55 protein-coding genes (1 of these 55 cut by a window edge) are annotated in these 57,671 nt (G+C 39.8%); 21 read left to right on the forward strand and 34 right to left on the reverse strand.

The annotated features are described in order from the left end of the window. Nucleotides 1–63: 63 nt before the first annotated feature. Nucleotides 64–303 carry a hypothetical protein gene (locus GGQ60_RS22845; RefSeq protein ID WP_221235845.1) on the reverse strand — a complete coding sequence of 80 codons (240 nt, stop codon included), beginning with the start codon at nucleotides 301–303 and terminating at the stop codon, nucleotides 64–66. Between the two features lie 1,597 nt (nucleotides 304–1,900). After that, a complete protein-coding gene (gene fmt, locus GGQ60_RS00350; protein WP_183759414.1) occupies nucleotides 1,901–2,809 on the reverse strand; it encodes a methionyl-tRNA formyltransferase in 909 nt (302 codons plus the stop codon). A 91-nt stretch (nucleotides 2,810–2,900) separates the two neighbouring features. Between fmt and GGQ60_RS00355 the strand changes: the two genes are divergently transcribed. Both GGQ60_RS00355 and GGQ60_RS00360 read left to right on the forward strand, forming a co-directional pair. Continuing rightward, nucleotides 2,901–3,944: a DNA topoisomerase IB gene (locus GGQ60_RS00355; protein WP_183759415.1), complete on the forward strand. Its 1,044-nt coding sequence runs from the start codon at nucleotides 2,901–2,903 to the stop codon at nucleotides 3,942–3,944. Nucleotides 3,945–3,976: 32 nt separating this feature from the next. Continuing rightward, nucleotides 3,977–5,836: a PAS domain-containing sensor histidine kinase gene (locus GGQ60_RS00360; RefSeq protein ID WP_183759416.1), complete on the forward strand. Its 1,860-nt coding sequence runs from the start codon at nucleotides 3,977–3,979 to the stop codon at nucleotides 5,834–5,836. 27 nt (nucleotides 5,837–5,863) lie between these two features. Here GGQ60_RS00360 and GGQ60_RS00365 read toward each other — a convergent pair whose 3' ends face one another. Continuing rightward, nucleotides 5,864–6,070 (reverse strand): hypothetical protein, encoded by a 207-nt coding sequence (locus GGQ60_RS00365; protein WP_183759417.1) that lies wholly within the window; start codon nucleotides 6,068–6,070, stop codon nucleotides 5,864–5,866. Between the two features lie 134 nt (nucleotides 6,071–6,204). After that, nucleotides 6,205–7,473, reverse strand: a complete 1,269-nt coding sequence (locus GGQ60_RS00370; protein ID WP_183759418.1) for an exo-beta-N-acetylmuramidase NamZ family protein — start codon at nucleotides 7,471–7,473, stop codon at nucleotides 6,205–6,207. 148 nt (nucleotides 7,474–7,621) lie between these two features. Here GGQ60_RS00370 and GGQ60_RS00375 point away from each other — a divergent pair, with 148 nt between their 5' ends. Next, complete coding sequence (locus GGQ60_RS00375; RefSeq protein ID WP_308421162.1) at nucleotides 7,622–8,875, forward strand: ABC transporter permease; 1,254 nt, start codon at nucleotides 7,622–7,624, stop codon at nucleotides 8,873–8,875. Between the two features lie 55 nt (nucleotides 8,876–8,930). Here the strand turns inward: GGQ60_RS00375 and GGQ60_RS00380 are convergent, their stop codons facing one another. From GGQ60_RS00380 to GGQ60_RS00390, 3 genes are read right to left on the reverse strand one after another with little or no spacing between them, the layout of a single operon-like run. Continuing rightward, the gene (locus tag GGQ60_RS00380) at nucleotides 8,931–9,323 is read right to left on the reverse strand and encodes a hypothetical protein (RefSeq protein WP_183759419.1); all 393 of its coding nucleotides are present in this window, start codon (nucleotides 9,321–9,323) and stop codon (nucleotides 8,931–8,933) included. A gap of 8 nt (nucleotides 9,324–9,331) precedes the next feature. After that, nucleotides 9,332–9,769, reverse strand: coding sequence for a hypothetical protein (locus tag GGQ60_RS00385; protein ID WP_183759420.1), 438 nt, complete (start codon nucleotides 9,767–9,769; stop codon nucleotides 9,332–9,334). Nucleotides 9,770–9,805: 36 nt separating this feature from the next. Then, entirely contained in the window at nucleotides 9,806–10,606 is an 801-nt protein-coding gene (locus GGQ60_RS00390; RefSeq protein WP_183759421.1) for a tRNA pseudouridine synthase A, read from the reverse strand. Between the two features lie 75 nt (nucleotides 10,607–10,681). Here GGQ60_RS00390 and GGQ60_RS00395 point away from each other — a divergent pair, with 75 nt between their 5' ends. Further along, entirely contained in the window at nucleotides 10,682–11,065 is a 384-nt protein-coding gene (locus tag GGQ60_RS00395; protein ID WP_221235846.1) for a YchJ family protein, read from the forward strand. Here GGQ60_RS00395 and GGQ60_RS00400 read toward each other — a convergent pair. The 3 genes from GGQ60_RS00400 to GGQ60_RS00410 all read right to left on the reverse strand — a co-directional run bounded on the left by GGQ60_RS00400 (nucleotide 11,060) and on the right by GGQ60_RS00410 (nucleotide 13,535). Next, a complete protein-coding gene (locus GGQ60_RS00400) occupies nucleotides 11,060–12,184 on the reverse strand; it encodes an ATP-binding protein (RefSeq protein ID WP_183759422.1) in 1,125 nt (374 codons plus the stop codon). The two genes, GGQ60_RS00395 and GGQ60_RS00400, sit on opposite strands and share 6 nt — an antisense overlap. Nucleotides 12,185–12,259: 75 nt before the next feature. Continuing rightward, on the reverse strand, nucleotides 12,260–13,066 hold the full coding sequence (gene mazG / locus GGQ60_RS00405; RefSeq protein WP_183759423.1) for a nucleoside triphosphate pyrophosphohydrolase: 807 nt from the start codon (nucleotides 13,064–13,066) through the stop codon (nucleotides 12,260–12,262). A gap of 19 nt (nucleotides 13,067–13,085) precedes the next feature. Next, on the reverse strand, nucleotides 13,086–13,535 hold the full coding sequence (locus tag GGQ60_RS00410) for a DoxX family protein (RefSeq protein ID WP_183759424.1): 450 nt from the start codon (nucleotides 13,533–13,535) through the stop codon (nucleotides 13,086–13,088). Between the two features lie 150 nt (nucleotides 13,536–13,685). On the opposite strand from GGQ60_RS00410, the gene GGQ60_RS00415 reads away from it, so the two are divergent. Then, a complete protein-coding gene (locus GGQ60_RS00415) occupies nucleotides 13,686–13,853 on the forward strand; it encodes a hypothetical protein (protein ID WP_183759425.1) in 168 nt (55 codons plus the stop codon). Here the strand turns inward: GGQ60_RS00415 and GGQ60_RS00420 are convergent. The 3 genes from GGQ60_RS00420 to mnmC2 form a co-directional block, all read right to left on the reverse strand. Beyond that, nucleotides 13,836–14,945, reverse strand: coding sequence for an AI-2E family transporter (locus GGQ60_RS00420; protein WP_183759426.1), 1,110 nt, complete (start codon nucleotides 14,943–14,945; stop codon nucleotides 13,836–13,838). The genes GGQ60_RS00415 and GGQ60_RS00420 overlap by 18 nt on opposite strands. Before the next feature lie 77 nt (nucleotides 14,946–15,022). Continuing rightward, on the reverse strand, nucleotides 15,023–15,970 hold the full coding sequence (locus GGQ60_RS00425; protein WP_183759427.1) for an aldo/keto reductase: 948 nt from the start codon (nucleotides 15,968–15,970) through the stop codon (nucleotides 15,023–15,025). Between the two features lie 252 nt (nucleotides 15,971–16,222). Beyond that, complete coding sequence (mnmC2, locus tag GGQ60_RS00430) at nucleotides 16,223–16,891, reverse strand: tRNA (5-methylaminomethyl-2-thiouridine)(34)-methyltransferase MnmC2 (RefSeq protein WP_183759428.1); 669 nt, start codon at nucleotides 16,889–16,891, stop codon at nucleotides 16,223–16,225. Nucleotides 16,892–17,138: 247 nt separating this feature from the next. Here mnmC2 and GGQ60_RS00435 point away from each other — a divergent pair, with 247 nt between their 5' ends. Continuing rightward, a complete protein-coding gene (locus GGQ60_RS00435; protein WP_183759429.1) occupies nucleotides 17,139–17,477 on the forward strand; it encodes an MmcQ/YjbR family DNA-binding protein in 339 nt (112 codons plus the stop codon). On the opposite strand, the gene GGQ60_RS00440 is transcribed toward GGQ60_RS00435, so the two are convergent. The 3 genes from GGQ60_RS00440 to GGQ60_RS00450 all read right to left on the reverse strand — a co-directional run bounded on the left by GGQ60_RS00440 (nucleotide 17,449) and on the right by GGQ60_RS00450 (nucleotide 21,048). Next, nucleotides 17,449–17,952 carry a DinB family protein gene (locus GGQ60_RS00440; RefSeq protein ID WP_183759430.1) on the reverse strand — a complete coding sequence of 168 codons (504 nt, stop codon included), beginning with the start codon at nucleotides 17,950–17,952 and terminating at the stop codon, nucleotides 17,449–17,451. The two genes, GGQ60_RS00435 and GGQ60_RS00440, sit on opposite strands and share 29 nt — an antisense overlap. A gap of 5 nt (nucleotides 17,953–17,957) precedes the next feature. Next, nucleotides 17,958–18,737, reverse strand: a complete 780-nt coding sequence (locus GGQ60_RS00445; RefSeq protein WP_183759431.1) for a DUF2625 domain-containing protein — start codon at nucleotides 18,735–18,737, stop codon at nucleotides 17,958–17,960. 277 nt (nucleotides 18,738–19,014) lie between these two features. Beyond that, entirely contained in the window at nucleotides 19,015–21,048 is a 2,034-nt protein-coding gene (locus tag GGQ60_RS00450) for a M13 family metallopeptidase (protein WP_183759432.1), read from the reverse strand. 344 nt (nucleotides 21,049–21,392) lie between these two features. On the opposite strand from GGQ60_RS00450, the gene GGQ60_RS00455 reads away from it, so the two are divergent. Together GGQ60_RS00455 and GGQ60_RS00460 are read left to right on the forward strand one after the other, a co-directional pair. Then, entirely contained in the window at nucleotides 21,393–23,384 is a 1,992-nt protein-coding gene (locus tag GGQ60_RS00455; protein ID WP_183759433.1) for a heavy metal translocating P-type ATPase, read from the forward strand. 179 nt (nucleotides 23,385–23,563) lie between these two features. After that, nucleotides 23,564–24,202 (forward strand): Uma2 family endonuclease, encoded by a 639-nt coding sequence (locus GGQ60_RS00460; protein ID WP_229685055.1) that lies wholly within the window; start codon nucleotides 23,564–23,566, stop codon nucleotides 24,200–24,202. On the opposite strand, the gene GGQ60_RS00465 is transcribed toward GGQ60_RS00460, so the two are convergent. After that, nucleotides 24,203–24,607: a DoxX family protein gene (locus GGQ60_RS00465; RefSeq protein WP_183759434.1), complete on the reverse strand. Its 405-nt coding sequence runs from the start codon at nucleotides 24,605–24,607 to the stop codon at nucleotides 24,203–24,205. It lies immediately after the preceding gene. Between the two features lie 217 nt (nucleotides 24,608–24,824). Between GGQ60_RS00465 and GGQ60_RS00470 the strand changes: the two genes are divergently transcribed. The 5 genes from GGQ60_RS00470 to GGQ60_RS00490 all read left to right on the forward strand — a co-directional run bounded on the left by GGQ60_RS00470 (nucleotide 24,825) and on the right by GGQ60_RS00490 (nucleotide 33,374). Next, nucleotides 24,825–27,491: a valine--tRNA ligase gene (locus GGQ60_RS00470; RefSeq protein ID WP_183759435.1), complete on the forward strand. Its 2,667-nt coding sequence runs from the start codon at nucleotides 24,825–24,827 to the stop codon at nucleotides 27,489–27,491. A gap of 58 nt (nucleotides 27,492–27,549) precedes the next feature. Then, nucleotides 27,550–28,233: a hypothetical protein gene (locus tag GGQ60_RS00475; protein WP_183759436.1), complete on the forward strand. Its 684-nt coding sequence runs from the start codon at nucleotides 27,550–27,552 to the stop codon at nucleotides 28,231–28,233. 812 nt (nucleotides 28,234–29,045) lie between these two features. Further along, nucleotides 29,046–30,401 (forward strand): Gfo/Idh/MocA family protein, encoded by a 1,356-nt coding sequence (locus GGQ60_RS00480; RefSeq protein ID WP_183759437.1) that lies wholly within the window; start codon nucleotides 29,046–29,048, stop codon nucleotides 30,399–30,401. Between the two features lie 93 nt (nucleotides 30,402–30,494). Then, nucleotides 30,495–31,859 (forward strand): 3-keto-disaccharide hydrolase, encoded by a 1,365-nt coding sequence (locus GGQ60_RS00485; RefSeq protein WP_183759438.1) that lies wholly within the window; start codon nucleotides 30,495–30,497, stop codon nucleotides 31,857–31,859. Nucleotides 31,860–32,180: 321 nt separating this feature from the next. Further along, the gene (locus GGQ60_RS00490) at nucleotides 32,181–33,374 is read left to right on the forward strand and encodes a Gfo/Idh/MocA family protein (protein WP_183759439.1); all 1,194 of its coding nucleotides are present in this window, start codon (nucleotides 32,181–32,183) and stop codon (nucleotides 33,372–33,374) included. 1,014 nt (nucleotides 33,375–34,388) lie between these two features. Here the strand turns inward: GGQ60_RS00490 and GGQ60_RS00495 are convergent. Continuing rightward, entirely contained in the window at nucleotides 34,389–34,847 is a 459-nt protein-coding gene (locus GGQ60_RS00495) for a type I restriction enzyme HsdR N-terminal domain-containing protein (RefSeq protein ID WP_183759440.1), read from the reverse strand. A 221-nt stretch (nucleotides 34,848–35,068) separates the two neighbouring features. On the opposite strand from GGQ60_RS00495, the gene holA reads away from it, so the two are divergent. The 4 genes from holA (at nucleotide 35,069) to GGQ60_RS00515 (ending at nucleotide 41,766) form a co-directional block, all read left to right on the forward strand. Continuing rightward, on the forward strand, nucleotides 35,069–36,088 hold the full coding sequence (holA, locus tag GGQ60_RS00500) for a DNA polymerase III subunit delta (RefSeq protein WP_183759441.1): 1,020 nt from the start codon (nucleotides 35,069–35,071) through the stop codon (nucleotides 36,086–36,088). A gap of 139 nt (nucleotides 36,089–36,227) precedes the next feature. Next, nucleotides 36,228–38,486, forward strand: a complete 2,259-nt coding sequence (locus GGQ60_RS00505; protein WP_183759442.1) for a glycosyl hydrolase family 95 catalytic domain-containing protein — start codon at nucleotides 36,228–36,230, stop codon at nucleotides 38,484–38,486. Between the two features lie 504 nt (nucleotides 38,487–38,990). Further along, entirely contained in the window at nucleotides 38,991–39,725 is a 735-nt protein-coding gene (locus tag GGQ60_RS00510; protein WP_183759443.1) for a hypothetical protein, read from the forward strand. 7 nt (nucleotides 39,726–39,732) lie between these two features. Then, complete coding sequence (locus GGQ60_RS00515; RefSeq protein ID WP_183759444.1) at nucleotides 39,733–41,766, forward strand: plastocyanin/azurin family copper-binding protein; 2,034 nt, start codon at nucleotides 39,733–39,735, stop codon at nucleotides 41,764–41,766. A gap of 173 nt (nucleotides 41,767–41,939) precedes the next feature. Here the strand turns inward: GGQ60_RS00515 and GGQ60_RS00520 are convergent, their stop codons facing one another. The 5 genes from GGQ60_RS00520 to GGQ60_RS00540 form a co-directional block, all read right to left on the reverse strand. Next, complete coding sequence (locus GGQ60_RS00520) at nucleotides 41,940–42,389, reverse strand: DUF4262 domain-containing protein (protein ID WP_183759445.1); 450 nt, start codon at nucleotides 42,387–42,389, stop codon at nucleotides 41,940–41,942. 17 nt (nucleotides 42,390–42,406) lie between these two features. After that, entirely contained in the window at nucleotides 42,407–43,042 is a 636-nt protein-coding gene (locus GGQ60_RS00525; RefSeq protein WP_183759446.1) for a hypothetical protein, read from the reverse strand. A gap of 73 nt (nucleotides 43,043–43,115) precedes the next feature. Beyond that, the gene (locus tag GGQ60_RS00530) at nucleotides 43,116–43,631 is read right to left on the reverse strand and encodes a hypothetical protein (protein ID WP_221235847.1); all 516 of its coding nucleotides are present in this window, start codon (nucleotides 43,629–43,631) and stop codon (nucleotides 43,116–43,118) included. A 43-nt stretch (nucleotides 43,632–43,674) separates the two neighbouring features. Continuing rightward, on the reverse strand, nucleotides 43,675–44,298 hold the full coding sequence (locus tag GGQ60_RS00535) for a hypothetical protein (RefSeq protein WP_183759447.1): 624 nt from the start codon (nucleotides 44,296–44,298) through the stop codon (nucleotides 43,675–43,677). A gap of 45 nt (nucleotides 44,299–44,343) precedes the next feature. Further along, nucleotides 44,344–44,994, reverse strand: coding sequence for a hypothetical protein (locus GGQ60_RS00540; protein ID WP_183759448.1), 651 nt, complete (start codon nucleotides 44,992–44,994; stop codon nucleotides 44,344–44,346). Nucleotides 44,995–45,352: 358 nt separating this feature from the next. On the opposite strand from GGQ60_RS00540, the gene GGQ60_RS00545 reads away from it, so the two are divergent. The 3 genes from GGQ60_RS00545 to GGQ60_RS00555 all read left to right on the forward strand — a co-directional run bounded on the left by GGQ60_RS00545 (nucleotide 45,353) and on the right by GGQ60_RS00555 (nucleotide 46,942). Continuing rightward, on the forward strand, nucleotides 45,353–45,913 hold the full coding sequence (locus GGQ60_RS00545) for an RNA polymerase sigma factor (protein ID WP_183759449.1): 561 nt from the start codon (nucleotides 45,353–45,355) through the stop codon (nucleotides 45,911–45,913). Next, nucleotides 45,894–46,163, forward strand: coding sequence for a hypothetical protein (locus GGQ60_RS00550; RefSeq protein ID WP_183759450.1), 270 nt, complete (start codon nucleotides 45,894–45,896; stop codon nucleotides 46,161–46,163). Before GGQ60_RS00545 ends, GGQ60_RS00550 begins: the two co-directional genes overlap by 20 nt. A gap of 77 nt (nucleotides 46,164–46,240) precedes the next feature. Continuing rightward, nucleotides 46,241–46,942 (forward strand): ATP-dependent Clp protease proteolytic subunit, encoded by a 702-nt coding sequence (locus GGQ60_RS00555; protein WP_183759451.1) that lies wholly within the window; start codon nucleotides 46,241–46,243, stop codon nucleotides 46,940–46,942. Between the two features lie 124 nt (nucleotides 46,943–47,066). Here GGQ60_RS00555 and GGQ60_RS00560 read toward each other — a convergent pair whose 3' ends face one another. From GGQ60_RS00560 to GGQ60_RS00610, 11 genes are all read right to left on the reverse strand, one after another. Then, nucleotides 47,067–48,293 (reverse strand): tail fiber protein, encoded by a 1,227-nt coding sequence (locus GGQ60_RS00560; RefSeq protein ID WP_183759452.1) that lies wholly within the window; start codon nucleotides 48,291–48,293, stop codon nucleotides 47,067–47,069. An 838-nt stretch (nucleotides 48,294–49,131) separates the two neighbouring features. Then, nucleotides 49,132–49,770: a hypothetical protein gene (locus GGQ60_RS00565; protein ID WP_183759453.1), complete on the reverse strand. Its 639-nt coding sequence runs from the start codon at nucleotides 49,768–49,770 to the stop codon at nucleotides 49,132–49,134. 217 nt (nucleotides 49,771–49,987) lie between these two features. After that, nucleotides 49,988–50,539, reverse strand: a complete 552-nt coding sequence (locus GGQ60_RS00570; protein ID WP_183759454.1) for a hypothetical protein — start codon at nucleotides 50,537–50,539, stop codon at nucleotides 49,988–49,990. After that, the gene (locus GGQ60_RS00575; RefSeq protein WP_183759455.1) at nucleotides 50,529–50,996 is read right to left on the reverse strand and encodes a hypothetical protein; all 468 of its coding nucleotides are present in this window, start codon (nucleotides 50,994–50,996) and stop codon (nucleotides 50,529–50,531) included. Before GGQ60_RS00575 ends, GGQ60_RS00570 begins: the two co-directional genes overlap by 11 nt. A gap of 269 nt (nucleotides 50,997–51,265) precedes the next feature. Continuing rightward, the gene (locus GGQ60_RS00580) at nucleotides 51,266–51,802 is read right to left on the reverse strand and encodes a hypothetical protein (protein ID WP_183759456.1); all 537 of its coding nucleotides are present in this window, start codon (nucleotides 51,800–51,802) and stop codon (nucleotides 51,266–51,268) included. An 805-nt stretch (nucleotides 51,803–52,607) separates the two neighbouring features. Further along, nucleotides 52,608–53,147: a hypothetical protein gene (locus GGQ60_RS00585; protein WP_183759457.1), complete on the reverse strand. Its 540-nt coding sequence runs from the start codon at nucleotides 53,145–53,147 to the stop codon at nucleotides 52,608–52,610. 329 nt (nucleotides 53,148–53,476) lie between these two features. Further along, nucleotides 53,477–53,959 carry a hypothetical protein gene (locus GGQ60_RS00590; RefSeq protein WP_183759458.1) on the reverse strand — a complete coding sequence of 161 codons (483 nt, stop codon included), beginning with the start codon at nucleotides 53,957–53,959 and terminating at the stop codon, nucleotides 53,477–53,479. A 121-nt stretch (nucleotides 53,960–54,080) separates the two neighbouring features. Further along, nucleotides 54,081–54,545, reverse strand: coding sequence for a hypothetical protein (locus GGQ60_RS00595; RefSeq protein WP_183759459.1), 465 nt, complete (start codon nucleotides 54,543–54,545; stop codon nucleotides 54,081–54,083). 36 nt (nucleotides 54,546–54,581) lie between these two features. Beyond that, the gene (locus tag GGQ60_RS00600; protein ID WP_183759460.1) at nucleotides 54,582–55,109 is read right to left on the reverse strand and encodes a hypothetical protein; all 528 of its coding nucleotides are present in this window, start codon (nucleotides 55,107–55,109) and stop codon (nucleotides 54,582–54,584) included. 625 nt (nucleotides 55,110–55,734) lie between these two features. After that, nucleotides 55,735–56,580, reverse strand: coding sequence for a hypothetical protein (locus GGQ60_RS00605; protein ID WP_183759461.1), 846 nt, complete (start codon nucleotides 56,578–56,580; stop codon nucleotides 55,735–55,737). A gap of 138 nt (nucleotides 56,581–56,718) precedes the next feature. Beyond that, nucleotides 56,719–57,489 carry a hypothetical protein gene (locus GGQ60_RS00610; RefSeq protein ID WP_183759462.1) on the reverse strand — a complete coding sequence of 257 codons (771 nt, stop codon included), beginning with the start codon at nucleotides 57,487–57,489 and terminating at the stop codon, nucleotides 56,719–56,721. Between the two features lie 142 nt (nucleotides 57,490–57,631). Between GGQ60_RS00610 and GGQ60_RS00615 the strand changes: the two genes are divergently transcribed. Beyond that, nucleotides 57,632–57,671: the 5' portion of an EVE domain-containing protein gene (locus GGQ60_RS00615; protein WP_183759463.1), read on the forward strand. 365 nt of this gene lie beyond the right edge of the window; only the first 40 of its 405 coding nucleotides appear in the window; the start codon lies at nucleotides 57,632–57,634; the stop codon falls past the right edge of the window.

Below are 57,671 nucleotides of genomic sequence, written 5' to 3' on the forward strand. Positions count from 1 at the left end.
AAAAAAACAGTTGCAGTTCAGGTAAACTGGCACTAACAAACCTGAAACGCAGTGGTTTTGTGTTCATAACGATAATTTTAATTTTAAAAATATGTTGAACACAAAACGAAGTGCCACTGTTTTTTTGATGTGCATGGGATTGTGGAAAAGGCTCATTGCAGATTGACGAAGCGCTTTGGGTACTTTGGCGCTCCAAAATGCGCAGCATTCTTGAGCGCCATTGGGAACAACTAACAACTGCGAAAAACTACCATGCCACCGCGGCATAGAGCGGCAGAAAATATTATAATTAATTTTGTCCATACGGTAGAGTTTTTACATGGGATCAGATCGGCGAAAGCGGGCTACACTAACCTAAAAGTGACTGTAACTGCTTTCCAAAAAGAATAGCGTAAGTCAGCAGCCATTCCCACTGGAAAGTTTTTCAAGCCCAACCCATTCTTTTTTAGGAAAGCAGGGCTTGTAGTGCTTCGGTTTCGGTAGTCCCGCCCTTTGCTTAATCCCGAAAAAGTTTTTCATAAGATAACCCCTTCTTAATCGGGATAACGCTGCCGGTCGGGTTTATTTAACAATGGACAGTTCTACTATGCAATTTAAACCCGAATAATTGCACTGTTGCTGCCACCTAAATCCGGTCAAAGCCAGATGCTCCCTGAGTTTAAATCCTACAATGTGGACACATCTTTTTGGAATAGTTTTGAGCATCATGCTAAGCTTGCTTTGAAAAACTACAGCCTTGAGCGAAGAACGCTGTCAATCTCAAGAGCCAGGGAAATCAAAAAACAGTTGCAGTTCAGGTAAACTGGCACTAACAAACCTGAAACGCAGTGGTTTTGTGTTCATAACGATAATTTTAATTTTAAAAATATGTTGAACACAAAACGAAGTGCCACTGTTTTTTTGATGTGCATGGGATTGTGGAAAAGGCTCATTGCAGATTGACGAAGCGCTTTGGGTACTTTGGCGCTCCAAAATGCGCAGCATTCTTGAGCGCCATTGGGAACAACTAACAACTGCGAAAAACTACCATGCCACCGCGGCATAGAACAGCAGAAAATATTATAATTAATTTTGTCCATACGGTAGAGTTTTTACATGGGATCAAATCGGCGAAAGCGGGCTATACTAACCTAAAAGTGACGGCAACTGCTTTCCAAAAAGAATAGCGTAAGTCAGCAGCCATTCCCATTGGAAAGTTTTTCAAGCCCAACTCATTCTTTTTTTTAGGAAAGCAGGATTTGTAGTCCTTCGGTTGCAGTAGTCCCGCCCTTTGCTTAATCCCGATAAAGTTTACTTTATAAAATAAACCTTTCTTAATCGGGATAACGCTGCCGGTCGGGTTTATTTAACAATGGACAGTTCTACTATGCAATTTAAACCCGAATAATTGCACTGTTGTGGCCATTTAAACCCGATCGAAGCGGGATGCCAATTCTTTCAATTGGCAGAAGCGGGAGCGGGGCTATACTAACCTAAAAGTGACTGCAACTGCTTTCCAAAAAGAATAGCGTAAGTCAGCAGCCATTCCCATTGGAAAGTTTTTCAAGCCCAACCCATTCTTTTTTAGGAAAGCAGGGCTTGTAGTGCTTCGGTTGCGGTAGTCCCGCCCTTTGCTTATCCCGAAAAAGGTTTTTTTATAAGATAACCCCTTCTTAATCGGGATAACGCTGGCAGGCGGGTTTATTTAACAATGGGGCAGTTATCCCAAAAACAACGCTAAAGCGGTTAATTGTTGTCAGTTCCCCGCTATTATTTACTATAAATCGTTTGCCGCCGAATGTAATGACGAATTCCTTGCTGATAAATTGCATTGTAAAGATCCTTCATTACATTCAGGATGACATATAATTCATTGTAACTTATTCAAGTTCGGACTCCAGACTAATGGCTTCAGACTAGCCTACAACCGCATTCCCCTTAGAAAATCTTCGATCAACATGCGTTTTTTGCCTTCGTACTGAATGTCTAAAAGTTTAATGAAGCCATCTTTAGCAGCAAATTTTAAATAGGTTTTACCGTCTGTTAAAAATTCGCCGGCTGTAATGCCAGGGGCTTTATCTTCTATTTCAGCTTTAAATATTTTTAAAGTTTTATCCTTTAACAGGGTAAAAGCGGTTGGGTAAGGGCTTAACCCACGGATTAAATTATAAATGGTTTGCGCCGGATTATTCCAGTCGATTTTACAATCTTCTTTAAAGATCTTTGGTGCATGTTTTAAATCATCGCTTTGGGGTTGAGGTTGCTCGGTCACTTCACCTGCCTCTATAGCATGAACGGTTTTAACCAAAAGCTTAGCTCCAACAGCCATCAGTTTATCATGCAGATCGCCGGCTGTTTCATCCGCTGCAATGGCAACACTGTCGCTCATAATGATATTGCCCGTATCAATTTCCTCTTTAAGAAAAAAGGTGGTCACACCGCTTTCTTTTTCGCCATTTATAATGGCATGGTTAATTGGTGCTGCACCACGGTATTGCGGTAATAACGAACCATGTAAATTAATGGTTCCTTTAGCCGGCATGCTCCAAACCACTACCGGAAGCATCCTAAAGGCCACCACTACCTGCAGATCAGCCTGGTAAGACCGGAGCTCCTCAATAAATTCAGGTTTTTTTAATTTTTCGGGCTGTAAAACAGGGATTCCTTTTTCTAAAGCATATTTTTTTACTGCACTTTCATTCAGCTTTTGGCCTCGGCCGGCAGGTTTATCTGGTGCAGTTACTACCGCAACAATATCGAAATTGGCTTGTACCAGGGCATCTAAAGAGGCTACGGCAAAATCGGGCGTACCCATAAAAACTATTTTCATAAAGAAAGTGTTGTGTTTCTAAAAATAACGTGGATATCCACGCTAAAGTTTTGCAAAATAACTAAAAATAAACCCATACTTACAGGTAAAAATGGTTCAAGGGAAAGATGTTGTTAAAGCGAGTGGATTGGTGTATGTGACCGATGGAATGCCGGGCATTTACCGGAAAGGCAAACCAGGTAAATTTTATTATGAAGATAAAAATGGAAATAAAATTACCGAAGAAAAACACCTCGAGCGGATCAGGGCACTGGTTATACCACCCGCATGGCAAAATGTATGGATTGCCAATAAGCCCAATGCTTATTTGCAGGTTACAGGAATTGATGCGGCTGGCAGGAAACAATATAAATATCATGCAAAATGGACCCGTCGCCGCTCCGAAGATAAATATTTCCGCCTCCTTGAATTTGGCAAAGCCCTGCCTAAAGCCCGGAAAAACCTGCAGAAAGACCTCCGCCGAAAAGATTTTGACGAGCGTAAGGTATTGGCCATTTCGGTTGATGTACTCCAAAAAACATTGATCAGGGTAGGGAACGAGAGCTACAAGCAACTCTATGGTTCTTTCGGCCTTACTACCCTGCGCGATAAGCATGTAAAAATAAATGGAAGTAAATTATCCCTGGAATTTGTCGGTAAAAAAGGAGTGCAGCAAAAAGTAGAGCTTAACGATCGTACGTTGGCCAGGCTGGTTAAAAAATGCCGGGATATTCCGGGGCAGGAACTTTTTCAGTTTTACACCAATGGCAGCGAACACAAAAGCATCGATTCGGGTAAAATAAATGCCTACATTAAAGAAATTACCGGCGATGATTTTACGGCAAAAGATTTCAGAACCTGGGGCGGTACCCTCGAGGCCCTGCGGCAGTTTGCCCAGTGCCAGACGAATGAAAATGCCGGTTTAAATCCGAAAAAAACAATTGTTGCCGTTTTAGATTGCGTAGCCAAAAAACTGGGCAATACCCGGGCAGTGTGTAAAAGTTCTTACGTTTACCCGCTTTTGCTCACGGCTTATGAGAATAACCAGCTGGAAAAATACCTGAAAAAGATGAATAACAATTCGAATAAGGGTAAGATGAGTTTAGAACACAACGAAAAAGTTTTATTATCTTTTTTAAAATCAGTTAGCAAGTAAAAAAAGCAATTATATTTGTTTTTTATCTTAATATGCAAATTAACCTCGACGATAAAACCAATATTTTTAATACGCTTATAGAGGAGTCTCCCATGCCCATTGCACTCTATGTTGGCGAAAATATGGTTATTCAGGTGGCCAACAAGGCAATGCTTAAAGCCTGGGGCAGAGATGCATCGGTAATAGGTAAAGAATTGGCCCTGGCGCTGCCCGAGTTAAAAGATCAGCCCTTTCTTAATATCCTTAACCAGGTACGAAACACCGGAGTGGCTTACGAGGCCAAAGAGGATAAGGTAGTTCTTTTAAATAATCATGAGCTCCAAACCTTCTATTTCGATTTTATTTATAAACCGCTAATGGATACCGACGGAAAGGTTTGGGGTATTTTAAATAATGCTACCAACGTAACCGAACTGGTAAATGCCAAGTTTAAAGTAGAGCAAAGTGAAGCCCTGTTCAGGCAAATGATTTACGATGCGCCTGTTGCCATTGGCATTTTGAGGGGAAGAGATTTCATCATAGAAGATGCCAACGATGATTTATTAAAAATATGGGGAAAAACCAAAGCCGTAATCGGTTTAAAACTTTTAGATGGACTGCCTGAACTTATAGATCAGCCTTTTCCTGAACTTTTACTGCAGGTTTACGATAGCGGGGTTGCCCATTTTGGTTACGAAACCATGGCCCGGCTGGAGCGGAACGGGGTTTTAGGCGATTTTTATTTCAACTTTGTTTACGATCCGATTTTTGGTCAGGATGGCCAGGTTTCGGGCATCATGGTCGTTGCCAACGAAATTACTTTACAGGTTATTTCAAAAATGGAAGCCGCCAAAAGCGAACAGCGTTTTCGGGGCGTTCTTTTTGATATACCGATGGCCACTGCGTATTATGAAACCGAGAACATTATCATCAGCCTGGCTAACGATGAAATGCTCCGGGTTTGGGGGAAGGATAGGAGTGTGATTGGCAAAACCGTTGAGGAAGTTATACCTGAATTAAACGTATGCCCGTTAACCAGTATTTTAAAAGAAGTGTACCGTTCCGGAATCACTTATCATGCCGATCAGGAAGAAGTCCGTTTGCGGATCGGCGACCAGGAAGAAAAACGTTGGTTCAATTCTACGTATAAGCCGCTTAAAGATTCGAATGGTGAAGTATATGCCATTATTCACGCTTCAATGGATGTAACCAAACAGGTACAGTTACAACAGCAAAAAGACGAATTTTTAGGAATCGCCAGCCACGAATTAAAAACACCGGTAACCAGTATCAAAGCTTATGCGCAGGTATTGGAACGCATGATCAGAAATGAAGGCGATGAGAAAAAGGCGAATATGGTTCGGAAGATGGACCAGCAGTTAAACCGGCTTACCGGATTGATTGGCGATTTATTGGATGTTACCAAAATTCAATCGGGCAAAATGACCTTTAACCCGGTAGAATTTGATTTTGATACGGCGGTTGAAGAAATTACAGGAGAAATGCAGCACATTAGTTCTAAACACAGAATTATTTGCGATTTAACCAGCAGGGCGGTTGTTTATGCCGATAAAGAGCGTATCGGGCAGGTAATAACCAATTTTCTATCCAATGCAATTAAATACTCAGCAGATGCAGATGAGATCAATGTGGCCACGTTTACTCACGATGAAGAAGTGATTTTAAGCGTTAAAGATTACGGCATTGGAATTTCTGAGGATATGCAGCACCTGGTGTTTGATCAGTTTTACCGCGTAGGCGGCAATCTGCAGCATACCTATCCGGGTTTGGGCCTCGGGCTTTATATCTCAGCCGAAATTATTAAAAATGAGGGTGGAAGAATTTGGGTAGAAAGTACTGTCGGGCAGGGCGCCACATTTTTCTTTGCACTAAAAATAAAATCGTTCAGATGATACAGTTGCTGTCATCTGAACGATTAGTTATGCTTTTGGAGCTTTCTTTACCGGGTGCACCGGTTGCTCTTCGTTTTCACGCTGTTTAGCCGGGTTATTCGTCCGTACAGGCTTATTGGGTACACTGTCGTTTTCTTTCCTTACCGTTTTGTGGTCAACAGGTTCCCTTCCTTTTGGTACCTCTTGCTGGTAGTTACTTCCGGGTTTATCACTTTTAACTTTTGGACCGCTCATAGCTCAATGATTGAATTTTGAATAATTAAATGGCATAATGCTTATTAACTATAGAAAATAACAAACTTCTATCTGTTAAGTTTGAAAATATTGTAAGGGCAATTCAATCATTCCATCCCGCTCTCATTTAACAATTAATCATAAAGCAAATATTTCTTACGCATAGCTTTATACCTGCTCAGGCCTGGTTCCCAGCTCGCCCTAATTTCTGCTTCACTTTTTCCATCAATTACCTGTTGCCTGAAATCGGCCACACCCACTAATCTTTCAATTGTACCCATTTCTTTGCTCAGCTTGCTGTTGAAGAAATCTTCTTTCCGTGGTGATGCATTATACAATTCAATTAACCAACTGATGTTAACCTGTTTCGATTTAACCAGCTTGGAGGTATCGTAATTTCTCAGATCCAGTCCATAACATACCTGATCCTGAAACAGGGGAGTTTCTGACATGCCTTTTATACTTTTTGGGGTGAAACTGAAATCGAATTTTCCTTTAAGGTAAGGGGCGCCAATAATAGTAAAAGGGAACATGGTGCCGCGGCCGTGGTTTAAATAAGTACCTTCGAACAAACAGGTTGAAGGGTAAAGCAGGATGGCCTGCTGTGTGTTTAGGTTTGGAGAGGGTTTAACGGGTAAAGTGTAAGGCATATCGTGGTTATAATTCGCATTTTTGATAATGGTGATCTTACATTTCACCTTATCTTTTAACCAGCCTTCGCCGTTTAGCATTTGTGCATATTCGCCAACGGTTAAACCATGCGCAATTGGAATGGGTTGTATACCTATGCCCGATTTAAACTTAGGATCTAAAATGGGTCCATCAATCAGGTAGCCGTTGGGGTTTGGCCTGTCTAAAATCAACAGTGGTTTATGGTTTACCGCACAGGCTTCCATTACATGCTGTAAGGTGTTAATATAGGTGTAAAAACGCACGCCTACATCCTGGATATCAAACACCATAATATCAATATCGGCCAGGTCTTCAGCTGTAGGTGTACTATGCTTGCCATAAAGTGAAATGGCCTTAATGCCTGTCTTGGTATCTACATCGTCATTAACGGTAACACCTGCACTTGCATTCCCTCTAAAACCATGCTCCGGGCCAAATATCTTCTGAATTTTAATGCCCCGCGCTAACAGGCTATCAACAGCGGTTTGCCCACCTATAACCGATGTAGGGTTAACCACCATGCCCACACGTTTTCCTTTCAGCAACGGAAGATACTTTTCGGTCTGCTCGGCACCGGTTTTAATTGCAGAGGGTAACTTTGCAGTTTTAATCATCAGTTTTCTGTTGTGGGGACTTTTCTTTCCCAGCTCCCCCTGTTCGAGCGGTTTGGGTTGCCCGCAGGCCGATAGCGCAATTAAACTGGTTAAAGCAAAGCTGATATAATTTTTCATTTCAATATTATTTTAATCTCCTTGCATTATAACCAAACAATTTACGGCATATTGCAATTATGAGTATGAATAGTTTTCCTGTTATAACTTAATGATTCCTGTTTAAAGTTGGTTATTTATTTTCGAAAATGCCATTTTTAAAAAGGAATTGAGCATTTTTGTTACTTACAAATTAATTAAATTGAATTTCGAATATTTCATAGCCGGGCGGATAGCCATCAAATCGGAGCGTACCTTTTCAAAACTTATCGTCCGCATTGCAATAGCCGGCGTGATGTTGAGTCTGGCTGTTATGATTCTTTCTATAGCCATTATTAAAGGCTTTAAAACTGAAATCCGCGATAAAGTAAGGGGATATTTAGGCGATATACAGATTACCCGTTACGATCTGAACAATTCATTTGAACATTCTCCATTTGTATTTGATGAAGGGACCAAAAAAATGCTCAAAAACGATCCCGATATTGAATATTATTATCCCTTTGCTACAAAACCCGCCATCCTTTCGGCCAATAACGAAATTGAAGGCATTAATTTTAAAGGAATAGACAAAAACTACCGGTGGGATTACATTAAAAAGCACCTGATCAGCGGAACCATCATCAATTTTTCTGACAGCACCGTAGCTATGCAGGAACTGCTGATATCGAATTATACGGCCAACCGTTTAAAACTTAAAACAGGCGATGATTTTATCATGTACTTCGTTCAAAACCAGTTACGGCCACGTAAATTTAAAATTGTAGGCATTTATGATATTGGGGTGGAAGATATTGATAAGGGCTTTGTGCTGGGCAACCTGAACATCATTAAACGCCTGAACAATTGGGATGCCAACGAAATCGGAGGTATAGAAATCAGGATCAAGGATTTTAACGGGCTTAAGCCTATAGCCGATCATATTTATGAAAAGCTTCCCCGTAACCTGCGCTCGTATTCTATTGAAGAAAACTTTCCTAATATTTTTACCTGGTTGGGGCTTCTTGATGTAAATACCAGGGTAATTTTAATCCTGATGCTCATTGTAGGCGTAATTAACATGGTTACGGCTTTGTTGATCATGATCTTGGAAAAAACAAATATGATCGGCATGCTCAAGTCTTTTGGAGCCGGTAACTGGAGCATAATGAAAATTTTCCTTTATAATGCTGCGTATCTGATTGGCATTGGTTTATTACTAGGGAATATTCTTGGTTTGGGACTTGGTTTTTTACAACAGGCCACCCATATTTTTAAACTTAACCAGGCGTCTTATTTTTTAGCTTATGCACCGATAGAATTTCATTTTACCGATGTGCTCTTGCTTAATATTGTTACCATAGTGGTGTGTTTAACGGTTTTGATTATTCCTTCACTATTGATCAGCAAGGTTTCGCCGCTGAAGGCTATCCGGTTTAAATAAGGAAAAAACTTGGGACACCGGACAGATCATTTCCGATGCCCAAGCAAACCTAAACTTAAGTTCTTGTTAACTCCACTTTTACAGTTTGTGTATTGTCGCTTTTCTGAAGCTGAGGATAGGGGGTAACGTTGATTAATTTCAGCGAATAATTTATGCCGTCGATTTTAATGGTTGTTGAACTTTCCAATGGGCCACAAACTCCTTTGCATAAGGTAATTTCCCGGTCAGTATTATCGGTTGTTAATTTGAAAAAAGCCTGTACACCGCCGGCGCTAATGCAGTCAGCATTAATGGGGCAACGGCTATCTCTGATTGATTTTAATACTAATGTGGATGTACCGATTGATCTTGAGGTATTGATTTTAAAATCGTAATTCGCGGGTGTTTCAGGTGTCTTTTTACACCCTGATACAGCTAATAGGATAAAGAATGATATTAAATTTTTCATGTCAGGGATTAATTGCTTCTTTTTAAAATATACTCATAATCTATGGTCGCGTAAGAAGCAGAAGAAAAGCCTGCCTTTATGCCTGATCTTTTTCTAAGCGTTAAATCAACTCCGCTGCTTCTAATGTCGTATTCGCCTTTTAAAATCATATTCCAATCAAAATCTGCTGTCCAAACACCATCATCGGTAAAATATCCGATCTTGTTTTTAAAGGTGTAAGTTCCCTTCCCTCCGAATGGTATTAAATTGGCATTGGGTGTAATATTGAATTTCCCATCCTTTAACGAAATTGAAATCGGGTGGGTTACCGGTACAGATTTCATACTGTTGGTAATTACCAGTACTCCTGTATAGTTACCCTCTGTTAAGACATCAACACGTGTTGGTTTTTTACAGCCGAAAGAAAAGCCTAAAAAAAATAAAGGAAGGTAGATTTTAACTTTCATACCCCTTAAACGGAGTCCGGCATCGAAACGCTACAGTTATACTGAAATCCATTCTACACCCTGCATGCTATGGATAAAATCTGTTCTTGGTTCCAGGTTAAGGTAAGGATAGGTTACTTTCGAGAGGTAAAGCCCCGTTGGATGCGCCGGATCCAATGTTTTTGGTGTCTGGAGGTTAATAAGCAGGCTTTCAAACGCATCAACGCTTAATTCACCTTTACCAACTTTTAAAATTTTACCCATCAATATGCGGATCATCTTGCTCAAAAAGCGGTTGCTCGCGATATGAAAACGGATCCGGTCGCCTTTGCTGTTCACAAATAAACCGGCTTCCATGACATTGCAGATGGTATGCTCGTATTTATTCGGTTGTGTGCAAAAAGCCCGGTAATCTTTGTATTTCGGCAATAAATCTACCGCGCTTTTCATTTTATACAAGTCGAGCGCAGGCTCCAGGTAAAAGGAGCTTTGGTTGCTTAAAAAAGGATCTTTATAGGTATGGATAAAATAATCGTATTTCCGCTGTACCGCATCGAACCGGGCATGGGGGAGGCCTTCCATTTTAATGATGTCGAAAACGGCAATGTTTTGTGGCAGCGCCTTATTTAAACGGAAAAGCAGATCAAAATCAAATTCCGTTTCGATATCTGCATGAAAAAAAAACTGGCTGGCGTGCACATGGGCATCTGTTCTTCCACATCCGATAACCGGAACCGGTTGCTTAAAAACCTGCTGAAGTACTTTTTCAATAACATCCTGCACACTAATGGCACCTGGTTGTTTTTGCCAGCCGTTATAATGCTGCCCCTGATAAGCGATGTGGAAGAAGTATCTCATTGTTTTCGGTGCAATTTTACATAAATTTTAGCAGCAGGAACATTAAATCATACTTTTGTGCAGTAAATTTTAATCATGAATTTAATAAACTGTCCCTGCGGAAGTGGAATGGCTTTTCAGCACTGTTGCCAGCCCTACCATTTAAAAGCGAAAACAGCACCAACTGCCGAAGCACTGATGCGCTCGCGTTATTCGGCTTTTGTAGTGGCCGATGCCGATTACCTTTACGAAACCACCCATAGCAGTAAGCGAAAAAACCATTCCAAAAAGGCTTACCTGAACAGTGCTAAAAACACAAAATGGCTAAAGCTCGAAATTGTTTTTTCGACTTTTGATGAAGTGGAGTTCAAAGCCTATTACCTGAATAAAAAGTTCCAAACGGAGGTACTGTACGAAAAATCCAATTTCAGGCTGGAAGATGGGAAATGGTATTACGTAGATGGTGATTTTTACTCATAACAAAAACTCATTAAGGTTATCTGGTGTAATAACCTTGGTTGCTACACCATCATAAGCGGCCAAAAATGTTTTTGGAAATCTTGCTTTAGCTTTGGGGTTCCACTTAATTTCATAAGCATTCATTAAACCGTTTCTTTCTTCGATATAATCTATTTCCTGCTGTGCATGCGTGCGCCAAAAATACTGGTTACAGTTAATTTGATTATAGGCGAGAAATTTAACCCTTTCACTGATCACGAAGTTTTCCCAGAGCGCTCCGATATCCTGCCTCAACATAGCCGGACTGAATTGATTAATCACCGCATTTCTGATGCCATTGTCGTAGAAATATATTTTCCGGCTCTTTTTTAGTTCATTTCTTAAATTCCTGCTTAGTGACCCTAGTCTGAATACAATAAATGCTTTTTCCAGCAGATCAATATATTTTTCAGTGGTTTGGTTATCCAAGCCGGCTAACTGCCCTAATTCGTTATATGATATTTCGTTTCCAACCTGAAAAGCCAATGCCTGGACTAATTTTTCCATTTTATCAGGCTTTTGTATTTTCTCCCAAGTCAGCAGATCTTTATACAGATAACTATCCGATAACTGTTTGAGGCGTATTTCTTCTTCGCCCGGATTGTTAACAATTTCCGGATAGTATCCATAAACAAGGCGTTGGTTTAATAATCTTTTTTCAGTAAGTAAACCATGTTCTGCTATCATTTCTCCGAACGAAAAGGGAAAGAGATTGTACTCCCATTTTCTACCAGTAAGTGGCTCATTAATATGATTGGCCAATTCAAAGGCCGAAGAACCTGTAGCAATTACTTTTACATCTTTAAGCTGATCGATAATCAATTTGATCGATATGCCGATGTTATCAATTCTTTGTGCTTCATCAATCACCAGTGTTTTTGATTTTCCCAAAAGAGAACGCAATAAGGTAGCGGTGGTATTGGAAAGTATGGTTCTGATATCGGCATCATCGCCGTTCCACCACATTACCGGTTGAGCAAATTTAGAAGATAACTGTTGCAAAAGTGTACTCTTTCCAACTTGCCGTGGGCCTAAAAGGATGATTGCTTTTTCATCTTTCAGGTGTTTTTGGATAGAATTGGATATTGCTCTCGAAATCATATTCGCAAATTTAATATAAATTTTGCGATTGCATTCGCAAATTTAATATAAATTTTGCGATTTTACTCCCTTTAGCTATAATTTCTTTGCTTCGTTCCAATATACATCCATCTCTGCAAGTGTCATATCGGCCAAAGCTTTTCCGTTTTCTTTTGCCTTGGTTTCGAGGTATTGAAAACGTTTGATAAATTTTTTATTGGTTTTTTCTAAGGCATTTTCCGGATTGATGTTGATGAAACGGGCATAATTGATCAGTGAAAAAAGTACGTCGCCGAATTCTGATTCAGCTTTTTCTAAATCAATTGCGGTATGATCCAAAACATTAAATTCAGTTTTAAATTCCTGCAGTTCTTCTTCTACTTTTTCCCAAACCTGGTTTTTATCCTCCCAATCGAAACCTACGCCACGGGCTTTTTCCTGTATGCGTGCAGCTTTTACCAAAGCTGGTAATGAAGAGGGTACACCTGCCAGCACCGATTTATTGCCTTCTTTCAGTTTAATCTGCTCCCAGTTGCGTTTTACATCTTCCTCGTTCTGCACCTCAATATCACCGTAAATATGCGGATGGCGGTTTACCAGTTTATCGCAAACGCCGTTTAAAACATCGGTAATGTTAAAATCGTTGGTTTCAGAAGCAATTTTCGAATAAAAAACCAGGTGCATCATTACATCGCCGAGCTCCTTTTTAATTTCATCTAAATCGCCCTCTAAAATGGCATCGCTCAACTCATAAGTTTCTTCTATGGTTAAGTGGCGTAAGGTTTGCATGGTCTGTTTTTTATCCCATGGACATTGCGAACGCAAAGTATCTAACACCGTAATTAAGCGGGTAAAAGCATCGGCAGGATTATTTGCTGTAGCAGGAATCGGGTTGTTGGGCATGTCTTATTATTGAGCTAAATTATCGGATGCTAAAATACCAAACCCAGGCGATTAAGAAAAACTGAAACGGTACCCTGAACCATAAATATTTTGGCCCGGGGCCCGGTTTGTACAGATTTTCGTAATTGATGCGGTTTTTTGCCGCATAAATATTGGCGGGTAAAATGGCCAGGTAGAATATAATTAACCCAATTCCGGTGTAATAACGGGCACTGTCTATGGTTAAACCTATGGCAAATAAAATTTCCAGTACCCCGGTAAAAAGCACAATTTCTACTTTTTTAGGGATAACTAATGGAATCATAGCCGCCATGCTAGTTTTAAATTTAAAATGTCCGATGGCGGTAAAAAGCAACATCACCGCCATGGCAATATTACCTGCAAAAATATTTCCTTTATCAAATGTAGTGTGACTGCCAAATGCCAATAGTGCTACATATACGATGAGCAATACAAATAAAGGTTTCATTATTATTTTATCAGGTTAAATGCAATTAAAATAGTGGCTATGAACAATATGACCAGACCCGACAAAAAGACTATATCTGCTGTTTTTTCGAGCCGCTGGCTCGTTGTTTTTTGTCTTCTCATCGAGATAAAGGATAAGATACAGCTGGTCATGAAAAACATAACAGCTGCCACGGCAAATTCATCAATCAGGGAGCCGTCAGTAAGTGCAAGTTTTTTTAAGGAAGTAAGTACAATAAAGCAGATTCCCAATAAATTCGCCGAAGTGCTTAAAATATGCGGTGATCTGTTTTCGGCCATCTTAATCTTTTTCTTCTAATTTAATCTTTTTAGTGATCCGGTAAACCCGCTTCTTTTTATCGGGCTTATGTTCTTCGCCCATTAAAATACCCCAGGGTTTTAAGTTGTCTACTCTATCGAAGATTATTTTTAGCATGGCTAAGTAGGGAATACATAAGAACATGCCCGATATTCCCCAGATCATTTCGCCAACTACAATACCGATAAAGGCAAATAATGCATTTATTTTTACTTTTGAGCCTACCACCAGTGGCATCAGTACATTTCCGTCTATGGCATGTACACCAACAAAAGCAATTAAAACTAAAAGTACCTTACCCGCACCTGCGGTTGCAAAAGTGATCAGGCAGCTCATCAGCAAGGCAAAAAATATTCCTAAATAAGGTACCACATTAAAAATACCTGCTACCAGGCCGAGCAGTACAGCATATTTAACGCCCAGTAAACTGAGTACAGTAATCATTAATACCGTTACAATCAGCATTTGCAGGAACAAACCAATGATGTATTTTTTAATGATATACTGGATCTGGCTTACAATTTCAGTTACTTTTTCTTTGTGTTCTTCGCTAAAAACCGAAGTTAAAAAAGTAAATAAAACCCTGCGGTAATTTAAAATGAAAAAAGTAAATAGTAAGGTAAAACCCAAAAACAATAGGGTGGAGGAGAGCGTAGATAAGGTAGTTGCTACAATTGCGGCACTGGTGGCCAAAGCTTTCTCGGTGCTATCATTTAAATAATCGAGCTGTTTTTGGGAGTTTATACCAAAAGTGTGTGAAATCCATTTCTGGAGCTCATGGTACGAAACGTTGGCTTTTTCTTTCAATAATGGCCAGTCTGCCCATAAATCGCTCAATTGATTGCCAAAAAAATAGATAATGCCACCAATGGAAACAATCATCAGAATTACTGAAAGCAGGGTTGCCAAACCCCTTTTAAATTTTAACCTGCGCTCTAAAAAATTGCCGACAGGCAGTAATAATATGGCCATTAAAAAAGAGAAAAGCAGGGGAGCCAATAAAGATTGGCCTAAAATAGCGATGTACGTTAAGCTGATTAAACAGAAAAGTACCAATGCCAGTTTGGGTAGAAATGATAGGTTGTTTTTCATATATTTAAAATCCTGTTTAATACAGAATGCCCGGTAATTTGTTTGATTATCCGGGCATTTAAATATAAGATTATTCTTTAATATCTACTTGCCTGATCTAAAAGTGAAAGATCTTCTGGCGATAATTTCAGGTTGGCAGCATCCGTGAACGATTTTAACTGGCTTAAATTGGTAGCACTTGCAATTGGTGCCGTAACGGAAGGATGATTAATCAACCAAGCCAACGCTACTGATGAAGGTTCTGCATGGTGCTGCCCTGCAACCTGGTCAAGCGCATCTAAAATCCTGAAACCGCGTTCGTTCAGGAATTTTTTAACCCCGCCGCCCCTTTGGCTTTTGTTCAAATCATCTTCGCTGCGGTATTTTCCGGTTAAAAAGCCACTGGCTAAAGAATAATAGGTCACTACAGCCAGGTCGTGATCCAAACATATTTTTTCGTGTTCCTGTTCAAATTCTTTTCTATCGTAAAGGTTATATCCCGGTTGGTAAACCTCATAACGTGGCAAACTGTGTTCGGTAGAAAAATGCAGTGACTCTTTTAAGCGACCGGCAGAAAAATTTGAGGCACCGATCCAGCGCACTTTTCCGGCTTTGATCAGCGTTTCATAAGCACTTAATGTTTCTTCCACAGGTGTGCTTTCATCATCAAAATGCGAAAAATAAAGATCAATATAATCGGTTTGTAAGCGCGATAAAGAATGTTCTACCTGGTTGATGATATAATCTTTTTTTAACGATTTGCCCTGGCCCATATCTGAGCCGACTTTTGTGGCAATAATTACATCATGGCGCTTGTTTTGTGTTTTTAGCCAGTTCCCTATAATCGTCTCTGATTCACCTCCTTTGTTTCCGGGTACCCAGCGCGAATACACATCAGCGGTATCGATAAAGTTAAATCCGCTTTCTAAAAATTGGTTTAATATTTCAAATGATTTCTGCTGGTCGATTGTCCAGCCAAAAACATTTCCTCCGAATACAATGGGTGCTATATTTAAATCGGTTTTTCCTAAAGTTCTTTTTTCCATGATATGAATGTTAATGATATTTTAACAAAATCCGGGATGCTGTTGTTTTTGCAAGAGATCGAATTATATTAAGATGAGATGAGTATGTTTTTCGGAAAGCAATCTACTACTCCACCTTATTGTTAATCCTGTTTTCCGCTGTAGCTCCGTAGAAAAAACGGGGGCTGCCGCTGCACCCAGGTTTAAATACCTAGGCCGTTTCTACTATTAACGTTTTTCTGCAATTGCCTAAAAAAAAACTTTCTTCAATTTCTAAACTTCTGCCTTGATCGCCCTCAACATTTCTCTTTTTCCCGGTGCACCCGGTAATTTTTCGATGGTAAATCCGCAGGCTTTCACTGCTCTTTTCAATTTTCCGGTAATGGCATAGGTTACAAAAGTACCTCCCGGTTTTAAGAAGCTGCAGGCATGTGCTATAATCTCATCGCTCCACATTTCGGGTTGGTGCTGAACAGAAAAGGCATCATAATAAATGATGTCGAATTTTTGTTCGTTTTGGTATTCGGCGAAGGTGGTGTGCCGGATTTCCAGGGTGCAATGCGGCGTTAGCTTTTGGGCTGCTTTTAACGCATTATTGTAATTGGTGATAAAATCAGACCAGATTACCTCCGGAACATAAGCCGAATAAGCTGTTTGTTCAATTACCTCGCTGGTAAGCGGAAAAGCTTCTATACTGGTGTAGTGAAGGTTGATGTTGTTTGCCTCGCAATATTCGAAGCTTAAAATAAAATTTAATCCGGTTCCAAAACCAACTTCTAAAACTGAAATTTCAGCTTGATCAGCCGCAGTAAATTTCAAACCTGCCTCAATAAATACATGTTTGCTTTCTTGGAGGGCGCCATGTTTACTATGGTAGTGTTCGCCTATGGTTTCATTATAAAGTGTATTGGAACCGTCGGCAGTAAGCGTTATGATATTCATGGGCTAGGATTTTAAGAATTCTTGGATTTCAAGATCATGATGCAAATATAGATAAGATATAGGATTAATATATTTTTTGGGCTGCGGATAAATTAGCCAAAAACAGGAGCGGAAATTAACCGGTTTTAATCGATCAGAACCCAAATGCCCCGGCCTCTTACTTTTTCTCTTTCTGCTTTAATCTTTTGTTGTTAGCTTTGATCTCACCTAACCCTAAACCCTAAACCCTAAACCCTAAACCCTAAAAATGGATATTGAATCTTTCAGAGAATATTGTTTGAGTTTGCCAGGTACCACAGAAGGTATGAAATGGGAACATTTGTGTTTCATGATAGAGGAAAAAATTTATGTCATCATTGCTATTGATGAGGGCAACAGCTTTTCGATCAAATGTAACCCCGATGAATTTGAAGAACTGGCAGCCCGGGATGGTATTGCACAGGCTTATCACATGGCCAAAAGACAGTGGATCCAGGTAGAAAATTTAGAGGTGTTGAATGATCATGAGCTAAAAAGAAGGGTGGCCGAATCGAGGGCAATGGTTTTAGCTAAACTTCCTAAAAAGACACAGGCAAAATATGCTTAAATTTTTCAGGTGATACCAATTTCTTTAAGGCCATTATATAACCGAGGTGCATCCCTTCATGAAAAGGAACAAAGTTTACCGCATCTTCTATCGAATTGAGTTTCATGCCATAGCGTTTATCCCACGGATCGAAGGCGACAAAAACTCCACGGGTATAATCTGCCGCCAGGCGGTCTATACCAGTTAAAAGAACATTGAAAATTGAAGTGATGTCTTCCTTTCCGATAAAGGCAACTGGCTTTGTTCCGCTTAAAAATGGGGTGACATATTTTTCTTCAACGCTTACCGGTAAACCCGATCTTACATAACAAAGGTTTTGCAATGTTGCGGTAAGATGTGCAATATGCCAGATGATGTTATTATTAAATCCTTCTGGGATTTTATTTAATTGTTCGGTGCTTAAGTCTTTTACAAGTGCTAAAATGAATGTCCGGGTCTTTTTTATCTGTGTAATGGTGGCTAAGGTATCAGGCATTGGCGTTATTGTTTCGGTTCCTCTTTTTTTACCTCTTGCTCATTTTTCAACTCCTTCGATTTCATGATGTTGAATTTATACATTTCTTCAATGCCAACCAGCTTCCGGCTACATTTTTCAATATCGGTACCTTCCTGCCACAAATAGGGGCGGAAACTATAAGTTTTGTTTCCATCTAAATTACTGATAAACTTATCCCATGAACTCCAGCGCAGGCCTTTGTAAAATTTAGAAAGGTCGCTATCGAAGCAGAAGATCAGAAATTCGCCATAACCTGCACCCAATGGTTGCCAGGTTAAGCTGTTCGGTTCGAGGTAATACACGTTTTTAATGTCTTTGCCCAAGCCGCCGTAATTAATGGCAAAGAAACCACCAACAGCATCATCGGCAATTAAAAGGTAAGGCAGGTTATCGCCGTATTCTTCGAGCGTTTTTCCTTTATTCCATTCGGCAACATTACGGTTTAGTTTTTCGCTGCCCGAACCTAAAATCCTGATCCAGCCATTATCGACCAAAATACCCCCTGTATTATAAATAACCGACCCCAATGTAGCATAAGTGGTTGTTTGTGTATGATACAGCACCTCTTTTGCTTTCGCCGAATCTACCGGCAATACTTCAACCTTGTTTTTAGCAGAGTCGATCCATTTTTTTACCAGTGGCCAGGCAGGATCGGTTTTATTGATTAATTTCTCAATACTGATCAGTTTATTTTCCTGAGAAAAACCTGTTAAGGAAAATAAAGTTAAACCAAAGATAAAAAGGAGGGTGGTTAAGCTTTTCATTGATAGGATTACTTATGTTTTTTCAAAGATAGGATGTTAATTAAGAATTGCTGAAGGGAGATAGATTAATTTTTAATTGTTTGGAAGGTCGGGTCGTGGGGACACGATCCAAAGCCCGCGAATTGAATCGATAATTTCGGCCGGTGTCAGAAGGTAACATCTGACGCCACACCTAAAAAAAACGTCCCGAAAATATCGGGACGCTTGCAATATAAGAGGGATAATAATTGATTTAAACTATTATAGAGTGGAAGAGCCTTAAACCCTCCACCTCAACTTACCACATTCTAATTCTGTCTTCCGGTTTTTTATATAATTTATCGCCAGGCTTAACATCAAAAGCCTTGTACCATGCATCCATATTTACCGGTGCACCAATGGTACGGTACGGCCCCGGAGAGTGTGGATCGGTTTTAATCAATTGTGCAGCGCTTTCCGGTAAAATATTACCTCTCCAAACCTGCGCCCAGGCCAAGAAGAAACGCTGATCAGGTGTAAAACCGTCAATTTTTTCATTACCCTGGCCTTGTTTAGTCATTTTGAAAGCAGTATAAGCGGCATTTAAACCACCTAAATCGCCGATGTTTTCGCCCATGGTCAATTTCCCGATCACATGAATGGTATCCAGTACGGTATAGGCATCAAACTGCTCACCCAAAGCTTTGGTTTTGGCATCGAATTTGGCCTTGTCTTCGGCTGTCCACCAGTTTTTTAAGTTACCGGCTGCATCGTACTGGCTTCCGCTATCGTCAAAACCATGGCTCATTTCGTGACCGATTACAGCACCAATACCACCATAATTCACGGCATCGTCGGCATTAGGATCGAAGAAAGGGAATTGTAAAATTCCGGCAGGGAAAACAATTTCATTCAGGGTTGGGCTGTAATATGCATTAACGGTTGGAGGGGTCATACCAAAGCGTTTACGGTCAACCGGTTTGCCCAACTGATCAACCATTTCATTATAACTCCAAACACTTGCATTACGTAAGTTCTGGAAATAAGTATCTTTATTAATGACTAAACCATCGTAATTTTTCCATTTTTCAGGATAACCCACTTTCGGTGTAAATGCATGTAATTTTGCGAGTGCCTTTTGCTTGGTTTCAGGGCTCATCCATTCTAAGCCGTTAATCCTGATTTCGAAAGCCTTACGCAGGTTCACAATCATCTGGTTCATGCGTTCTTTAGCCTCAGGTTTGAAATATTTAGCTACATAAAGCTGACCGAGCAATTCGCCAATGGTGCCATCAGTTAATGACGACATACGTTGCCAACGTGGTGTTTGTACCTTTTGGCCGGTTTGCGCCTGTGTAAAGGCAAAACTTGCCTTAACAAAAGGAGAACTTAAATTTGATGCAGAACCTTTTAAAATATTCCATTCCAGATAAGTTTTCCAATCTTCAACCGGAACCGATTTCAGCATGCCGTCCAAACTCACCATAAATTTAGGCGAAGCAACCAAAACCGTATCCTGGTTTTTGATTTTGAATTTAGGCAAATAGGTGCTCCAGTTAATATCCGGTGTTTTTTTGTTTAGTTCAGCAACGGTAAGTTTGTTGTAAGTAGCGTAAGGATCGCGCATTTCTAAACGGCTCATCTGCGCTTCTGCAAACTGTTTTTCAATTTTGTAAACCGTAGCCGCTTTTTGTTTAGCCTCTTCAGGAGAACTTCCGGTTAAGGTAAACAGCGTAACCATATAGGTATTGTAGGCCTCACGGATTTTAATGCTGCGGGCATCATCTTTCAGGTAATAATCACGGTCGGGTAGGGTTGTACCGCCCTGGCCAATGTTAACCATGTATTTATTGACGTTTTTACGGTCCTGGCCAACACCTAAACCAAACATTCCTCCGCCTAAACCATTGGTTCTCATATAAGCCAGCTGGTCTAAAACGCCTGGAATATCTTTAATCAGCTTTACCCTGGCCAGGTCAGCTTTGATAGGGGTGTAACCGAGTTTTTCGATGGTGGCGCTATCCATCGCCGCTGTGTAAAAATCGCCCACCCTGCGTTTTACAGAACCTGCAGGCGCAGATTTATCTGCAGCAGCTTCCTCAACTAAAGATTTTACCGCATTGATATTGAAATCGCGAAGCTCATTAAATGAACCCCAACGTGTTTCTTTGGCAGGAACAGGATTGTTTTTTACCCACGTACCACTTGCATAGGTATAGAAATCATCACCTGGTTTAACGGATAAATCCATGTTTGCAGGGTCGATGAACTTTTTTGTTTGTGCGTTTGCAGAAAAGCCAGCAGCAACTATACCCAGTGCCGCAAAATATCTTTTCAAATTTTGGTATTTCATTCGCTTAAATAAGTTAGTATTATGAAGCGAAATTTATGAAATACAAATTAATACTGAAGCAATATATTAAGAATATTACTTGTTAAACCAGTAGTAGATTTTTGCCAAGCCGAGCCGCCTCATTAATTCAGATGCCGAAAATGGGATTTTTATCGATTTCATGATTTTTAAATCTTTTATACTGTATTAACATTTTTTAACAAATTTTATTGTGTGCTTGTAAAAAATATTGCTATTAAGAATGATTCGGAATAAACCGTTTAATTTTCCATAAATTTGAGCATGTTTATCCAATACCCGGTTATGATAAAACCTGCAATATTTTAAAATATACCTGATATATAATGAGTCACTCCCACGATAAAGAAGATAGCTGTTGCAGTAGTAAAGTGCACCCTGCACAAAAAGATCATCATGATCACGGACATTCACACGAGGATGGCGATGATCATGACCACGATCATGGTGGTGATCCATCAGCCTTTAAAACCTACCTGCCTGCTGCCGTTACCCTGGCCATGTTACTGATCGGGATCGCTTTTGATAATCTTTTTCATGTTCCGGCATTTCAGATCATCAGGCCATACTGGTATATTGTAGCCTATTTACCGGTAGGTATTCCGGTTTTGAGGGAAGTTTGGGAGACCTTTAAGGCTAAAGATTTTTTTACCGAGTTTTCTTTAATGTCTGTTGCTACCATCGGTGCTTTTGCAATTGAACAATACCCCGAGGGGGTAACGGTCATGCTCTTTTATACCATTGGTGAGCTGTTCCAGATGGCAGCCGTAAACCGGGCAAAAAGGAACATTAAAGCCCTGCTCGATGTGCGTGCCGATGTGGCCCATGTATTCCGAAATGGAAAATATGAGACCGTTAATCCGGAAAGTGTCGAAATCGGCGAAACCATTCAGGTTAAAGCAGGAGAAAAAATTCCTTTAGATGGTGAACTGATCAGCGATAAAAGCAGCTTTAATACCGCAGCTTTAACGGGGGAGAGTAAACCCCGTACCCTGACTAAGGGCGATCTTATTTTAGCCGGAATGCTCAATTTAGACCAGGTAATCGAAGTAAAAGTAACCAAGGCTTTTGCTGATAGTGCCTTATCGCGTATATTGGAAATGGTGCAGAACGCCACTAACCGCAAAGCCAAAACCGAACTCTTTATCCGCAAGTTTGCAAAAATATATACACCTATTGTTTTCTTTTTGGCATTGGCACTGGTTATCATCCCGATTTTGGTTTTAGGTAACGACTACCATTTCCAGACCTGGTTGTACCGTTCGCTGGTTTTCCTCGTGATATCTTGCCCATGTGCGCTGGTAATTTCCATTCCATTGGGTTATTTTGGCGGGATCGGTGCTGCATCGGCGAATGGAATCCTGTTTAAAGGTTCTAATTTTCTGGATCTTATCACCAAACTCAATACCGTGGTCATGGATAAAACGGGCACCTTAACCAAAGGTGTTTTTAGCGTGCAACAGGTAGAAAGCAGCATGGATGAACAGGAATTTTTGGATCTGTTAACTGCTGTAGAGGCAAAATCAACACATCCCATTGCAAAGGCTATTGTAGCATATGCCGGCGAAAAGGAAATCCGTCCGGCAGAAAATATCGAAGAGATAGCCGGCATGGGCTTAAAAGGACGGGTAAACGGTAAAGAGGTTTTAGCCGGTAATGTTAAACTGCTCGAAAAATTTAACATTGGTTTTGAGGCTAAAATCAAAAATATTGAAGAGAGCATTGTTGTGGTAGCTGTTGATCAACAATATCTAGGTTACGTGTTAATTGCCGACGAAGCAAAAGAAGATGCTGCCGACGCCGTTAAACAATTGCATGAAAATGGAATAAAACAAGTGGTGATGTTGAGCGGCGATAAGACCGCTATAGTTAAAAAAGTGGCCCTAGCCTTAGGTATCGACGCTTATTATGGCGATTTGCTGCCCGAAGATAAAGTAGCCAGGCTGGAAGAAATTAAAAAAGACCAGGCAAGGGTTGTGGCTTTTGTAGGCGATGGCATAAATGATACCCCTGTTTTGGCCATGAGCGATATTGGAATTGCGATGGGTGCCATGGGAAGCGATGCGGCTATTGAAACTGCAGATGTGGTGATACAAACCGACCAGCCATCAAAAATTGCTACCGCGATTAAAATCGGTAAGGCTACCAAGAGCGTGGTGATCCAGAATATTGTACTGGCCTTTGCTGTAAAAGCCATTGTTTTAATTTTAGGTGCCGGCGGTATAGCCACCATGTGGGAAGCTGTTTTTGCCGATGTGGGAGTGGCACTTTTAGCCATTTTAAACGCTGTAAGAATACAAAAAATGACGTTTTCTTAATGGGTTTATTGTTTAAACCTGTGAACTGGATCCCGGAATAGCACTTTAATTAAAAGATTGAATTTCTTCCTCATTAGTTTAATGATAAATGCTGATGGCCTGCTGAAAACCGCTCTTCATGGCCGATAAGGGATGTTGAAAAACAGAAAGGCCTGTTACTATAAAAATTAGTATATTTGATGATGTCTGAACCTGTTCCATATCCGATTTTAAACGATGATGAGCCCGTTAGGCAGTTTAACGAACTTGATGCATCATTAACCTATAGTTATGCTCACTATTTAAACTGGCTTTTTCCGGAAAGGGTGGAACTCATTAAAGGTAAGGTCTTTAAAATGAGCCCTGCACCATCAAGGGTGCACCAGGTTATTGTTCGGAATATTTCAAATGCTTTAGTTAACTACCTTAAAGGCAAAACCTGCGAGGTTTATTTCGCCCCCTTTGATGTACGCTTTCCTAAAAAGAGTAAAGCCGATAAAGATGTATATACGGTTTTGCAACCGGATATCTGCGTAATTTGTGATAGAAGTAAACTCGATGACCGCGGTTGCATAGGGGCTCCAGATATTGTGGTGGAGATTTTATCACCGGGTAACACCAAAATGGAACTGCTGCATAAATACCGCATTTACGAAGAGTTCGGTGTAAAAGAATACTGGGTGGTAAGCCAAAGCGATCAAAGCATACTCATTTATACCCTTGATGAATCGGGTAAATTTCAGCCTTCCAAAATATTTACACTCAGTGAGCAGATCATCTCTTCGGTTTTACCTGGTTTTGAGCTCTTTTTAAACGATGTTTTTGAAGATTTACCTTAATTAATTTTCCTGTTCAGGATTCGCTTTGTTCAGCAATACAATTGCCATTAATATCCCAATCAGTACAAAATTATATTCCATACCGTTTCTTCCGCCACCCACCACAAACCAGCCTTCTTTAAAGTGCACCATAATAATGCCCATCACTAAAACAAATATGCTGGCAAAACAGGCCAGGCGGATGTATCGGTTAAACATCAGTAATATAGCACAAAGCACATGCGAGAGTTTAACGCTCCAGGCAATGGCCACACCAAGAGGATCAAAGCCAATCTTATTCAGGTATAAATTTCCGAAATCGTTAATACCGCCATCAAACATGCCCAATACACTGTGCGATAATAATACAATGGCCATAACCAAACGTAAAATGGCATAGCCAATGTGGAAATTTTTAGTGCTCATGTTAATGGTATGGCGTTTTAGCAAGGGCTCGGTAGTGCAACTAAATTACAAAAAGCATGGCTAAACCAAAAATAGAATTCGGTTGCGGTTTGTAAAAAAAAACGAAAATGCACATCATCCCCGGATAAACTAAAATGATGTTTTGCTGCTTTACTCTTTCCGCTTTCCACTTTGGTCTTTCAGCTTAATTAGCTATTTTTGAACTTTTAATACATTCATGAGCATATCCACCAAGTACAATCCTGCAGAAACAGAAGATAAATGGTATAGCTATTGGCTATCTAAAAAATTTTTCCACTCAGAACCTGATGAGCGCGAACCTTACACCATCGTAATTCCGCCGCCAAACGTCACAGGAGTACTGCACATGGGGCATATGCTCAACAATACCATTCAGGACGTATTGATCCGTAAGGCCCGTATGCAAGGCAAAAATGCATGTTGGGTGCCGGGAACTGACCACGCCTCAATTGCCACTGAAGCAAAGGTGGTGGCGATGCTAAAAGAACAGGGCATTAATAAAAAAGACCTTTCGCGCGAAGAGTTTTTGAAATACGCCTGGGAGTGGAAAGAGAAATATGGTGGTATAATTTTAGAACAGTTAAAGAAACTGGGAGCAAGCTGCGATTGGGACCGTACCCGTTTCACGATGGAAGATGATCTTTCTGAGGCGGTGATCGATTCGTTTATCCACCTGTATAAGAAAGGATGGATTTACCGTGGTATCCGCATGGTAAACTGGGATCCTGCCGGTAAAACAGCCGTTTCTGATGAAGAAGTAATCCGTAAAGAGGTTAATCAGAAGTTATACTATATAAAATACCTGATTTCTGGAACAACAGACCAGTTTTTAACGATTGCAACCACGCGCCCGGAAACCATTATGGCCGATGCCGCCATTTGTATCAACCCGAACGATGAGCGTTTTACACATTTAAAGGGTAAAAAGGTTTTCGTGCCTTTAGTTAACCACGAAATCCCGGTTATTGAAGATGAATATGTAGATATCGAATTTGGAACAGGTTGTTTAAAAGTTACACCAGCACACGATTTGAACGATTATGAGCTGGGTTTAAAACACAATTTACCTGTTACCGATATTTTAAACGAAGACGGAACTTTAAATGAACTGGCGGTTATTTTAGTGGGCGAAGACAGGTTTGTTGCCCGTAAAAAAATTGCCAAAATGTTGGAAGAAGCCGGTCATTTAGATAAAGTGGAAGACTACAAATCGCAGGTTGGTTTTTCTGAGCGTACCGATGCCGCTATCGAACCAAAGCTTTCTATGCAATGGTTTGTAAAGATGAAAGAAATGGCTCAGCCTGCCCTGGATGATGTATTGAACGGAGAAGTAAACCTGATCCCTAATAAATTTGAAAATACCTACCGCCACTGGATGGAAAATGTGCGCGACTGGAACATTAGTCGCCAGTTATGGTGGGGACAAAGAATTCCGGCCTGGTATGATGATAAAGGAAACTGGGTGGTTGCCAAAACCAAAGACGAAGCTTTAGAAGAATTCTGGAAGAAAAAACACCTGGATGAAAACTGCACGGAAGCTGAAAAAGCAGGATTCAAACATCAGTTAGCGCCATTTTTGAGGCAGGATGATGATGTGATGGATACCTGGTTCTCTTCCTGGTTATGGCCGATTTCGGTTTTTGACGGCTTTAAAAATCCTGAAAATAAAGATATTAACTATTATTATCCAACCAACGACCTCGTTACTGCACCTGAAATCTTGTTTTTCTGGGTGGCCCGTATGATTATGGCCGGCCATGAATTTATGGGCAAGAAACCATTTACCAATGTATACTTAACCGGGATAGTACGCGATAAACTGGGGCGTAAAATGTCTAAATCGCTGGGTAACTCACCAGACCCGATCGGGTTGATTGAAAAATATGGTGCTGATGCGGTTCGTGTGGGAATGTTAATGTCATCGCCTGCCGGTAACGATTTAATGTTTGATGAGGCTTATTGTGAGCAGGGGCGTAATTTTGCCAGTAAAATATGGAATGCCTTCCGTTTGGTAAAAGGATGGGAGGTTGATGAAAACCTGGCGAATCCGAATACCCAGGCCATTTTGTGGTTCGAAAACCGCTTTAATGAGGCATTGGTAGAAATTGAAGCCAACTTTAAGCAATACAGGCTGTCTGAAGCATTAATGATCACTTATAAGTTGGTTTGGGATGATTTCTGTGCCTGGTATTTAGAAATGGTTAAGCCTGCTTACCAACAGCCAATTGATGCGGAAAGCTACCAGGCAACGATTGCCTTCTTTGAAAATATCATCAAGTTATTGCACCCGAATATGCCTTTTATTACGGAAGAACTGTGGCACGATGATCTGTTTGCTGAACGTGGTGAGATGGATTGCTGCATTGTGGCCGAATTCCCGAAAGGCGGAACTTTTGATGAGCAATTACTGAAAGATGCAGAGGTAATTAAAAGCGTGGTAGCCGAAATCAGAAATGTAAGGAACCAGAAACAGATTTCTCCTAAAGAAGCGTTGCCTTTAAGTATCAAAATCAATTCAGACCTGGACTATGAAAAATGGTTAAACATTGTTTTCAAACTGGCCAATGTATCAGAAGCTGAAATTGTAAACGATAAAATTGTAGGTGCAACTGCTTTTATGGCAGGTAAAGATGAATTCTTTATCCCGCTAACCGAAAACGTTGATTTAGAGGCAGAGCGCGAACGCTTAAATGCCGATTTGATTTATCTGCAGGGTTTTCTGAAATCAGTTGATTCCAAACTAAGCAACGAACGTTTTGTGCAGAATGCGAAACCCGAAATTGTTGCTAACGAACGCAATAAAAAGGCCGATGCTGAGGCAAAAATCAAAATTATTGAAGAAAGTTTAGCGATTTTAGGCTAATAATAATCTCACAGCCCTGTAAGGTTTTTAAAACCTTACAGGGCTTTAATTAAAAAATATGATACGCTCTCAGAATTTATTATGTATTTTTTCCTGCCTCTTATTATTTATTGTTTCCTGTAAGAAAGAAGGCGATAAAGAAGAGGTACTGAAATATCCCATTTCCTTAACTTATAAATCTTACAGTAAGGGAAAAATGAGGATGTGGACAATGAATGGCGAGGTACTCGATCAACAAAAAATAGCAAATTTTGCAGGAAATGCCTTTGCTAACTCATTTGATGCCAATTTTTATCAGATAAAATTTACTAAACCCGATTCTGCAGAAATTAGATATCCACCTGCATTAGATGGATTTTGGACTTACAAGGTTAAGGATTCTGCTAATATTGATTTTAAAGGTGATGTTCATCTGTTTCATGGAATGGTGTTTGGAAACCAAGCTACACTTGATCGGTCTTTCCTAATATATAGGACCAGCATTTATACTCAGCCTGTTAGGGTAATCAATCAACCAACATCAATTCCTCCCATTATTTACAGGGCAGATTTAGGATTTAAAGCTACAGGGAATAAAAAAGCCCTTATGATCTCTGGTTATCTTTATAAATTGCGCCTGTATAACAGAGCTGCTATTTTTAGCGGTCACATGTTCGGTGACTTTAACGAGCGATTTTTAAACGAATTACAAGATCGTGATACTTTAGTTGTGCAGTTGACTAAAAATAATTGGGCGCTGTAAAATATTCTATCAACTTTAAAAAAACTTTTGTACTTGAAAAAGAGGCTGTATATTAAGTTGTAATGCCGTCCGAATTTGTTACGTTGAGCTTGCCGAAACGTTTTGCGAGCTGTTTTAATAGCTCCCTCTACGAACTGTTAGTAATGTTGTTTTATAAATTATTGTTAATCAGTATTTTAGACGCTTTCGCATTCCTGTCCAGTTAGGCCCCCCCAGTACAGCATCCTCGTTCTACTTAAATCCGGCCTAACAAATTTTTCGGACTGCACTTTCATAGCCTTACCACCGGCTTTAATAGAAAAATTTTCAGCCGGCGCTTTATTAATGATCTTCTATTGTTTTCATTTGTATTAATGAGCTCGGCAATGCCTCGGTTTTGGTTCTTTTTGACGGCAAAAAGAAGGAGCCCATCGGCGGCAGCGAGCCGAGGCAAGACTGTGCTGTAAGGCCAAAGAAATTAATCATAGGTCACTCGTATTGATTTTTATATAATAAATCATTCCTCTAGGATGATAATTCTATATTCGTGATATAATCTCTTTTTATTTAGTAGTTATTCAAATCTCATTAGGATAAATTATTTCAAACGTTTTCCTAGATCTCAATAAAATATATTATAGCCTTAAATACAGGCTTCTTAGCTATTTATTTAAGGTTAAAACATTTATAAGCCATTGTTTTGGTATAAAGTTTCAAAAATATTACTTGCGAATATTTAAGGTTTATTTTTATTAACCATATTTTAGATTTTGTTAAAGCGGTCTGCCAGATCGTAAACTATTTTAAGAGCTTATCTAACCTAATATCCTCAAATGGAAAACTCCAGAAGAACATTTATTAAACAATCGGCAATATTTGCTGCGGCAACTTATGCGGGTACCATGGGCATGAGTGCCAAAAGTTATGGCCGTATTATCGGAGCGAATGACAGGGTACGTGTTGGTGTTGTTGGTTTTTCTGATCGTTTCAGAGAAACCCTCCTGCCTTGTTTTTTGAACCACAACAAGGAACTGAACTTCGATATTGTAGGCCTTTCCGATCTTTGGAACTACCGTAGAGATCTAGGAATTGCCCATTTAAAGAATAAATTTGGTCATGATATTAAAGCCTGCCGAAACAACGATGAGCTTTATGCCACAAAAGACCTTGATGCCGTCATCATCAGCACTGCCGATTTTCAGCACGCCCTTCACACCATCGAGGCGGTAAAGGCCAATTGTGACGCTTATGTAGAAAAGCCTTTTGCCGAGACCATGGATGATGCCAAAGCGGCATTTAAAGCGGTTAAGGCCAGCAAGCAGATTGTACAAATTGGCTCTCAAAGAAGGAGCGGAGAGAATTATATCAATGCGGCAAAATTTATACAGGATGGAAAATTTGGCCCGATCACTGCGGTTGATTTGGTATGGAATGTAAACCAGCCGGGCCGTTGGCGCAGACCAGATTTAGTGGCTAAATTAAAGGAAGAAGATATCGATTGGAAACGATTCTTGCTCAATAGGCCGGCTGAGCCTTTCGATGCAAGAAAATACCTGGAATACAGGTTGTTCTGGCCCTATTCTTCCGGTATGCCCGGCCAGTGGATGTCGCACCAGATTGATACGGTACATTGGTTTACCAATTTAAAACACCCGCGCAGTGTAGTGGCAAACGGAGGCATTTACACCTGGAAAGATGGCCGCAGAAACTGGGATACGATGGTTGCAGTATTCGATTACGGTAAGCCAGATACTACCGACGGTTTCCAGGTTACCTTTACATCGAGGATGCAGAATAGTGTAGGCGATGTTGGTGAGGTTTATTATTCAAACGGTGGAGAGCTGAACCTGATTACGAATAAAGTATCGCCAAAAGGTGGTTTAAAAGAGAAAGAAGCTGCAGCCATGGGTTTAAAAGCCAACCTGCTGCCTGAATTTGATTTAAGCAAAACCGAAATTAAAACGGCCACAGGAGCCAGTATGGGCGGCGATAGCTTAACCTCAGGCCACATGCGTAACTGGATGGAATGTGTACGTAGCCGTAAAACACCAAATGCCCCGGTTGAGGCTGGTTATTCACATTCTATTGCCAATATCATGACCAATGCCGCGGTACGCACAGGTGCAAAAGCAATTTTCGATGAAAACAGACAGGAAGTTATCGCAAACGGAAAAGTATTTAAATATTAAAAATATCATTATGGCGAAGCACGAAGCGATCCATCAAACAAAAAAGATTGCTTCGTCATTCTTCCCCGCCATGACAACAAGAAAAATCAAATCATGTTAAATTTTAAAAAATATAGTATTCTGGCGTTTTCGCTCATCACTTTATCAGCCACTGCCCAAAAAGCAAAACCTTTATTTGACGGTAAAACCCTTACCGGTTGGAAAGCCGTTGCAGGTGCTGCTCCGTACAAGGTTGAAGATGGAATGATTGTTGGAACGATGACCAAGGGCACACCAAATTCGTTCCTGATCACCGAAAAAGAATATGGCGATTTCATTTTGGAGCTTGACGTGAAACTGGAGGGTGAAACCACCAACTCGGGTATACAAACGCGCAGCCATATCAAACCCGAAGGAAATAACGGTAAAGGATTGGTTTTTGGCAGGCAGGTAGAAATAGACCCTACACCGCGGGCATGGACCGGCGGAATTTACGATGAAGCCAGAAGGTTATGGCTTTACCCACTGGAACTTAACCCATCAGCAAAGCCATTGTATAAAAAGAACGGGTTTAACCATTACCGGATTGAATGTATCGGTAACGAAACTAAAACCTGGGTAAATGGAAACCCTGTTGCTTATGTGATCGATACCTTAGATAAAACCGGATTTATTGGTTTACAGGTGCATGGTATTGGCAATAACCTCGAGAATGATGGCAAAAAAGTTTATTTCAAGAACATCAATATTCAAACAGAAGGGTTAAAAGCCAAGGCATTTCCTAAAGGGATTTATACGGTTAACCTCACACCCAATACCTTATCTGCCTACGAAAAATCGGAGGGTTATAAACTATTATTTGATGGTAAAAGCAATGCAGGGTGGATAGGTGCTTATAAAACGGCTTTCCCTGCCAAAGGATGGAAAATTGCCGATGGGATAATCAGCGTAGAACCTTCGGGCGGTGCCGAATCAACCAATGGTGGCGATATTGTAACCAGGGATGAATATGCGGCTTTTGACTTATCGTTCGAATTCAGGCTTACTCCCGGAGCCAATAGCGGTGTAAAATACTTTGTTACCCTGAGCGAGAATAATACCGGTTCGGCCATCGGACTGGAATACCAGGTTTTGGATGATGTACTACACCCGGATGCCAAATTAGGCAGGGATGGAAACCGTACCCTGGCTTCTTTATACGATTTAATTACTGCTAAAAAAGAAGCCCGTTTCCTGCGCCCAATCGGCAGCTGGAACAATGGCCGTGTGGTGGTTTATCCCAATAACAAGGTGGAACACTACTTAAATGGCGTAAAAGTGCTGGAATATACACGTGGCTCTGAGGAGTTTAAAAAATTGGTTGCTATCAGTAAATACAAAGATTGGAAAAACTTTGGCGAAGCACCGAAAGGACATATCCTGCTGCAGGATCATGGCAATAAGGTAGATTTCAGGACGATTAAAATTAAAACTTTATAAGCCTGTTGTTTATTGCTCGAAAATGAGCGTTAGTTTAATATGGCTGCGAGCAGTCCCGCTTTCGCTTATAGTCTTCGCTGCGCTGTGGGCTATTTAGCTCAATCGGGTTTATTATTGGCGTTTGTGCTGTGAAACAAACCCATACGCACTGAAAGAAATTAAATAGCCCCGACATACGCGGAAATACTTTTTGTTGCATTTCCAATCATAAAGCAACTACCTGGAACAAAAAGATTGCAGCATTGGCGGGACTGCCATTTAATAGAAGCATTACCCTGGCGCTCCAGATTATCATTTTAAGAAATAAAATATTAACATATCATGCATCGTCGATCTTTTGTTAAAACATCTGCATTAGTAGGTTCTGGTTTACTTTTGGGCAATCAGGGTTTCGCCAGTCTGGTAGCTGACGAAATTATTAATGTGGCTATGATTGGTTGCGGCGATCGCGGTAAAGGTGTGTTATCGGTAATTAAATCAATGCCTGCAAAGTATAAAATTAAAGCCTATTGCGATTTGCTCGATTTCAGGCTTAAGGAAACCGAAAAGTATGTTCCTGCTGATGCAAAGGCCTTAAAAGATTACCGCAAGGTTTTAGATGATAAAAGTATCGATGCCGTTTTTATTGCTACACCTTTAAGCGAGCATTTTCGCATTGCAAAAGATGCGGTGCTGGCCGGTAAACATGTGTATGTAGAAAAAACCATGACTTATAACATTGCCCAGGCACTCGAACTTAAAAAACTGGTTAAACAATATCCCAACCAGGTTTTTCAGGTTGGGTATCAATACCGTTATTCGCCGCTGTACTTTAAGGTGAAAGATATGGTTCAAAGTGGTTATTTGGGTAAAGTTAGCCAGATCGATTGTCGCTGGGACCGTAATGGCAATTGGCGCAGGGCTGTGCCCGATCCGGCTTTAGAGCGCAAAATCAACTGGCGCATGTACAGGGAGTATTCTGGCGGACTGGCTGCCGAACTGCTCTCCCACCAGATCGATTTTATCAACTGGGCTTTCGAAACGCAACCCGATGAAATTATGGGCTCGGGCGGGATAGATGTTTTTAAGGATGGCCGCGAAACTTATGATAATATACAGGCCATTCTGCGGTATAACAAAAAAGGCATGATCGGCAACTTTGGGGCCACCTGCGGCAATGCACACGATGGTTACCTGTTTAAAATAAAGGGAACCAAAGGTTCGGTTTCTTTACTCACCAACACCGGCTTATTTTATCCCGAAGAAAGTACCAAAAAAGATCTGGGTATTGTAGATGGCGTAACCGGGGCGACAAAAATTGTGGTCAATAAAGATGGCGGGATCCCTATTTTGGATAAGGCCACCATTGATGGTACAAATTATGCGCTGGATGAATTTTATAAATCAATCACCACTAAAAAGGAGCCAGCATCGAATATCAATACCGGAACGCAGGCAGCTATATGCGTGGCCATGTGTAACGAGGCGATTTATAGCGGTAATAAACAGGTTTGGAAGACGGAATACAGTACTTAGATCATATTCTCTTTTGTCATTCCGAACGATTGAAGAATCTTCCTATTGGTTGTTGCCTCACCGACCAAGAAAAATATTATTCTACTTTCATTTTTTTGGGTACGGATTAAGTTTCGGTTGATGAGAAACTAAATAAAAGTTAAATTTTAGGGTTCATAGTTTGGAATATTGGCATTTTGTTTCCCGTTGGTATTTGGAAATGAACGGTTTGAGGTTCTTGGCAGTTTTAGCCCCGCTTTGCGCTTTACTCCATTTCACTTCGTGTTCGCTGCAGTCGGGTTTAGGAACAAAGGTTTGTGCATGTTACAACCTAAAAGATGAAATGCTGCTGTAGCCATATAGCCCGGTTGCAGCGATACCCTGCAGCAACGAGGTATCCCGAACCTTCGGGAAAGCGTATAAGCGGAAAACGGGAAGAAATTTCGTGTTTAGCATTAGATCTGCGCTCCCATTGATGAGCTATTTTTCCCTTTATCTGTATATTAATTACGCAGAAGAAAATATAATTTTACTTTCATTTTTTGGATACTGATCAAGTTTCGGTCGGTGGGACACCAAACGATAGATGGAAATCTGTTCAGGTAGATCTCTCCATTCCGTTACACTCCAGTCGAGATGACGAAATTTCTATTTGAATCTTCACTGATTAACTTGTTCAAAGCATAGTCAAGGTATTCTATAAGCTAAGGTTTGTACTTTTTATTGTTTCTGATCCAATAGCGATCGGGTGCGGTGAAAAAGCCAGGATGTTGAGGAGCAAACCTTATTTTTTGGAAAGCAATTGATGGCCCCTGTTTTAAAGTTCGTTCCTGCTTTCTGCTTCAATCTTTTTTGCGCCTGGCTGCGCCGGGGGGCTACAAAAAAGGATTTCCGCGTCAATCAGGTTTAGATGGCAAGAATAGTGCTGCTGCTGAGGGTTGAATAGCGTGATTCAGAAAATGAGGTTAGCCCTAAGAAAAGAACCAAATTATTCAATAAAGATCCTTCACTATGTTCAGGATGACAAATATGGCTTTACAACTCCAAATACTCCGGTATTTCCTGTACGAAATTAAAGCGGCCTTTTTCTGCATCCATCCTGGCGTAAACATGCTGCAAACCATTGGTCAAAACGATCCACCTGGCCTGGTGTATCGAATTGTACCGCGATGCCTGATCGAAAACCGAAGGTGTAATCTTAACCTTTGGTGCTTTACATTCAATCAACATCAGCTTTTCGCCGGCCGTATTGTAAACCAGGATATCGCTGCGTTTTTGTAACTGGTTTAACACTAAACCGCCTTCAATCTGAATCAGGCTGCGGGGGAATTTTTTTTCTAAAATAAGGTTCTGTATAAAATGCTGACGGACCCACTCTTCAGGTGTAAGCACCAGGTGTTTCTTCCTCAGCTCATCGAAAATAAACACCACATCATTTTTTTTAGTGATTTTAAACGGATACGGAGGAAGGTTAAGTGGGGTAGGGGTAAACATTTCAGTTGACAGTTATCAGTTGGTAGTTTTCAGTTGACAGTAAGCAGCTAACAGTGTAGCAGCATCAAAGTTAGTTAATTTTAAATGATGCTGAAGAAGTAGGCTGTCTAATGTCTCAAATCTAATATCTCCCATCTCCCATCTCAAATCTAACTCATCACACTCCTTAATTTATAAACATTTACCAAAATCATTAAACCTAAATTGTAATTTTACCAGCCATGACTGCTGCCGAAATTATCAAAGATATCAAAGCCCGGAAATTCAAACCTGTATACCTGTTACATGGGGAAGAGGCTTACTATATTGATCAGGTAACCGATTATATCGAAGATAAGTTATTAAACGATGCCGAAAAAGGTTTCAACCAGACGGTTTTATACGGCAAAGATACCGATATGGCTACAGTTTTAGGCGCAGCAAAGCGGTATCCGATGATGTCTGATTACCAGGTGGTGATTGTTAAAGAAGCACAGGATTTAAAATGGGGCAAGGAAGACAGTTCTAAGGAAGGCGAATTTGCGCTCAATTATTTCGAAAAACCTTTACCCAGTACCATTTTGGTGCTTGCCTATAAATATGCCAATTTCGATAAGCGTAAAAAGATTTACAAAGCGATAAGCAAAAGCGGGTTAATTTTTCAGTCAGATCCGGTGCGCGATTATAAGCTGGTACCCTGGATCGAAGAATTTGTTAAGGAAAAAGGGTACAGGATCGATCAGCAGGCATCGGCATTAATGGCCGAATATTTGGGCACCGATCTCTCCAAAATTGCCAACGAGATCGAAAAATTAATGCTCAACGTTTCAAAAGAGGTTACCATTAATACCGATCTGGTTCAGAAAAACATCGGCATCAGTAAAGAATATAACGTTTTCGAACTGCAGAAAGCACTGGCCATCCGCGATGTGTTAAAATGTAATAAAATTATCAATTACTTCGCCAGCAATCCCAAGGCCAATCCAACCGTAATGGTTTTGGCCAATTTAGGCGGTTATTTTACTAAACTGCTCAAATACCATTATATCCCGAACAAAGCCGATGCGGCATCGGCGCTGGGCGTGCCCCCATTCTTTATTAAAGATTACGAGGTAGCGGCCCGGAATTACAATACCGGTAAGGTTTTTCAGGTAATTGGCTTATTGCGCGAGTACGATTTAAAAAGCAAGGGATTGGATAGCACGGGGAACGTTGATGATGGCGAATTGCTGAAAGAGCTTGTTTTTAAGATCATACATTGATCTTTTGTTCACAAAAAATAATTTTATATCCGCCATCAAACGTTTGCGTAATTTTTAGGCGATTTTATTGTAATCAAATAGCTGTATTTTAGGGATTAATACATTAAACACAAATGTTAATCCATTCTAAAAGAACCAAATGAAAACCAAAACCGCTATTTTTTTACTGCTGCTCTGCTCTTTTTTTGCGGGCTACACACAACAGTTAAAACCTTACGATCTTTCTTTTCCCAAACTTGCCGACCGGTGGGACGAAGCCATGCCATTAGGCAACGGTATGCTGGGGGCATTAATCTGGCAAAAAAACAATAAACTCCGCCTTTCTTTAGACCGCGCCGATTTATGGGATGAACGCAAAGCCATGGATATTTCGAAATTTAATTTCAAATGGGTTGAAGAGCAGGTACACCACAATAATTACGCTGCAGTACAAAAATTAGGTGATGAACCTTACGACCGCAGTCCTTACCCCACTAAGCTGCCGGCTGCGGCACTTGAATTTGACCTCGCTAAACTGGGTAAGGTAGTTGCCAACGACCTTAATATCGAAACCGCTTTAAATACGGTTAAATTCGATAACGGAACCGTTTTTAACTGTTATATCCATGCGGTTAAACAAGAAGGTTATTTTAGCTTTAAAAATCTTAACTCTGCAGCAACTTTACCGGCTTTAATTGTACATAATTATGCAAACAGACAAATTGAAAAAGGAGACAACAGCCATGCAGGAGAAGGTTTGCAGAAACTGGGCTACCAAAAGGGAACCGTTACCCATACTGCAAGTGGTATCCGTTATCATCAGCCTACTTATCAAGGTCATTATTATGAAGTATTGGTTCAGTGGAAAAAGCTACCGGATGGAAATATAATCGGCTCGTGGACCATTAGCAGCGACCGGGCAGCAAGTTTATCGCCTATTTCTGCAACAGCCAAAGAACCCACCGGTTGGGTTGAACATACAGCCTGGTGGAAAAACTTCTGGAGCAAATCGCGCGTTTCGGTGCCCGATGCATTAATCCAGAAACAATATTACCTCGAGATGTATAAGCTGGGCAGTGTGGCCAGAAAGGGTGCACCTGCCATTACTTTGCAAGCGGTTTGGACCGCCGATAACGGAAGTTTACCTCCCTGGAAAGGCGATTTTCATAACGACCTGAATACCCAGTTAAGCTACTGGCCAACTTATACCGGTAACCACCTGGCAGAGGGCGCTACCTTTACCGATTGGCTTTGGAAAATCAGAGACCGCAACCTGGGCTATACCAAACAGTATTTTGGCGTAGCCGGACTGAATGTGCCGGGGGTGGTAACCTTAAATGGCGATCCGATGGGTGGATGGATCCAGTATTCGCTTTCGCCTACCGTTGGCGCCTGGGCCTCGCAGCACTTTTACTGGCAGTGGAAGTACAGTATGGACGATACTTTCTTGAAAACAAGGGCTTATCCTTATATTCACGATGTGGCAACTTACCTGGAAAACATTACCCGCTTAAAAGATGGTGTGCGCAAATTGCCGCTAAGCTCCAGCCCGGAGTATAACGATAACAGCATTAAAGCCTGGTTTTTAGAATGGACCAATTTCGATTTATCCCTTACCAGGTTTCTGTTTAAGGCAGCAGCCGAGGTGAGCCAGGCCAATGGTAAGGAAGAAGAGCGTAAACACTGGTTAACTATTTTGGGCCAGTTGCCTGATTATGAAGTAAACGAAACGGGCTTTACCATTGCTCCGGGTGCCAATTTAACCAGTTCGCACCGCCACATGTCGCAATACATGGCTATTTATCCGCTCGGTTTGCTTGATGTGAATAAAGAAAAAGATAAAACAATAATCGAAAACTCATTAAAACGAATAGAAGAAATGGGTACCAGGGCCTGGTGCGGTTATTCTTTTAGCTGGATGGCTTCTTTATATGCCAGGGCTTACCAGGCAGATAAAGCCGTAAAACAATTGGAAATTTTTGCTTCAAATTTCTGCTCGCCAAACAGTTTCCATTTAAATGGCGATCAAAAAGGTGGCCAGTATTCGGGTTTTACTTACCGCCCGTTTACGCTCGAAGGTAATTTTGCATTTGCCCAGGGGGTGCAGGAACTGCTGGTTCAGAGCCGCAATGGTTATATCCAGGTTTTCCCCGCTGTACCACAAAGCTGGGCCAATGTTTCTTTTAACAGTTTACGCACAGAGGGTGCCTTTTTGGTTAGTGCTGCCAAAGAAAATGGGGTGCCGGTAAAAGTAAAAATCTATGCCGAAAAAGGTGGTGTATTGCGCGTTAAGCTTCCTTTTAAAACTTACATTGCTAAAGACCTACCGCCAGGCAGTATAAAAATGGGGGCAGAGGGGATTGCCGAGGTAAAACTGAAAGCAAAGCAGATCGTAACTTTTGAAAATGGTTACGAGTAGTTCTCATTAAGATTTTCCAGTTAAGGATACCCAAATATCATCCCTGAGCCTGCCGAAGGGCCTTGCGCAATACATGCAAGGTATTTCGACGGGCTCAACCTGACCATCCATCTCAAATCCCTTTCGAGAGGATTTGATGGATCAGATGAATAAGGACGAACGTAGATTTTAGCGTTTTAGGTCGCTTCCGGAATCGCCCTGGTGGGAAGGTTTTTCAGCCTTTAAAGCCACCTGTATAGCAAGAATCATTTCGCTAAAGGAGCTTGCTTTCCCGAAAGGCCGGGGCAGGCCGTTGTTCCTACCTGCAGTCAGGATTTTCTAATACTGCCCCGTCGGTTTATGCTACCGTTTGCATTTTTTTGATTAAGTTTTAATGTTCTGATAATTAGAATTTTACATTTATTATGGGTAATTGTTTTACCAGAATTTTTGTAAACCGGGATGCTAATGATATATTTGTTATGCAACCGATTGTTCTGTTGCACCTTAACCAAATAAATAATTATGATCTATAAACGACTGATGTGCTGCCTGATGCTACTGATCTGCTGTGCAGCCTATTCCAGGGCCCAAAATGCCAGCCCTTATGTCATCAATGCAACGAACAAACCCTATTTACTGAGAAGTTTCCTGATGTTTGAAGGGAAGAAACGTACCCATGTAATTTCCGTAGGTACGCCCGAAAAGATAAACTATGCCTACGATTTAAAACAGGGTGCTTTGCTGGAGGTATGGCGCGGCGATTTTATGGATGTGAAAGAAATGTGGCAAGACAGGGGAGAACCCCAGCTGGCCAAGCCTTTGGGTACCGTTCTGCCGCTTTCTGCCGCACCAGCCCTTGCTGTGCTGGCTGATAAAGATGCTGCATGGCCCGATTCTATTGCTTTTGACGACCTGCAAAACCAGGGTTATGTATTGGATAAAAGCAAAATGCCAACATTTTTATATACTGCCAATGGTGCCGAGGTAAGCGATAAAATAACCGTCTTAAATGGGGGTACCGCATTGAGCCGCACCATCAGCATCAGCAACGGCAAGCAGCCGCTTTATTGTCGTATTGCCGCCGCAGCCACTATCGATGCCCATAAAAACAATACTTATACTGTAGGCAATAAAACTTATACGGTAACCGTTGCTGAAGGTACAAAAGCTTTTATCAGGAAAACCCAAAGTGGCAAGGAGCTGCTGGTGCAGCTGGCCAATGCTTCCGATTCGTTAACCTATTCGCTAACCTGGTAATCAAGACATGAAAAAATCAACATATTTATTGTCTCTTTTGTTACTGGGCAGTGCACTGGTAACCGTAAAAGCACAAACACAAGCGCAAACAGAGAAACAGATTTATCCGATAGTAACCGTTCCCATCCCGAAAGAAATAGCACTCGAAGTTGGTGGGATGACTTTTTTGCCCAATGATGAGCTGGCTGTGGCTACCCGCAAAGGCGAGGTGTGGATCATTACCAATCCATACATGAAAGATGGCCAACAACCCAAATACCGCCTGTTTGCACAGGGGATGCACGAAATATTGGGCTTAAATTACATCAAGGGAGACCTTTACCTTACCCAGCGTGCCGAGATTACACGCCTGCGCGACCTGGATGGCGATGGCGAAGCCGACGAATACCGCACCATGTACTCCTGGCCCTTATCGGGCAATTACCACGAATATGCCTATGGACCTATGTTGGATAAAGATGGCAATATGGTGGTTACACTCAATGTAGGCTGGATCGGTTATGGGGCCAGTTTATCCAAATGGCATGGCTGGATGCTCAAGTTTACCCCCGATTTTAAGTTAATACCTTTTGCAACGGGGTTCCGCTCGCCTGCAGCCATGGCACTGAATGATGATGGTGACATATTTTATGCCGAAAACCAGGGCGACTGGGTAGGCTCGGGCAGCATTACCCACGTAGAAGAAGGCGATTTTGTTGGTAATCCTGCCGGACTGGTATGGGCAGGTGAGCCAGGTTCTCCGGTTAAACTGCGTAAAGGTGATATTCCCGATACCGGCGAGCCCGAATTCGAAGTCGCCAAAAGGGTACCGGGATTAAAAACCCCATCGGTATGGATTCCGCATTCGATTATGGGTAACTCCACATCCGGCATCCTGAATTATACGGCTAATGGCAATATGGGGCCATTTAAAGGGCAGCTTTTTGTAGGCGACCAATCGCAGAGTAACATCAACAGGGTATTTTTAGAGAAAGTAAAAGGGGTATACCAGGGCGTGGTTTTCCCTTTCCGCCGTGGATTTTCTTCCGGTATCCTCAGGATGAACTGGGGCTCCGATGGCAGTATGCTGGTGGGCATGACTTCAAGAGGGTGGTCATCTACAGGCAAAGCCGAATACGGGCTGCAGCGTTTAACCTGGTCGGGTATTGTGCCATTTGAAGCGCAAACGGTAAAGGCTCAGCCTGATGGTTTCGAGCTGGAGTTTACCATGCCGGTTGATGAAAAAACCGCACGGGATGCCGGTACTTATCAACTATCTACTTTTACCTATAAATATCACCACATTTACGGCAGTCCGGTGATCAATAAATCAGCACGCAGTATTAAAGCCATTGTTGTGTCCCCTGATCATAAACGGGTGCGGTTGGTGCTGGATAGCTTAAAAGAAGGTTACATCCACGAAATTAAAATGGAAGGATTACTTTCCGGGAACGACAAGATCCCTTTGTTGCACAATTACGGCTTTTATACCCTAAACAAGATCCCTGATGGGGAAAAGCTGGCATTAACTGCTGAAAATAAACCTACAGGCAACGCACCGGCCGAACACCATATGGAGGGAATGGAACACCACCAAATGGGCAATATGGCAACAGCCGGTGGTGCAGTTAAAGGCAATACCGACGCCACAAAACATGTAACCCAACAACCCGAAAACTGGACGAAAGGGCCTGATAAAATCATTGTACTGGGCACCAAGCCAGGTTTAAAATTCGATTTGACCAACATTACCCTGAAGGCAGGCACTAACGTAAAGCTAACCTTTAAAAATGTTGATGATATGTTACACAATTTTGTGCTTACTACACCGGGATCGGGCAATGCGGTAGGCGAAATGGCCTTGAAAATGGGCCTTGATGGCGAAAAGTACGATTTTGTTCCGGGTACGCCTAAGGTACTGGCTTATACATCATTATTACAACCTGGAAAATCAGATACGATTTATTTTACGGTACCTAAAACACCGGGTGTGTATCCTTTTATTTGTACCTATCCAGGCCATTACATGGTGATGAAAGGCCAGATTAAAGTGATTAAATAATATTCGGGTTTAACCCGCATTTCTTTTAAGCAGATTGAGCGTTGATTTAAGCGCTTAATCTGCATTTTTTATTTCCTAATCTTTAATGTTATGGGTTTGTGTAAGGACTCAATATCTTCAGTGTTATATGACGCATTTGATGAGAACAAGGCAATTTATAACAAAGCTTTATTTTAGTTTACATTCCCCAAAATTTCCTGGTCATAATCATAACCTATCTCTTCAGGGAATTTCCCGTCTAAATCCGGATAAATGATTTGGACAGATTCGAAGTAATTGTTTTCATATAATCTGAACGTACTCAGTATTTTTTCATTCAAGGCTTCATTTTTTACCGGAATAATATATACCGGGAAACGATCGATTAAATTGACTAATTTCTGTTTTAAAGGCACTTTTTGGTTCCTGAATGCCTGAGCATAATTAGTAATTAACGTGTTGGTAAGTCCATTGGGTAAGCCAGAAACAAAAGCTTCGGGGATTCCAAAATTTTTATACAGTCCGCTTGAATAACCAAATGGGGTAAAGTCTTTTTCTTCTAGCACATAGGTTACATGGAAGCCATGCTGCTCGATTTTATTATCGACCATTTCAAAGTATAATCTTTTTTGCTCTTCACTCATTTATAATGATTTTCTCGCTATTCAAAGTTATAAGGATAGTTGATTTCTTTTAGATCAGTTTCAAGTTGTTCCCAATCTTCCAGTTCCTCAACAATGGATAAAACCATTTCTTTTGTCAGCGTTTGTCCATTATAAATTTTCGATACGGTTTCCAGAGGGATTCCACTTTCTTTGTAACTTCCTTCAAAATAATCAGTCGCCCAATCAATATAAGTCTGAGGATCCCCATCAAAAATGCTCAACATTTCTCCTGAATGATCGTCAATATTTTCAAGTTGTCCAACTTGCCAGTTTTTCGGTTCACTCGTCCATATGCAAAATGTGGTACCGATTGATGCAACAGGTTCTCCAAAAATAAATTCATCAAAAATTGAAGGCAAATTTGTGGTCAGTTTAGTCTTATTTTGTTGTTTGTATTCGTGTGCAAAACCATTTATTGCGCTGCCTTCATGGAGAAATAATATATGCATTTCATCACCTGCACCATTTCGCATTTGCAAACACTGTTCATTGGTATCCCACTCCGAATTGAATGAATAATAACGATATTGCCATTCCTGACAAATTATTGCATCTAAAACTGAAATCGCTTTACAAATAGTCTCAAGTGATGTTCTATCTGGAAGCAAGCTGAGATTTTTTGTTGAAATCATTGGTGATGTTGATTAAAAAGCATGCTCTAGGCTTTAGCTGGTTTACTAATCGAGTGTTAATCTACAGCTTATTTTACCATTCTCTCCATTCACTGGCCAAACCTTCGCCTTCACCATATTTAGCTGGGTTAAGGCCACAGGCAATGGTTATTTTGTTTGTTAGGCTGCACAAATCTTCCCTTTCGCCTGTTTCAATTAAGCCATCTATTTCTTCATTCAGTTGATTAGTTTTAAGAATGGCTGTTTTAAACAATTGCTTTTTTTGTTCTTCGCCTGCGTTTGCTCCGATTTCGATAAGGGAGGAGATTAAGTCGTCAAAAACTTTTTTTACTTTGTTACAGTTTTCCGCTGTATACTGCGTTAAGCCGTTATCATAATTTTGTCTCCACCGGTCAAACGGGTAAAATGCTTTTGTTGCTAAAAGTTTATTCTTATAATCAATATTCTCTGTTTTGTTATCAGACCGATTGGGATTATCCTTTTTGCCAAATAGCTTATTAAAGAGCCCCATATGATCGTTATTTCTTTCGGTAGGTGAGCAACCATAAGAAGTTAAACTCACCATAATTAATATGATTATTATTCTCATATAAAGCCTGCGATTAGGACATTACTCATTTTCCCATTTACCTTTACCATAACTTCCACCAGGGTTTAGTGCCTCCAGCCGTTTCTTTCTGCTGTGCTTTATATTTTTCTAACTCATTTTTCATTTCTTCATTATAAGCCAGTTGTTTAACGGTGTAAGTAAGTTCATTTTTACCTTCTAAATCGATTCCTAAACGGTTTGCCAGGTTTAAAATGTCATCAGCAAATATATCTGCGTTAATATTTAAACCGTTTTCTTGTGCTAAAGGGGAGTGTAAATTGTCAATGATCTCTCCACCGGAAGCAAAGAAATGCCTTTTTATGGTATCGTGGTATACTGTAAACCCAAATGAGTTTGAGGTAGTCTGGATCAGGAAGGTGATAATTTCGGTATCCAGTAATTTTGATAGCTGTAATAAAGCTGCTTCATCAATGGTATCTACCATTTCTGGGTCGTTAATAACGGTCCAGCCATTAGCTGTCCATATTCCCCTGATTGCGGTATCGTTATTGGCAAACTCAAAATAATTATCGCATAAATAATTGTTAAATTCCTGCCAGTTGTTAAACTGTTTGTCATATGCAGTATCCAGGTATTTAAAAGTGGCAAAGATTTCGTCTGCCCTGTTGAAGAAATTGCCTTTAATGGCAATGAAGCTATTGGTCATGTGATGAGTTTTGTTAAGATAAATAATGTTCAATTATGTTGATGTTTAATAATTCTCCATAGACCATGCTGAGTCGATATGTTCTAAATCTGCTTCCGGATAATTTATTTCTGCTTTATTTAATACTTTTTTTGCAGGGTCGAGTATTAGCCAAAGCGTTTCATCAATTTCAGGCAGGTTATCCTTTATTATTTTTTTAAGATTTGCTTTGAGAAAAAAACTGTAATGAAGCCCAGCCGAAAATCCTTCTAACATACCTTCATTTGGATAAGTGAGTCTATAGACTTCTTGCCTAAAATTAATTAGGTCATTGAAGAGCCAATGGATGTCTATTGATCGAAAGTTGATATATTTTTCCATGTCTGGATATAGAGAAGTAATTGTTGTAATTATCTTTTTTTGTAATTCCAAATTTTCATCTTTTTCTCTGTCAAAAAGGAATTCGCCCTGTAGCAAATATTCGAGATTTGTTAGCTTGTTTAGTTGTTTGGCTCTGTTCAGTTTCTGCTTTTCTCCAGCAAATGAATATTTTATTTGTATAAGGGGATTAACATATTTCTTTGAGAGCCCCAATGCATCCTGTAATACTTCAATTTGTGAAAGTCTGATTTTCGCTGGTTTAGAATTCTTTCTCTCTGGCATCGACCATAGGTAATTATAGTCTAATACTTTATTTAAAAGATCTTTTGCTGTCATAATAAATTGTAATCTATTTGAAATACCAAATTTGAATTTGCAAAAATTCGTTTCAATAGTTGTTAGAAATTAACCCACCAATTACCATCATTGTCTGATCCAAATGAAATTGGTGTTTGAATAGATGGGATACGTGTTGGGTAATCAATTAAGGTTTTGAATGCTATGTTATCCATAGTATGTAGCGATTAATTTAATCGCTAATATAAGCACTGCGATAATACATCTTGTACTTTTTGTTTTAAATCCGACAGCAAGAATTTGCATGTACTTTTTCAGACCACCAAAAAAATAATTACTAATTTTAGGTGATACCTGGTCAAAAATACCCACATACTATAATAAAAGCATAGTAATCATGACAGCAACATTCATTAATGAGAAGCCCAGCACGCGCGAAGCACTTTTTATGAAACTCTACAAAGAAGCCTTTCCTTTGGTTGCAAGGCATGTGAGCAAGATGGGGGGATCATTTGAGGAAGCGAAAGACATTTTTCAGGATGCCCTGGTGGTGTATTATGAGAAAGTACAGGTTTCGGGATTAAAGCTGAAGTACCGGGAGAAAGCCTATTTATTTGGGATCGCCAGGTATTTATGGATCAAACGTTACCAGGAAAACGACAAGCAGGTTGCACTTGATTCCCTGGGCCTTGTTTTGAATGAAGAGATCGATTGGGCAGATACCGGATATGAGGAAGTTTCTTCCGGGAAACTGTTGCAGTTACTGGAGCAGGCCGGACAGAAATGCATGCAATTGCTCAGTGCTTTTTATTATGAAAAACTGGATATGGAAACACTGGCCGGGCGTTTTGGCTTTTCGGGTGCGCGCTCTGCAACCGCCCAGAAATTTAAATGCCTCGAAAAAGTTAAAAATACCGTTAAAGCTAAATCCTTAACATATGAAGACATTGTTGAATGAGCTCGGTTTAATTGAGCATTACCTGCTGTCGGACCGTAAGGATGGCGAAAGTTTCCTGTTCGAAGCCAAAATGATCTTAGAGCCTGAACTCAAAGAGCAGGTGTACTGGCAGCAGAAAACCTACCAGGCAGTGCGCGATTATGGCCGGAAACAGCTGAAAAATGAAATCAATAACATCCACGAAACACTGTTCAATACCGAAGCGCATCAAAGTTTCAGGCAAAAGGTAATGCGTTTGTTCCGCAAATAAACAATCAATTTAATCTATAAACCGGGCCCCATTATTGGGGCGGGGCATCGCTATGCCCAAAATTTAAAATCAATAGAATGAATATTAACCATGAATTCCGCCTTTATGCGGTAAAACACCAGCGCTTAAACAGCCTCTATGTAGATCAATACATGAGCAGAAGTTCTGCTTATACCTTGCCGGTTGCCATGACGCCCTATATTACAGAAGAACGCCAGTTGAATGTGGCACAAATGGATGTCTTTTCGCGGCTGATGATGGACAGGATTATTTTTTTAGGCGAAGCCGTTGAAGAGCGGAATGCCAATGTAATACAGGCACAATTGCTTTTTTTGCAGTCAGTTGATGCCAAAAGCGACATCCAGTTGTACATCAATTCGCCAGGTGGATCGGTATATGCAGGTTTAGGCATTTACGATACCATGCAGTTTATCGAGCCTGATGTAGCGACCATTTGTACGGGCATTGCGCTTTCCATGGGTTCGGTATTGTTGTGTGCCGGGGCTGCCGGTAAACGTTCGGCATTGCAGCATTCGAGGGTCATGATCCATCAAACCTCAAGCGGGGCAGAAGGAACGGCCATTGATATGGATATCAGGATCAAAGAAGTGCTCAAAGTACAATCAGATCTTTACCATATTCTGGCAAAGCATAGCCAGCAAAGTTATGAACGGATCAACGAATTAGCCAGTCGCGATTACTGGATGAGCGCCACCGAAGCAAAGGCATTCGGAATGATAGATGAAGTGTTAATGCGCGAAGACCAGGATTTTGTTTGATGCAGGCATATCGCACAAATCAGCTCGCTTACCACTTAAAAATAATGCATAAAAAAATCAATAAAGAGCCCTGATGCCGCTGTGACTCTTTATTGATTTTAAAATAATTACACGGCATTATGCCTTAGTTAATTTTGATATAATAATAAACCGATATATTTTTAGGCCTTGTCTCTGTACTTACCCTGGGCTCACCGTATCCGGCGGGTATCTTTCCCTCGGTATTTACGGCCGCCGTTCCTTCCACCGTATACCTTTGCCTTGGCGAATTTGCGGCCTGTTTATCAGCGATCATTACACCAATATTATCTCTGTTTAGGTGTTTATGACCCTGGAAAGCATCACCCTGGTAGCCACCCACAACACGGGTATCCGGATCACTTTTCTCTTTAGCTACTGCAGGTACGGGCTGGTAAGGATCAAAAATATTTAAGCCCCTCACAAACATCCCCCGCAAATCGGGTACATTAACTTGCGATGTTAATATTTGAAACTTGGAATTGGGAACCGGACGGCCATCACAAGGCGCCCACTTACTTTTATTGGAGGTAAAAATTCCCCCCGGACTCTTGTCGTGATTTTTCGTCACGGTATTAAACTGTTCATAATTCAAATAAGAGGTAATAATGGTGCCGATCGGAAATTCCTTGGTACTCGTCATATTATCCTGTGCCGAAGCTTTGCTGGAGAATGATCCCCGGTCGGTTTGAATGGTTAAAATCACATCTTCATTGGCCGGTCGCTTACAGGTTACCAGCGTGGTAAAGCCCTTTAACGATTCGCCTGCATCCAATTTGCCACTTAACAGTGCGCTGGTGGGGTATACATTAAACGAGGTAACTTTGGGCATGGAGTCGCCTGGTGATGATGGCCGGTAATGGATGGTAAACACCACTGCATCTTCAGTTTCCACATTTGTACCCTGAATAAAACCATATAGGTTGTTCTGCCCGTTTTTGGTTACGCAATTAACATAGGCTTCATATAAATTGGTGTTGGGTACCGATTGCAGCAGCATTTGGGCATTCTCAGCACCTATATTCAGCTCGGTAATCGACAATAATTTGGTCTTCAATTCTGTAAACTTATCTTCCGAATCATTGGCACCGATTGAAAATGGTACCCCTTTAATGGGGATGGTTAAAGAAGCACCCCATTTACCGGATTTCATGTCCGATTTGAAGGTTTCAGAAAGATAATAAGTTCTTAAATCATGACTGAATGAGTTGGTATTCGTCATTTTAGTAAAAGAATAGAGGCCGTCAGATAATAGTTTTTCACATTCCTGGGCATAAACCGTTGATGTTATTGAACCTGACAATAACAAGGGTATTAGTAGTTTGCGTATCATTGGATTTTGATTTTAAGCAAGTTAAAGGATCAATTTTCTTGATGAAATACCTAATAGCGGGTATTATAGGTAGTTTTCCCGGCTTATTTTAGTATATTAGGTTATTCAAAAGGGATGATAAGCCCAATCCATCCACCTGATTAAAAATCCACCAAAAAACGATTCTAAAGTCCACCTTTATGCCACCTTTACCCCACGTTTAGGCCACCTTCCGGCCAGGTTTGCCTTGTACCTGCCTGCACACTGCTTCGCAATTGCTTTGCTTCAGTTATAGCCCTGGTGTAGGTCAGGTCAGTCAAAAATTTGAGCTGCTTCAGCCTGGCAGGTTAACAATAGCTAAATAAAAGGTAAAGGGAAAGTTATCTTGAGGTATTCTTGGTCTGTGGCTTTTTGGGAGAAGCCTTGGTAAAGAAAAAATAAACGGCTGTCAGGTTTTGGATAATTAGTGTTCGTTCTCTTTATTACAAGTAAAGCACCACCAGTATTGTTTATCCATATCTTTTAATAGTGATTTTGATTTTTGCTTGCAAACGTTACAATTGCGTATTAGCCTTTCATCTTCCAAAGCCAAATAATTGCAGGTGTAGCAACCCCAATTAGTTTTAATATACGGTTCATCCTCAATAACCCATGTAAAACTTTTTGTGCCGCATTTAGGGCAGATGTATAAAGACATAATTGCTAATATAATGATTCATTTGAGATTAAAAGGTTAGCTTACTGTCAAAGAGGATAGTTTGGGCCTAGATATACTTATTAAACTTAAAATAAATTGTTGAGTTGTTTTGAGCTTTGCACTTCAGCCCCATTAAACCAATATTGGCTGCTGTTATTCCTTCTATGATTCAATTCCTAATATTAGAATAATTTGCCCTGTTGATGTTTTATAAACTTCAATTTCAGATAAAACTAAGTCTGCTATGTCATGGCCCCAAATTCCATATTTTCCGTCTGTTTGATTTCTGTTGTATATTGTTGTTCGCTTATCAATCGGAATTGTCTTAATAGTGGCACTTTTTTCTTCTTCTTCGTAAATTTTAAAATAATGCAAATTTATTTCCGATAATAATTGTTTTCTTGAAAAACCATTATTTGATGTTATTGTAAATTCGTATTGATTGGTAAGAGGGTAATCGATAATAATTTTTACCGAATTGTCTTTGATGACAATTTCGTCGCCCTTGTATAAGTTTGGAATGTCTTGTTTAGCATTTTCAATGCTTGCCCAAGGAATAAATCCGTCTTCATAATCTTTTTTATTATCAGTTTTTACTTTAAATAATATTGTAGAAATCAACTCACCAATATGTTCACTTTTCTTTTCAGTTGCTTTCTTTTCATTTTCCTGAATAACGGTAATTGGGTCTTTTATCTCTCGCTTTTCATCACCTTTTTGAGTTTGGCCTTTGCAATTTGTAAATATAATTGTCAAAAAAAGAATTAAATATTTAGTCATTTTAATTTTATTTCTTATCATTTTATGTAATTGTAAATTTTTGATTTTCCATAATGGTTCAGACTAGCGCAAGTTTTAGTGTGCCAAGTCTAGGTAGGGCTTGACTTGTGTTTTGCCATTAATCTCAATTGGCTGCTATGGATGCTCAAGCCAGCTAGCCCGCTAACCTAGGCGCCAAGATTTGCGCTAATACGAGAATAAGTTTTAAACCAGATTTTTGATTCCTTTATTTTTCAGCTCAATAGGCAAATTCGAGTCTGTTTTTTACATGTTTACTCTCTTCCAGCCTTAATTGTTGATTGGTGATAATGTCGTGCTCCTTATCTTTTTGTAAAACTTTAAACCAGCTGATTGCAGGAATCATACCTCCTGAGTGTAATTCAAGTCTGATCACAAATTCATCTTTGGGCTTTCGGTGATTGTTGATATACTGGCTGAGTACAGCAGGGGTAACATCTACCTCAATAGCGAACTGTTTGTCTTTTTTATCTTGTCTATTCACATATTCATTTAGAAAATAACCGAAGTTAAATGCTTTATGATATTGGTTGCTGCTGATATAGTCTTCAAGCTGAAACTTAAGCTGTAGTAGTCTATTGTACATTTTTTCATTCTCACTTCTGTTCTCGAACTGTTTTCTCCTGTTTGTCCAAAAGTTTTGTTCTGCATCTTTTTCCTGAGCAGTTTGTACTTCATCAGAAGGGAATACATAGGCATCTGCAAGTTCCTGATCGGTAAATTTTGAAAACGCTACCTCCTGGATTTCTTTTCTGTTCTTGTTAGTTTTCATAATATTCCTTTATCAATTTTATCGAATTTATTCCTTCTGTTACCAGAAATAGCTTGGTTGACTGTAGTCCATATCTTTTGATATAATGGGCTTCCAGTTTAGTTTTAGGTTTAAGGCATACAAACCCATCATAGCCCAGTTTAAAAGATTCTCTACAGGCATAGGAAATCAGGCAACCTGCAATCCTGCTATAAATTTTGTCAGGGCCTACATTTTCATACGACGAGGCGAGAAGTCTGATTTCTAATGCGTAATCGTTTGGTCTTTCTGCAATTGATAACATGCCTATTGGTTCCGTGGAGTCTTCTAACGTAAGTTTGTAAACACTAAAGTTCTTCTCTTTGTTCCAGTTGAAAGCAAATCGTTTTGTTTTATTGATCTGCGCAATCTCGGCCGCATCAATTTTGCTGACGATTACAGCATGTTTTTTACCTGTTCTTTCATTGATTACATGCATTGTTATTCAAATATACTAAAAAGTTTACTTAAAATGTAAACTTTTTAAGCTGTGAATATTCATTTCTAGTTCTGGCACAAGTATTAGCGCCCTTTGCCTCAAGCATTGGCCTGACTTGTACTTTAGCAGTATTTAAAGATTAAAATCTCCTCGAGGGATCGTCATTGCGAGAAGGCTTTTTCAGCCGACGAAGCAATCTTTATGGCAAGGATCACAAAGATTGCTTTGTCATAGCTGAATAAAGTAAATGGCTAGTTAAATTTGAACGGTTATAGTGTAGATGCTAAACCGATAGTTTCATTATATTCATCACCCTCAACAGCATTACACCAGGCATCGCAGTCTGACAGCCAATCATAAATCATTTTATATGCAGCGGTAATTTCGGCAGAAAACTTTAAAGTTGCGCCTTCAAAATCATCCTCCTGAAAGATGTAGGCATTTAATCCAACATATAATAGTTCTGAAAGATGCTCTACATCAAATTTGCCAACAGCTTGTAGGTGATAACCCTGGTTTATGGCATAACGCTGAAAGGTATAATCATTGGCCAAAAGTTTTGTTTTGGTAAGCAGGCTGATGATATTATTTACATCATAAAGGGCGTTGGCAATGGTAATGGGTTTGTGTTTACCAGAGCGTGGATCGGGCCCGATAGCTGCGCTAAGCATTTCAGTAAGGAACTGATTCACATCCGATAAACTAATCATATCGAAATAGGTTTCCATCAGTTTCCGGAATTCTGTTACAGCTGCTACCTGATTTGGGAGCTGTGTGTTTGGGTTTTTACAATTGTTAGTCTGCATAACATTGAAATTAAAGTTCCTGGACGCTGCAGACTAACAAATAACTCTTTTCAGAGAAATTAGAAAATGCGTTTCTTAAACGCTCGTCCAGGAATATTTTTAAAATTTAATTGTTGAAGTTGATCTCTCTTAGTTAGGTGAAAAAATATGTTATTTATTAATCTGCACAGGCAAGATAAATACAATAAATCAATCTACAAAATATTGTTGCTCACATAAGGCATAAATCAGGGCAGTTTAATCTTGCAGCCTTTAGTTCTATCAACGCAGTTAACAACATTACATTTGCAGTTGATAGGTTTATGCTTGCAGTTGATAGTTCTATACTTGCAGTTCATAGTTCTGAACTTGCAGTTGGTAGATTTATACTTGCAGTTAACAGTTCTATCAGCGCAATTAACAACATTATACTTGCAGTTAACAGTTTTATCAGCGCAGTTAACAACATTATACTTGCAGTTGGTAGGTTTATGCTTGCAGTTGATAGTTCTATATACTTTCAGTTCATGGTTCTGAACTTGTAGTATGTTATTCAAAGTATTAGTGTGTAGTTCAAACTAAGCAGAAAGCTATATAAATATTTAAATAAGTAATATTAGTTTCTGAATAGGTTATCCAGTATTATGAAGATCAATAATCAAAGCAGAAGTCATCTAGCCCCGCTAGCCTATGAATTAAGACTTGCGCTAGTAGGGGGCTGGCGCATGCTTGCCGCGTGTAAATAAATATTAAGATGCACCAGTATCAAATGCACATGCGGCACGCGTGCGCTAACAAAGGATGCATTAATAAATACTATTATACCTCAACCTTGTTCATATATCCTCTTTGCATGATCATAACTCCGATACTTCTCATGATTAAGCCAACTAATCTTTGTCCCTTGGTTAATTAGCGCTCGATGCGCTTGGTATCCATCAAATTCAGGGTTGAGTTCAAATTCCCCGTCATAAAAGCAAGTAGCCTCCCTTACAACCTTACCGTCAATAACTGTTAAGTATAATTGATGCACCGTGATATCTGCGAAGTCTTCAAAATATTCAAGTATGAATCTGTCCGGATTAATTTCTTTTATTAGCGAAGCCAAGGCTGAAAAGTCATAGATAAACACTTCTTCATCATCTTCACGGTATTTATTGTGTACTGCGGAAGAGGTACTTAACGCAGTACACAAGTCATTACAACTAAAGACGTGAGCAATAAAAACGCTAAGAGAAGGCCAGTATACATCATACCTATCAGGGTCTAAAGGTATTACAAATGCTCGATTTTCCCGAAAGTGTACGATTTCAGGAGGTACGACCGTATCATCCAATACTATTAATGCACAAATTAGTTGAGCCATATCTTTAAATTTATTAAATATAAATCATACCCATGCATATCCAAAATTTAGCCATGTAGTTGCATCATTTAAATATGATACTTTTATCAAGCTTTCAAACCAATTAAGTAAAGGAGCAACGGAATAAATAGGCTGTGCGGTTGCCACGCGAGTGTTTATGCCGCAGATCCTTTAAGTGTGTCGAGATTATAAGCTTAAATTTGTTGAATAATTAAATTATTAATACCAATCCCATTTGATACTACGGGTGCATCATCTTAATATTTAATTCACACGCGGCACGCGTGCGCCAGCAGGGGGGGTAAAAATTCCATTGGTTTAATTAAGAGTTATTGAAGTTTATCAAATGCTTTTTTTGCCGTGGCATAGTCATAATATATTTCTTCATTGCTAGACCAAGATTCATCAACGCCGATAATTTTATAAAATGGTCCAGGATCACAGAGATTTTGAATCTCCGGGGTAAAGATAGACTCTTTCATTATCTCATCATCAATTATCGCAAGAAACAAACAATCTTGAGGTCTATCAGCAAAAGTAGAGTTATATTCTATTACAAATGTATCCAGATTAAAGCTTTCAATAATTTCAATGATTGCGTTATCCTTATATTCAGTTTTATATCGTATATATGAATGATAATGAGATAAATACTCTTTTAGCGTGTCAAAATTTGCCGCTTGCTCGATGAACATTTGAATTATATATTCGTTACAGTCTAACGGAATTATTGTTGTGTTTTTTTCTGAAAAATGAACGAGTTCACGATTAAAGTCTCGTTTGTTATTGCTTAATATAGCTCCTAAATCCATATTTAAAGATATAAAATATCTTATCATCTATTAGCTTGCTTGCTGGCCGACATGCGTATGGAACGAAGGTCGTTGCAAAGAAGTTCGTAGAACGATGCAACGATATGCTTATGTAATTGTATTATTTTAATTTGATGGTGTTTATTACTTGAACCCAATACAGATATTTTGAGTTCCCGATATAACCACTCGTTTTAAGTGAATCAAGCCTAACAAGAATTAATTCTAGAAGTGGGATAGACTCGACTTTATTCTCCTCGAAAAAGAATATAAGCCACTGGTCTAAAATAGCTGTGGCTAGTGAATCATCAGCCAAAGTAAATATATGGCCTAATGTGAAATTATCATCAATTGTTTCTCCATGAAGATCTCCGCTATACATAGTATAAGCTAATACCTCAAGCTCTTTGTTATTCCATTTAGGTAATTCGAAATTTAGAGTGCTCCAATCGTCGGCAGCAAAAGTATTCAGTATTTGATACGAAACATGAGTTAATCCATCCACTTCATATAAAATATTTACCTGATCACTAAGCTTTGTAAGTTCTTCATGCAAGAGTCCAACTTTACCTTTATGTAGAGTCATATATACATAGGTGCTAAATCAATGTCAATATGCTTACTAGCCAACTAATAGTCCATTAATATCCGAATGTTTCAATGTCCCCATCATTAACAATTTAATTAAATGGAAGGCGTGTGAATAGTTTTCAATAGGTAGCTGTTCATCGCCATATATTAACTCTGCAGAATCAAATTCGAATATCCAATCAGATTTTCCGCTAGAAATGAGGTAATCATGGGCCTCTTTACAACTACGGTATATGTGTGAAGCCGTAAGGTAGTTCATACTATTTCTAGCCTTTTGTATAATGCTGTCGGTTAGTTGTATTAACTTATTTATAGTGGCCTCTGATAAACTGGTAAAATCAATTCCACCCCACCATCCAGCGTATATAGTAGCTGTATCGTTTAATAGGATTATCTTGAACTCATTAAGCTCATTATCAGAACTGCCATAATTCCATTCAATTTCTTCGAACAGTAACAGCTGATAGGCGATTAAAAATCCATCTTTTAAAACAAGTTCATTGCCCTTATAATTAATTGACCACTCCGTACTCATACTCAAATATAATAAAAATGCCATCCGTTAAAAACAATTGATTCCTCACTGTCTGCGAACAGAGAAAATGTGTGAGAATCAGCAGTTGCAAAGCAATGAGATTCGATCTATGTTTTAATTATATTCTATTTTAATTATGACTTCATCAGATCTGGACGGTCTGGATTTAATGGTGTAAGTTTTGCCATTTCTTTTAAACACATCTAGCGCAAGTCTTAGTGCCCCTGGCCAGAGTATAGGCCTGACTTGTGCTTAATAAATCCGTCCATTAAATCTCTGCTAAGCACAAGTCATCTGGCCCACTAGCGTAACTAAGACTTGCGCTAGTAATGGAGTCTGGCCAGATTTTCCAGGATAAAGTGAAACAAATCCTAGACAAAGATAGAGAGAAGATTCGTGAAGCACTCCGCCTGCTCAAAAGAAAAACCATGACAGAGTGCAGCGCTGGCATGCTGTTTTTCGTTAGCTTAGACAATGCGGAATACCGATCTTTCTATCGGTTTAGCAGTGCCCTAACCGATGCACGATTGCCTAAAAGTAACAGTAGATACTTAAAAGAAGGCTGATCACTGCCAAACCACTGAATTAAAAACTAAACCATTCTCTTCTCCGCTTAAGCTGTTTTTGGAGTGAGGAATGGGTTTATATATTAGACCTTATTCATATATATGTTACGGTTTGATTTGTCAACCAAAGTTTTAAAGTCAGCATCAAACTTAAACCAAAAGTTAATAACGTTTGAACTCAATGAGTTGTTAACCAATTCTATTACATGAAGTGCAACTAATTGTTTGTTTTTGTCAATCATAAAATTGTTGATTACATATGATCTTATGGGGTTTGTTGCTTTTGTTACTAAGTTATCTTCAATTAACCATTCTTCTTTAACCAATTCTGAGGATTCGATTCGTTGTACCTCCCATCTACCGCGCAAAATTCCTAAATCAGCTTTGAAATTATCTTCCATTTTAACCAACTGATTCTTTAGGGATTCGTTGTAGTGTTCTAGCTTTTCAACCATATTCTCAAATTCTGCAACTTGTATAAGTAAACCGTCTCTTTGAGTCTGTACAACACTTTGGTCTTCAATAATCCCTCTAAGCTTCGTTGTCAAGTCTGCATGAGTTTCTCTAAGTTCAATGTACTTTTTAACTGGCATAGAACCCTCAGAGGTAGCCCTTAAGATATTGGTTTCGTTTCGATTATCTATTTTAGCATTTAATAATTTAATCCATGCTTTAAGGTAGGGAAATGCAAAAGTATATATTAATGCCAATAAAAAGGGTATCAATGCTGTATAAGTCCAATTGCTATATCCTTTTATCAACTCATAGTAAGAACGAAATCCATCGGCTTTTAAATCCTGTTGCTTATATAAAAGCAAGCCGACCGTAATTGGCCAATTGATAAGTAACCATGAAATAACGAATGACGAAATTAGGGGGCTAGATACTCTTTCCTTGAGGTCTGCAAAGAAGTCTTTAAATTGTTCCAAAGCGTTAGTTTAAAGCTCAATTATAAACAAAAAATAGCCACATTGTATGGCTCTTAACAATTAAAGCATTTCTTAAGATTTAACTATTTCTTTTCCATTTCGCCACTAATTGGAGATAGGAATTGTTTATGACGGATTCTAAGAATTAATTGAATTCCATCTCCTCAAAAACTTTCTTCCTTCATCTGTAAATTCAAAGAAAGCCATGCCAGGATTGTTTATTTCTATAGTAGTTACTTGAATAAGCCCTTCCCTGGCTAAAAGAGAAACTGTCGCCCCCCCTTTTGGTAATGACCTTTTAGTTTGAATAGCCGAGAGAGTGCTATTTAAATTATCTCTGCTTTCTTCGTCCTGAAATCTTTTTTCAATTCGTTTAAATGTAGAATCTAATTCATCCGTAACCCCGTTAGTTTGCAATTCTGGTGAAGGATTCAAATATTTAAACAACTTTTCATCGGATTTGTCTCTTTCAGATTGTGCGCTAACTTTAGCAAGCCTTTCTTCTTCAAGCCTAATTTCTAATTGCTTTACAACTTCCTCGAGGGCCTTATATTCTGTTTTTAACACAATACTACTCTTATCTGTAATCTTAGCTAGATATGGGATAACAAATTTATCATATGTGTCAGTAATTAGCCGGCCAAGTGTTAGCATACAATAAGTTGAAACAAGCACTAAAAATGTAATTGCTACAACGATTAATAAATTGGGAACAAATGCTTGTGATTGATAGTGATCTGCAATGTATTTAAGTTTTTTATCTAAAGTAAAACCCTTATCGAAATTAAATAAACCATATACTAAGGTCCAATTCCTAATTATCCAAACAACCAGAAGCGTTCCTAAGAATGGATTTGTTGTTCGCTCCTTAATATTATCGAGCATTGAGTTGAGAGTATCTTTAACCATTTAGATGTATTTAAAACCAATTATAATAAAAAAGAGTCATATTACTATGGGCTTAATCGATCGTTCTATCGTTAATTATTTCCTAATCCATTCCCTTTTCTTAGTTTTGAGGGTAAAATAATCTAAATAAATACAAAGCAGCATGAACCATTGGTTAGTCAAGTCAGAGCCTTTTAAATACA

The sequence above is a fragment of the Pedobacter zeae genome (genome assembly GCF_014196715.1).
Taxonomy (GTDB): domain Bacteria; phylum Bacteroidota; class Bacteroidia; order Sphingobacteriales; family Sphingobacteriaceae; genus Pedobacter; species Pedobacter zeae.

Bases quoted from the DNA above. Each gene is read 5' to 3' on its own strand.
- GGQ60_RS00525 (WP_183759446.1), bottom strand. From the start codon at position 43,042: ATGATTTCAACAAAAAATCTCAGCTTGCTTCCAGATAGAACATCACTT.
- GGQ60_RS00400 (WP_183759422.1), bottom strand. From the start codon at position 12,184: ATGATTTCGAGAGCAATATCCAATTCTATCCAAAAACACCTGAAAGAT.
- GGQ60_RS00530 (WP_221235847.1), bottom strand. From the start codon at position 43,631: ATGAGAATAATAATCATATTAATTATGGTGAGTTTAACTTCTTATGGT.
- GGQ60_RS00380 (WP_183759419.1), bottom strand. From the start codon at position 9,323: ATGAAAAATTTAATATCATTCTTTATCCTATTAGCTGTATCAGGGTGT.
- GGQ60_RS00450 (WP_183759432.1), bottom strand. From the start codon at position 21,048: ATGAAATACCAAAATTTGAAAAGATATTTTGCGGCACTGGGTATAGTT.
- GGQ60_RS00610 (WP_183759462.1), bottom strand. From the start codon at position 57,489: ATGGTTAAAGATACTCTCAACTCAATGCTCGATAATATTAAGGAGCGA.
- GGQ60_RS00590 (WP_183759458.1), bottom strand. From the start codon at position 53,959: ATGGATTTAGGAGCTATATTAAGCAATAACAAACGAGACTTTAATCGT.
- GGQ60_RS00490 (WP_183759439.1), top strand. From the start codon at position 32,181: ATGCATCGTCGATCTTTTGTTAAAACATCTGCATTAGTAGGTTCTGGT.
- mazG (WP_183759423.1), bottom strand. From the start codon at position 13,066: ATGCCCAACAACCCGATTCCTGCTACAGCAAATAATCCTGCCGATGCT.
- GGQ60_RS00520 (WP_183759445.1), bottom strand. From the start codon at position 42,389: ATGAGTGAAGAGCAAAAAAGATTATACTTTGAAATGGTCGATAATAAA.
- GGQ60_RS00465 (WP_183759434.1), bottom strand. From the start codon at position 24,607: ATGAGCACTAAAAATTTCCACATTGGCTATGCCATTTTACGTTTGGTT.
- GGQ60_RS00355 (WP_183759415.1), top strand. From the start codon at position 2,901: ATGGTTCAAGGGAAAGATGTTGTTAAAGCGAGTGGATTGGTGTATGTG.
- GGQ60_RS00460 (WP_229685055.1), top strand. From the start codon at position 23,564: ATGATGTCTGAACCTGTTCCATATCCGATTTTAAACGATGATGAGCCC.
- mnmC2 (WP_183759428.1), bottom strand. From the start codon at position 16,891: ATGAATATCATAACGCTTACTGCCGACGGTTCCAATACACTTTATAAT.
- GGQ60_RS00390 (WP_183759421.1), bottom strand. From the start codon at position 10,606: ATGAGATACTTCTTCCACATCGCTTATCAGGGGCAGCATTATAACGGC.
- GGQ60_RS00515 (WP_183759444.1), top strand. From the start codon at position 39,733: ATGAAAAAATCAACATATTTATTGTCTCTTTTGTTACTGGGCAGTGCA.
- GGQ60_RS00570 (WP_183759454.1), bottom strand. From the start codon at position 50,539: ATGAAAACTAACAAGAACAGAAAAGAAATCCAGGAGGTAGCGTTTTCA.
- GGQ60_RS00435 (WP_183759429.1), top strand. From the start codon at position 17,139: ATGGATATTGAATCTTTCAGAGAATATTGTTTGAGTTTGCCAGGTACC.
- GGQ60_RS00360 (WP_183759416.1), top strand. From the start codon at position 3,977: ATGCAAATTAACCTCGACGATAAAACCAATATTTTTAATACGCTTATA.
- GGQ60_RS00410 (WP_183759424.1), bottom strand. From the start codon at position 13,535: ATGAAACCTTTATTTGTATTGCTCATCGTATATGTAGCACTATTGGCA.
- GGQ60_RS00560 (WP_183759452.1), bottom strand. From the start codon at position 48,293: ATGATACGCAAACTACTAATACCCTTGTTATTGTCAGGTTCAATAACA.
- GGQ60_RS00510 (WP_183759443.1), top strand. From the start codon at position 38,991: ATGATCTATAAACGACTGATGTGCTGCCTGATGCTACTGATCTGCTGT.
- GGQ60_RS00550 (WP_183759450.1), top strand. From the start codon at position 45,894: ATGAAGACATTGTTGAATGAGCTCGGTTTAATTGAGCATTACCTGCTG.
- GGQ60_RS00370 (WP_183759418.1), bottom strand. From the start codon at position 7,473: ATGAAAAATTATATCAGCTTTGCTTTAACCAGTTTAATTGCGCTATCG.
- GGQ60_RS00365 (WP_183759417.1), bottom strand. From the start codon at position 6,070: ATGAGCGGTCCAAAAGTTAAAAGTGATAAACCCGGAAGTAACTACCAG.
- GGQ60_RS00485 (WP_183759438.1), top strand. From the start codon at position 30,495: ATGTTAAATTTTAAAAAATATAGTATTCTGGCGTTTTCGCTCATCACT.
- GGQ60_RS00600 (WP_183759460.1), bottom strand. From the start codon at position 55,109: ATGGCATTTTTATTATATTTGAGTATGAGTACGGAGTGGTCAATTAAT.
- GGQ60_RS00565 (WP_183759453.1), bottom strand. From the start codon at position 49,770: ATGATAAGAAATAAAATTAAAATGACTAAATATTTAATTCTTTTTTTG.
- GGQ60_RS00540 (WP_183759448.1), bottom strand. From the start codon at position 44,994: ATGACAGCAAAAGATCTTTTAAATAAAGTATTAGACTATAATTACCTA.
- GGQ60_RS00545 (WP_183759449.1), top strand. From the start codon at position 45,353: ATGACAGCAACATTCATTAATGAGAAGCCCAGCACGCGCGAAGCACTT.
- GGQ60_RS00425 (WP_183759427.1), bottom strand. From the start codon at position 15,970: ATGGAAAAAAGAACTTTAGGAAAAACCGATTTAAATATAGCACCCATT.
- GGQ60_RS00440 (WP_183759430.1), bottom strand. From the start codon at position 17,952: ATGCCTGATACCTTAGCCACCATTACACAGATAAAAAAGACCCGGACA.
- GGQ60_RS00595 (WP_183759459.1), bottom strand. From the start codon at position 54,545: ATGACTCTACATAAAGGTAAAGTTGGACTCTTGCATGAAGAACTTACA.
- GGQ60_RS00475 (WP_183759436.1), top strand. From the start codon at position 27,550: ATGATACGCTCTCAGAATTTATTATGTATTTTTTCCTGCCTCTTATTA.
- GGQ60_RS00555 (WP_183759451.1), top strand. From the start codon at position 46,241: ATGAATATTAACCATGAATTCCGCCTTTATGCGGTAAAACACCAGCGC.
- fmt (WP_183759414.1), bottom strand. From the start codon at position 2,809: ATGAAAATAGTTTTTATGGGTACGCCCGATTTTGCCGTAGCCTCTTTA.
- GGQ60_RS00470 (WP_183759435.1), top strand. From the start codon at position 24,825: ATGAGCATATCCACCAAGTACAATCCTGCAGAAACAGAAGATAAATGG.
- GGQ60_RS00585 (WP_183759457.1), bottom strand. From the start codon at position 53,147: ATGGCTCAACTAATTTGTGCATTAATAGTATTGGATGATACGGTCGTA.
- GGQ60_RS00535 (WP_183759447.1), bottom strand. From the start codon at position 44,298: ATGACCAATAGCTTCATTGCCATTAAAGGCAATTTCTTCAACAGGGCA.
- GGQ60_RS00580 (WP_183759456.1), bottom strand. From the start codon at position 51,802: ATGCAGACTAACAATTGTAAAAACCCAAACACACAGCTCCCAAATCAG.
- GGQ60_RS00415 (WP_183759425.1), top strand. From the start codon at position 13,686: ATGAAAAACATAACAGCTGCCACGGCAAATTCATCAATCAGGGAGCCG.
- GGQ60_RS00575 (WP_183759455.1), bottom strand. From the start codon at position 50,996: ATGCATGTAATCAATGAAAGAACAGGTAAAAAACATGCTGTAATCGTC.
- GGQ60_RS00385 (WP_183759420.1), bottom strand. From the start codon at position 9,769: ATGAAAGTTAAAATCTACCTTCCTTTATTTTTTTTAGGCTTTTCTTTC.
- GGQ60_RS00395 (WP_221235846.1), top strand. From the start codon at position 10,682: ATGAATTTAATAAACTGTCCCTGCGGAAGTGGAATGGCTTTTCAGCAC.
- GGQ60_RS22845 (WP_221235845.1), bottom strand. From the start codon at position 303: ATGGACAAAATTAATTATAATATTTTCTGCCGCTCTATGCCGCGGTGG.
- GGQ60_RS00480 (WP_183759437.1), top strand. From the start codon at position 29,046: ATGGAAAACTCCAGAAGAACATTTATTAAACAATCGGCAATATTTGCT.
- GGQ60_RS00495 (WP_183759440.1), bottom strand. From the start codon at position 34,847: ATGTTTACCCCTACCCCACTTAACCTTCCTCCGTATCCGTTTAAAATC.
- GGQ60_RS00455 (WP_183759433.1), top strand. From the start codon at position 21,393: ATGAGTCACTCCCACGATAAAGAAGATAGCTGTTGCAGTAGTAAAGTG.
- GGQ60_RS00505 (WP_183759442.1), top strand. From the start codon at position 36,228: ATGAAAACCAAAACCGCTATTTTTTTACTGCTGCTCTGCTCTTTTTTT.
- holA (WP_183759441.1), top strand. From the start codon at position 35,069: ATGACTGCTGCCGAAATTATCAAAGATATCAAAGCCCGGAAATTCAAA.
- GGQ60_RS00445 (WP_183759431.1), bottom strand. From the start codon at position 18,737: ATGAAAAGCTTAACCACCCTCCTTTTTATCTTTGGTTTAACTTTATTT.
- GGQ60_RS00420 (WP_183759426.1), bottom strand. From the start codon at position 14,945: ATGAAAAACAACCTATCATTTCTACCCAAACTGGCATTGGTACTTTTC.